Annotated in this window: 59 protein-coding genes and 1 tRNA gene (2 of these 60 only partly in view); 21 read left to right on the forward strand and 39 right to left on the reverse strand. The window is 64.0% G+C overall.

The genetic code is table 11. The features are described from left to right. The 3 genes from J3474_RS16795 to J3474_RS16805 form a co-directional block, all read left to right on the forward strand. Positions 1-434, forward strand: partial view of a DsbA family protein gene (locus J3474_RS16795; RefSeq protein ID WP_007012576.1) — the 3' portion only. 253 nt of this gene lie to the left of the window's left edge; only the last 434 of its 687 coding nucleotides appear in the window; its start codon lies off the left edge, out of view; its stop codon occupies positions 432-434. A gap of 64 nt (positions 435-498) precedes the next feature. Next, positions 499-1,662 (forward strand): sensor histidine kinase, encoded by a 1,164-nt coding sequence (locus tag J3474_RS16800; protein WP_007012575.1) that lies wholly within the window; start codon positions 499-501, stop codon positions 1,660-1,662. 46 nt (positions 1,663-1,708) lie between these two features. Further along, on the forward strand, positions 1,709-2,506 hold the full coding sequence (locus J3474_RS16805; protein ID WP_013834537.1) for a LytTR family DNA-binding domain-containing protein: 798 nt from the start codon (positions 1,709-1,711) through the stop codon (positions 2,504-2,506). A 91-nt stretch (positions 2,507-2,597) separates the two neighbouring features. On the opposite strand, the gene J3474_RS16810 is transcribed toward J3474_RS16805, so the two are convergent. Then, complete coding sequence (locus J3474_RS16810; protein WP_007012573.1) at positions 2,598-2,807, reverse strand: hypothetical protein; 210 nt, start codon at positions 2,805-2,807, stop codon at positions 2,598-2,600. Between the two features lie 346 nt (positions 2,808-3,153). Between J3474_RS16810 and nadC the strand changes: the two genes are divergently transcribed. Beyond that, positions 3,154-4,014 carry a carboxylating nicotinate-nucleotide diphosphorylase gene (gene nadC / locus J3474_RS16815; protein WP_207094928.1) on the forward strand — a complete coding sequence of 287 codons (861 nt, stop codon included), beginning with the start codon at positions 3,154-3,156 and terminating at the stop codon, positions 4,012-4,014. A gap of 44 nt (positions 4,015-4,058) precedes the next feature. Then, positions 4,059-4,721, forward strand: a complete 663-nt coding sequence (locus J3474_RS16820) for a ribonuclease T (RefSeq protein ID WP_207094929.1) — start codon at positions 4,059-4,061, stop codon at positions 4,719-4,721. Positions 4,722-4,732: 11 nt separating this feature from the next. Here the strand turns inward: J3474_RS16820 and J3474_RS16825 are convergent, their stop codons facing one another. Next, positions 4,733-5,188, reverse strand: coding sequence for a nucleoside deaminase (locus J3474_RS16825; RefSeq protein ID WP_013834534.1), 456 nt, complete (start codon positions 5,186-5,188; stop codon positions 4,733-4,735). 114 nt (positions 5,189-5,302) lie between these two features. Between J3474_RS16825 and rpmB the strand changes: the two genes are divergently transcribed. Further along, positions 5,303-5,587 (forward strand): 50S ribosomal protein L28, encoded by a 285-nt coding sequence (gene rpmB / locus J3474_RS16830; RefSeq protein ID WP_007012569.1) that lies wholly within the window; start codon positions 5,303-5,305, stop codon positions 5,585-5,587. A 116-nt stretch (positions 5,588-5,703) separates the two neighbouring features. Here rpmB and J3474_RS16835 read toward each other — a convergent pair whose 3' ends face one another. The 4 genes from J3474_RS16835 to xseA are packed head-to-tail and all read right to left on the reverse strand — an operon-like array spanning position 5,704 to position 9,403. Further along, positions 5,704-6,690 carry an esterase-like activity of phytase family protein gene (locus J3474_RS16835; RefSeq protein ID WP_207094930.1) on the reverse strand — a complete coding sequence of 329 codons (987 nt, stop codon included), beginning with the start codon at positions 6,688-6,690 and terminating at the stop codon, positions 5,704-5,706. A 48-nt stretch (positions 6,691-6,738) separates the two neighbouring features. Then, a complete protein-coding gene (locus J3474_RS16840) occupies positions 6,739-7,653 on the reverse strand; it encodes a M23 family metallopeptidase (RefSeq protein ID WP_007012567.1) in 915 nt (304 codons plus the stop codon). After that, positions 7,650-7,853 (reverse strand): DUF2093 domain-containing protein, encoded by a 204-nt coding sequence (locus tag J3474_RS16845; RefSeq protein ID WP_207094931.1) that lies wholly within the window; start codon positions 7,851-7,853, stop codon positions 7,650-7,652. The genes J3474_RS16840 and J3474_RS16845 overlap by 4 nt, the downstream gene beginning before the upstream one ends. Before the next feature lie 26 nt (positions 7,854-7,879). Further along, a complete protein-coding gene (gene xseA / locus J3474_RS16850) occupies positions 7,880-9,403 on the reverse strand; it encodes an exodeoxyribonuclease VII large subunit (protein ID WP_207094932.1) in 1,524 nt (507 codons plus the stop codon). Here xseA and purD point away from each other — a divergent pair. Then, positions 9,402-10,685: a phosphoribosylamine--glycine ligase gene (gene purD / locus J3474_RS16855; protein ID WP_013834528.1), complete on the forward strand. Its 1,284-nt coding sequence runs from the start codon at positions 9,402-9,404 to the stop codon at positions 10,683-10,685. The genes xseA and purD overlap by 2 nt on opposite strands. A gap of 13 nt (positions 10,686-10,698) precedes the next feature. Next, entirely contained in the window at positions 10,699-11,223 is a 525-nt protein-coding gene (locus J3474_RS16860) for a hypothetical protein (protein WP_041559160.1), read from the forward strand. 45 nt (positions 11,224-11,268) lie between these two features. Here J3474_RS16860 and J3474_RS16865 read toward each other — a convergent pair whose 3' ends face one another. Both J3474_RS16865 and J3474_RS16870 read right to left on the reverse strand, forming a co-directional pair. Next, on the reverse strand, positions 11,269-11,778 hold the full coding sequence (locus J3474_RS16865) for an exonuclease domain-containing protein (protein ID WP_207094933.1): 510 nt from the start codon (positions 11,776-11,778) through the stop codon (positions 11,269-11,271). Between the two features lie 14 nt (positions 11,779-11,792). Next, entirely contained in the window at positions 11,793-12,800 is a 1,008-nt protein-coding gene (locus J3474_RS16870) for an adenosine kinase (RefSeq protein ID WP_007012561.1), read from the reverse strand. A 137-nt stretch (positions 12,801-12,937) separates the two neighbouring features. Here J3474_RS16870 and J3474_RS16875 point away from each other — a divergent pair, with 137 nt between their 5' ends. Together J3474_RS16875 and J3474_RS16880 are read left to right on the forward strand one after the other, a co-directional pair. Further along, entirely contained in the window at positions 12,938-13,390 is a 453-nt protein-coding gene (locus J3474_RS16875) for a hypothetical protein (RefSeq protein WP_207094934.1), read from the forward strand. A 70-nt stretch (positions 13,391-13,460) separates the two neighbouring features. Beyond that, positions 13,461-13,763, forward strand: a complete 303-nt coding sequence (locus J3474_RS16880) for a hypothetical protein (protein ID WP_007012559.1) — start codon at positions 13,461-13,463, stop codon at positions 13,761-13,763. A 14-nt stretch (positions 13,764-13,777) separates the two neighbouring features. On the opposite strand, the gene J3474_RS16885 is transcribed toward J3474_RS16880, so the two are convergent. From J3474_RS16885 to J3474_RS16925, 9 genes are read right to left on the reverse strand one after another with little or no spacing between them, the layout of a single operon-like run. Further along, on the reverse strand, positions 13,778-14,137 hold the full coding sequence (locus J3474_RS16885) for an iron-sulfur cluster assembly accessory protein (RefSeq protein ID WP_007012558.1): 360 nt from the start codon (positions 14,135-14,137) through the stop codon (positions 13,778-13,780). Then, positions 14,134-14,652: a GNAT family N-acetyltransferase gene (locus J3474_RS16890; protein WP_007012557.1), complete on the reverse strand. Its 519-nt coding sequence runs from the start codon at positions 14,650-14,652 to the stop codon at positions 14,134-14,136. Before J3474_RS16890 ends, J3474_RS16885 begins: the two co-directional genes overlap by 4 nt. Beyond that, a complete protein-coding gene (locus J3474_RS16895) occupies positions 14,649-15,140 on the reverse strand; it encodes an SUF system Fe-S cluster assembly protein (protein ID WP_013834524.1) in 492 nt (163 codons plus the stop codon). Before J3474_RS16895 ends, J3474_RS16890 begins: the two co-directional genes overlap by 4 nt. Continuing rightward, a complete protein-coding gene (locus J3474_RS16900) occupies positions 15,137-16,294 on the reverse strand; it encodes a cysteine desulfurase (protein WP_207094977.1) in 1,158 nt (385 codons plus the stop codon). Before J3474_RS16900 ends, J3474_RS16895 begins: the two co-directional genes overlap by 4 nt. A gap of 47 nt (positions 16,295-16,341) precedes the next feature. Further along, complete coding sequence (locus tag J3474_RS16905; RefSeq protein ID WP_013834522.1) at positions 16,342-17,079, reverse strand: SufD family Fe-S cluster assembly protein; 738 nt, start codon at positions 17,077-17,079, stop codon at positions 16,342-16,344. Beyond that, positions 17,076-17,819 (reverse strand): Fe-S cluster assembly ATPase SufC, encoded by a 744-nt coding sequence (sufC, locus tag J3474_RS16910; protein ID WP_079729923.1) that lies wholly within the window; start codon positions 17,817-17,819, stop codon positions 17,076-17,078. The genes J3474_RS16905 and sufC overlap by 4 nt, the downstream gene beginning before the upstream one ends. Positions 17,820-17,821: 2 nt before the next feature. Continuing rightward, entirely contained in the window at positions 17,822-18,298 is a 477-nt protein-coding gene (locus J3474_RS16915) for an endonuclease domain-containing protein (RefSeq protein ID WP_013834520.1), read from the reverse strand. Beyond that, on the reverse strand, positions 18,298-19,788 hold the full coding sequence (gene sufB, locus J3474_RS16920; protein WP_207094935.1) for a Fe-S cluster assembly protein SufB: 1,491 nt from the start codon (positions 19,786-19,788) through the stop codon (positions 18,298-18,300). The genes J3474_RS16915 and sufB overlap by 1 nt, the downstream gene beginning before the upstream one ends. Further along, entirely contained in the window at positions 19,785-20,195 is a 411-nt protein-coding gene (locus J3474_RS16925) for an SUF system Fe-S cluster assembly regulator (protein WP_207094936.1), read from the reverse strand. Before J3474_RS16925 ends, sufB begins: the two co-directional genes overlap by 4 nt. Positions 20,196-20,581: 386 nt before the next feature. On the opposite strand from J3474_RS16925, the gene J3474_RS16930 reads away from it, so the two are divergent. Further along, positions 20,582-21,637 carry a quinone-dependent dihydroorotate dehydrogenase gene (locus tag J3474_RS16930; RefSeq protein WP_207094937.1) on the forward strand — a complete coding sequence of 352 codons (1,056 nt, stop codon included), beginning with the start codon at positions 20,582-20,584 and terminating at the stop codon, positions 21,635-21,637. Positions 21,638-21,808: 171 nt separating this feature from the next. Continuing rightward, on the forward strand, positions 21,809-23,614 hold the full coding sequence (locus J3474_RS16935) for a long-chain fatty acid--CoA ligase (protein ID WP_207094938.1): 1,806 nt from the start codon (positions 21,809-21,811) through the stop codon (positions 23,612-23,614). Between the two features lie 43 nt (positions 23,615-23,657). Here the strand turns inward: J3474_RS16935 and J3474_RS16940 are convergent, their stop codons facing one another. Continuing rightward, a complete protein-coding gene (locus tag J3474_RS16940) occupies positions 23,658-24,773 on the reverse strand; it encodes a calcium:proton antiporter (protein WP_207094939.1) in 1,116 nt (371 codons plus the stop codon). Positions 24,774-24,807: 34 nt separating this feature from the next. Between J3474_RS16940 and J3474_RS16945 the strand changes: the two genes are divergently transcribed. After that, the gene (locus J3474_RS16945) at positions 24,808-26,025 is read left to right on the forward strand and encodes a transporter substrate-binding domain-containing protein (protein WP_207094940.1); all 1,218 of its coding nucleotides are present in this window, start codon (positions 24,808-24,810) and stop codon (positions 26,023-26,025) included. A gap of 39 nt (positions 26,026-26,064) precedes the next feature. Here the strand turns inward: J3474_RS16945 and J3474_RS16950 are convergent, their stop codons facing one another. The 4 genes from J3474_RS16950 to J3474_RS16960 form a co-directional block, all read right to left on the reverse strand. Beyond that, a complete protein-coding gene (locus tag J3474_RS16950; protein WP_007012545.1) occupies positions 26,065-26,592 on the reverse strand; it encodes a hypothetical protein in 528 nt (175 codons plus the stop codon). A 147-nt stretch (positions 26,593-26,739) separates the two neighbouring features. Continuing rightward, positions 26,740-27,522 (reverse strand): bifunctional sulfur carrier protein/thiazole synthase protein, encoded by a 783-nt coding sequence (locus J3474_RS16955; RefSeq protein ID WP_007012544.1) that lies wholly within the window; start codon positions 27,520-27,522, stop codon positions 26,740-26,742. A gap of 90 nt (positions 27,523-27,612) precedes the next feature. Continuing rightward, positions 27,613-27,825, reverse strand: coding sequence for a sulfur carrier protein ThiS (gene thiS, locus J3474_RS22755; RefSeq protein WP_007012543.1), 213 nt, complete (start codon positions 27,823-27,825; stop codon positions 27,613-27,615). 47 nt (positions 27,826-27,872) lie between these two features. Continuing rightward, a complete protein-coding gene (locus tag J3474_RS16960) occupies positions 27,873-28,250 on the reverse strand; it encodes a MerC domain-containing protein (RefSeq protein WP_207094978.1) in 378 nt (125 codons plus the stop codon). 101 nt (positions 28,251-28,351) lie between these two features. On the opposite strand from J3474_RS16960, the gene J3474_RS16965 reads away from it, so the two are divergent. From J3474_RS16965 to rpsI, 4 genes are all read left to right on the forward strand, one after another. Then, entirely contained in the window at positions 28,352-29,440 is a 1,089-nt protein-coding gene (locus J3474_RS16965; RefSeq protein ID WP_013834511.1) for a COX15/CtaA family protein, read from the forward strand. A 5-nt stretch (positions 29,441-29,445) separates the two neighbouring features. Continuing rightward, complete coding sequence (cutA, locus tag J3474_RS16970; protein WP_207094941.1) at positions 29,446-29,778, forward strand: divalent-cation tolerance protein CutA; 333 nt, start codon at positions 29,446-29,448, stop codon at positions 29,776-29,778. 146 nt (positions 29,779-29,924) lie between these two features. Further along, positions 29,925-30,404, forward strand: coding sequence for a 50S ribosomal protein L13 (gene rplM / locus J3474_RS16975; protein ID WP_007012539.1), 480 nt, complete (start codon positions 29,925-29,927; stop codon positions 30,402-30,404). Then, positions 30,404-30,919 carry a 30S ribosomal protein S9 gene (gene rpsI / locus J3474_RS16980; RefSeq protein ID WP_013834509.1) on the forward strand — a complete coding sequence of 172 codons (516 nt, stop codon included), beginning with the start codon at positions 30,404-30,406 and terminating at the stop codon, positions 30,917-30,919. Before rplM ends, rpsI begins: the two co-directional genes overlap by 1 nt. A gap of 169 nt (positions 30,920-31,088) precedes the next feature. Here the strand turns inward: rpsI and J3474_RS16985 are convergent, their stop codons facing one another. From J3474_RS16985 to J3474_RS17000, 4 genes are all read right to left on the reverse strand, one after another. Next, positions 31,089-32,378 carry an MFS transporter gene (locus tag J3474_RS16985; RefSeq protein WP_207094942.1) on the reverse strand — a complete coding sequence of 430 codons (1,290 nt, stop codon included), beginning with the start codon at positions 32,376-32,378 and terminating at the stop codon, positions 31,089-31,091. 79 nt (positions 32,379-32,457) lie between these two features. Next, positions 32,458-32,844 (reverse strand): DUF2141 domain-containing protein, encoded by a 387-nt coding sequence (locus J3474_RS16990; RefSeq protein WP_013834507.1) that lies wholly within the window; start codon positions 32,842-32,844, stop codon positions 32,458-32,460. Positions 32,845-32,885: 41 nt separating this feature from the next. After that, positions 32,886-33,620, reverse strand: a complete 735-nt coding sequence (locus J3474_RS16995) for a sterol desaturase family protein (RefSeq protein WP_013834506.1) — start codon at positions 33,618-33,620, stop codon at positions 32,886-32,888. A gap of 34 nt (positions 33,621-33,654) precedes the next feature. Further along, the gene (locus J3474_RS17000; RefSeq protein ID WP_207094943.1) at positions 33,655-35,136 is read right to left on the reverse strand and encodes a DEAD/DEAH box helicase; all 1,482 of its coding nucleotides are present in this window, start codon (positions 35,134-35,136) and stop codon (positions 33,655-33,657) included. Between the two features lie 283 nt (positions 35,137-35,419). Here J3474_RS17000 and J3474_RS17005 point away from each other — a divergent pair, with 283 nt between their 5' ends. Beyond that, complete coding sequence (locus J3474_RS17005; protein ID WP_232512752.1) at positions 35,420-35,599, forward strand: DUF1289 domain-containing protein; 180 nt, start codon at positions 35,420-35,422, stop codon at positions 35,597-35,599. Positions 35,600-35,638: 39 nt separating this feature from the next. Here J3474_RS17005 and J3474_RS17010 read toward each other — a convergent pair whose 3' ends face one another. Next, entirely contained in the window at positions 35,639-36,139 is a 501-nt protein-coding gene (locus tag J3474_RS17010) for an MmcB family DNA repair protein (RefSeq protein WP_207094944.1), read from the reverse strand. A gap of 62 nt (positions 36,140-36,201) precedes the next feature. Next, entirely contained in the window at positions 36,202-36,642 is a 441-nt protein-coding gene (locus tag J3474_RS17015) for a hypothetical protein (RefSeq protein WP_207094945.1), read from the reverse strand. 176 nt (positions 36,643-36,818) lie between these two features. Between J3474_RS17015 and J3474_RS17020 the strand changes: the two genes are divergently transcribed. Beyond that, positions 36,819-36,895 (forward strand) — tRNA-Arg (locus J3474_RS17020). Positions 36,896-37,342: 447 nt separating this feature from the next. After that, a complete protein-coding gene (locus tag J3474_RS17025) occupies positions 37,343-38,086 on the forward strand; it encodes an enoyl-CoA hydratase-related protein (protein WP_207094946.1) in 744 nt (247 codons plus the stop codon). Positions 38,087-38,090: 4 nt separating this feature from the next. On the opposite strand, the gene J3474_RS17030 is transcribed toward J3474_RS17025, so the two are convergent. The 11 genes from J3474_RS17030 to J3474_RS17080 form a co-directional block, all read right to left on the reverse strand. Then, positions 38,091-38,921 carry a helix-turn-helix transcriptional regulator gene (locus tag J3474_RS17030; protein WP_207094947.1) on the reverse strand — a complete coding sequence of 277 codons (831 nt, stop codon included), beginning with the start codon at positions 38,919-38,921 and terminating at the stop codon, positions 38,091-38,093. 16 nt (positions 38,922-38,937) lie between these two features. Further along, positions 38,938-39,840, reverse strand: a complete 903-nt coding sequence (locus tag J3474_RS17035; protein ID WP_207094948.1) for a nuclear transport factor 2 family protein — start codon at positions 39,838-39,840, stop codon at positions 38,938-38,940. An 8-nt stretch (positions 39,841-39,848) separates the two neighbouring features. Beyond that, entirely contained in the window at positions 39,849-42,248 is a 2,400-nt protein-coding gene (locus tag J3474_RS17040) for a TonB-dependent receptor (RefSeq protein WP_207094949.1), read from the reverse strand. Positions 42,249-42,734: 486 nt separating this feature from the next. Further along, on the reverse strand, positions 42,735-43,193 hold the full coding sequence (locus J3474_RS17045) for a nuclear transport factor 2 family protein (protein WP_207094950.1): 459 nt from the start codon (positions 43,191-43,193) through the stop codon (positions 42,735-42,737). Positions 43,194-43,240: 47 nt separating this feature from the next. Continuing rightward, positions 43,241-44,032, reverse strand: a complete 792-nt coding sequence (locus tag J3474_RS17050; protein WP_308632935.1) for an SDR family NAD(P)-dependent oxidoreductase — start codon at positions 44,030-44,032, stop codon at positions 43,241-43,243. Continuing rightward, positions 44,029-44,796, reverse strand: coding sequence for a ThuA domain-containing protein (locus J3474_RS17055; protein ID WP_083835247.1), 768 nt, complete (start codon positions 44,794-44,796; stop codon positions 44,029-44,031). Before J3474_RS17055 ends, J3474_RS17050 begins: the two co-directional genes overlap by 4 nt. A 23-nt stretch (positions 44,797-44,819) precedes the next feature. Then, positions 44,820-46,157 (reverse strand): aromatic ring-hydroxylating dioxygenase subunit alpha, encoded by a 1,338-nt coding sequence (locus J3474_RS17060; protein ID WP_207094952.1) that lies wholly within the window; start codon positions 46,155-46,157, stop codon positions 44,820-44,822. A gap of 127 nt (positions 46,158-46,284) precedes the next feature. Beyond that, positions 46,285-48,720: a LuxR C-terminal-related transcriptional regulator gene (locus J3474_RS17065; protein ID WP_207094953.1), complete on the reverse strand. Its 2,436-nt coding sequence runs from the start codon at positions 48,718-48,720 to the stop codon at positions 46,285-46,287. A 973-nt stretch (positions 48,721-49,693) separates the two neighbouring features. Next, complete coding sequence (locus J3474_RS17070) at positions 49,694-50,605, reverse strand: ROK family protein (RefSeq protein ID WP_207094954.1); 912 nt, start codon at positions 50,603-50,605, stop codon at positions 49,694-49,696. Then, complete coding sequence (locus J3474_RS17075) at positions 50,602-51,735, reverse strand: glycoside hydrolase family 68 protein (protein WP_242528445.1); 1,134 nt, start codon at positions 51,733-51,735, stop codon at positions 50,602-50,604. The genes J3474_RS17070 and J3474_RS17075 overlap by 4 nt, the downstream gene beginning before the upstream one ends. 97 nt (positions 51,736-51,832) lie before the next feature. Continuing rightward, entirely contained in the window at positions 51,833-54,277 is a 2,445-nt protein-coding gene (locus tag J3474_RS17080; RefSeq protein WP_207094956.1) for a TonB-dependent siderophore receptor, read from the reverse strand. Between the two features lie 158 nt (positions 54,278-54,435). Here J3474_RS17080 and J3474_RS17085 point away from each other — a divergent pair, with 158 nt between their 5' ends. Further along, a protein-coding gene (locus J3474_RS17085; RefSeq protein ID WP_207094957.1) for an MFS transporter crosses the window boundary here: on the forward strand, positions 54,436-54,661 show its beginning. The gene runs 1,121 nt beyond the window's last position; the window shows 226 of its 1,347 coding nt (coding positions 1-226); the start codon lies at positions 54,436-54,438; its stop codon lies beyond the right edge, outside the window.

Here is a 54,661-nt window from a genome sequence, read left to right on the forward strand (position 1 = left end):
GCGACTATGCCTGCGGGTACTGCCGCGCGAGCCTGCCTGACGTGATCGAGCTGGTGAAGAAGAACCCCGACCTGCGCATCGTCATCCGCGAACTGCCGATCATCAGCCCGCACAGCCCGGAAGCGGCGAGGATGGCCCTTGCCGCAGCGGAGCAGGGCAAGTTTGCCGAGTTCCACGATGCGATGTTCGCGGCCGGGCAGCTCGACCCGCAGACCATCGAGGCGACCGCCAAGGCCGTCGGCCTTGACATGGAGCGCGCCCGCAAGGTGGCCGAGAGCAAGGATGTGGCGGCGGAAATCCAGCGCAATTACGAAACCGCCGGCAATCTCGGCTTCGGCGGAACGCCAAGCTGGATCGCGGGCGATCGCCTGATTTCGGGCGCGGTGGGCATCGATCAGCTCTCCAGCGCGGTCGCCGACGCTCGGGGGAGTTGATAAAGGGAACATCCTGTCGCAGGGGATTGTTCAGCTTTGCGCGGATCTGGGCTAGGAAGCGGTCATGAGCGTCCTGCCTATCCAGCCCATTCCGTTCTTTGCCGACAAGGACAAGGCCTTCTGGCGCCTCCAGGCGCTCGGCTGGGGCGGGGCCATGCTGCTGCGCACGATGTCGGCGATCGCCAACGACCAGCGCCTCTCGTTCCTTGTCCTGGTCCTGATCGCCACGATCACCGGCTTCTCGATCTCGCTGGTGCTCTCGGTCATCTATCGCACACTGATCACCCGCCGGGCGCTGGTGACCTGGGGCATGACCGCGCTGATCCTGCCTTTCGCGGTGGGCCTCAACGCCTTCATCGATGCCTGGGTCATCTCGCTGTACCGTTCGGACAGCGATGCGACCTTCACCCAGCTGTTTCTCGGCGTGTTCTACCTCGATGCCACCCTGCTCGGGGCCTGGTCCGCGCTCTATTACGCCATCAACTTCTATCTGCAGATCGAGGAGCAGAACGACCAGCTGATCCGGCTGGAGAATCAGGCGACCCAGGCGCAGCTGGCGATGCTGCGCTACCAGCTCAACCCGCATTTCCTGTTCAACACACTCAATTCGATCTCGACCCTGGTGCTGCTCAAGCAGACCGAGCCGGCCAATGCCATGCTCTCGCGGCTCTCGTCGTTCCTGCGCTATACGCTCGTCAACAAGCCCTCTGCGCGGGTGACGGTTGCGCAGGAAGTGGAGACGCTCAAGCTCTACCTCGATATCGAGCGCATGCGCTTCGAAGAGCGCCTGCGGACCACCTTCCACATCGATCCGGCGACCGAATCCTGCCTGCTGCCTTCATTGCTGCTGCAGCCGCTGGTCGAGAACGCCATCAAGTATGCCGTGACCCCGCAGGAAAGCGGCGCGGAAATCACCATTTCGGCGCAACTCGTCGGCTCCATGCTTCGCATTACCGTTTCGGACACCGGCCCCGGCTTGCAAAGCCCCACCACCGACAACAGGTTGTCGGGCATGTCATACGATGGAGGTGAGCCCGTCTCCACGGGCGTTGGTCTGTCCAATATCCGTGATCGCCTGTCCCAGGCCTATGGCGAACATCACCGATTCGAGACTGTCGAACCGATCGAAGGCGGCTTTGCCGTCCTGATCGAAATTCCTGTCGAGCGCCGCGAAGCAGCAGAGGACGTCCCGGAAGCCCCTCGGCTTGCCGCAATGGCTGCACAATGAAACAATTTTGGGTCTCATGCGTTATGGGGCCCGGAGAACGAACAAGATGACCATCCGCACCATCCTCGTCGATGATGAGAAACTCGCGATTCAGGGCCTTCAGCTGCGCCTTGAAAAGTATCCGGACGTCGAGATCATCGATACCTGCTCGAACGGACGCGAAGCGATCCGCAAGATCAAGACCGAAAAGCCCGACCTCGTGTTCCTCGACATCCAGATGCCCGGTTTCGACGGGTTCTCGGTGGTCAAGGGCGTCATGGAGATCGAGCCGCCGCTCTTCGTCTTCGTCACCGCCTACCAGGAACATGCCGTGCGCGCCTTCGAGGCGAATGCGGTGAACTACCTGATGAAGCCGGTCGAGGAATCGAAGCTGGACGATACCCTTGCGCGCGTGCGCCAGCGCATCGCCGAGAAGCGCTCTGCCGACGAGGCGGAGAAGCTCAAGAACGTGCTGGCCGAAGTTGCCCCCGACGCGGTCGAGGCCATGCCCGAGGAAACCGATCCCAATGCCGATCGCTATGAAAAGCTGATCAACATCAAGGATCGCGGCCAGATCTTCCGCATCGACGTTGACAGCATCGAGCATATCGAGGCGGCTGGCGACTACATGTGCATCCGCACGGCAGACAACTCGCTGATCCTGCGCGAAACGATGAAGGACCTCGAGCGCCGGCTCGACCCGCGCGTGTTCCAGCGCGTCCACCGCTCGACCATCGTCAACCTGAACCAGGTCCGCCAGGTCAAACCGCATACCAACGGCGAATGTTTCCTCGTGCTCGATTCAGGCGCGCAGGTCAAAGTCAGCCGTTCGTACCGCGACGTGATTGCGCGTTTCGTTCACTGATAAAGGCGCCGCCGACGGCGCACGAACAGGAAAGGCCAGGGGCTCTCGCTCCTGGCCTTCGTCGTTTGCGGACCTGAAGTCGGACGCCAGCTTACTTCGTCGCGTACTGTCCGGCCTGGGCCTTGAAGTTCTCGCGCGCGAAAGTCTTGGCTGCGGACTGCGTGTCGAAGACTTCGTCCTGCAGGGTCGACTTGACGATCGGATAGCCGCGCGAATTGTAGTGCGTGTCGCGCACGGTCAGCCGGTATTTGCCATCCTCGCCTTTCTGGATGAGGTAGGGTTTTTCGACGCTGTCGTTCATGGCATTTCTCCGGGTCTGAGGGGAGTGAGGTGTGTTGGTTTCGCTATCGCCCCGCAGAAACCATGCGCGGTCTGCTGGCAGGAAAGCGCCGTCCCCAGCACAGGCAGGGCCTGAATCAGGGCGGACGAGGCTGCGGCCGGGATGCTCCGGTGCGAACTCAAATGATCGATTTTCATCTCGATGCTCCGGCAACGTAAGCGGGAGCGCGGATGGTCTCTCAGCCACGAGCGCCTACGAATTCGGATGCTCGTGATCCTTGCGCTATGGTCCCATGCGGCCGCGATTGCAAATCGCGCATCGATGGTGGTTCTCGACACGGGGCCGCGGCCTTGGCATGGACGGCGCCATGAACGACTTCACGCTGACCGGTTTCGACCTTGCCGCCTTCGTTGATGCAACGCTTGCCGAAGACCTCGGCGTGGGCCTGCCCGGGGGCGGGCATGACGTGACATCGGAAAGCGTGATCGACGCCGATGCGCGTTTTGCCGGCACCATGGATTCGCGCGACGCCATCACTGTCGCGGGCCTGCCGATCGCCGCGGCTTTCTTCCGCAAGCTCGACCCTGCGATGGAAATAGAGATCCTCGTCGAGGAGGGCGCCCGCGTCGGGCCCGGGTCGGACCTCATGCGCCTCTCGGGCAATGCCCGCGCCATGCTCACGGCGGAGCGCAGTGCGCTCAACACCGTGCAGCACCTGTCCGGGATCGCAACGATGACGCGCGAATATGTCGATGCCATGGGCGGACACGGCATCCTTCTCGATACGCGCAAGACGATCCCGGGCCTGCGTCACCTCGAAAAGTACGCAACCCGCACCGGTGGCGCGCAGAACCACCGCATGGGCCTGTGGGACGCAGCGATGATCAAGGACAACCACGTCCTCGTCGCCGGCGGCGTCGGTCCGGCCGTGGGGCGTGCCAAGGCGGCGGGCGTGGCCCAGATCATCTGCGAAGTCGATCGGCTCGACCAGATCGAGCCTGCCATCGAAGCGGGCGCGCATCACCTCCTGCTCGACAACATGGGGCCTGACATGCTGCGCGAGGCGGTCGCCTTGGTCGCCGGACGCGTGCCGACCGAGGCTTCGGGCGGCGTCAATCTCAGGACCATCGGCGCGATTGCCGCCTCGGGCGTCACTTATGTCTCGGTGGGCCGTCTCACCCAGAGCGCACCGGCCGCCGACATCGGCCTCGACTTCACGCCGCTGTGAGGCCGCTGCCAGCGGTTCGGGCCGGTCTGGTCCTTGCGGCGCTTATGCCGGCGCCTGCGCTCGCCCAGGCCTATCAGTGCGCCGTACCGCGCAGCATTGCCCCGGTGGGGCCGCAGGCGCCCGACGGGCCGGTCCGCAAGGTCGCCGTCGCGGGCTATACCCTCGCGGCAAGCTGGTCTCCCGATTACTGCAAGATGAGCGGCGAAACGGATTCGATGCAGTGTTCGCGCCGCAACGGACGTTTCGGCTTCGTCCTGCACGGCCTCTGGCCCGAAGCGCGCAAGGGCCCTGCGCCGCAGTGGTGTGCAACCCGGCCACTGCCCTCGCCCGACCTGCTCCGCCGCCATATGTGCATGACGCCCTCTGCCCGCCTCCTCGCCCATGAATGGGCCAAGCACGGCAGTTGCATGACGAAGCGGCCGGAGACCTATTTCAAGGTCAGCGCAATTCTCTGGCGCTCGATCCGCTGGCCCGATGCCGATCGTCTCTCGCGCGAGGACGACCTGACGGTGGGGGATCTGCGCCGGGCCTTTCTTGCCGGCAATCCGGACTGGACCGCGGATCAGGTCGGCGTGGACGTCAGCCGCGGCGGCTGGCTGCGCGCGATCGAGCTTTGCTACGGCAAGGATTTCATGCCCCGGGCCTGCGACCGCAGGCAGTGGGGGCCCGCCGATTCCGCCCCGCTGAAGATCTGGCGGGGCCTGTAGGGCGACAAGGGCTACCTGCGGTCCCTGAAGAAAGCCCTGAGCATTTCCGCGGCTTCGGCTTCCCCCATGCCCGAATAGACTTCCGGACGGTGCAGGCACTGGTCGTGTTCGAAGACGCGCGCGCCATGTTCGACCGCGCCGCCCTTGGGATCGGGTGCGGCGTAATAGAGCCGGGCGATGCGGGCGTGGGAGATTGCCCCGGCGCACATCGCGCAGGGCTCCAGCGTCACCCATAGCTCGCACCCTTCGAGTCGCTCATTGCCGAGAATCCGGGCTGCGGCGCGAATCGCTTCGATTTCTGCGTGGCTGGTCGGGTCGTGGCGTTCGCGCGGGCCGTTGCGGCCGGTGGCGATGACCTTTCCGTCCCTGACGATCACCGCGCCGATAGGCACTTCGCCCGAATCCGCGGCTTCCCGGGCTTGCGTCAGCGCCAGTTGCATGTATTCGGGGAGCGGCCAGCGAGTCATGAGGACGCGCTAGCCTGCGAAAAACCGCGGCGCAACTTGACGTTCACCTGGTGACTCGGTAAGGGCGCGCCTTCCCGTACAAACGGCCAAGATTTTTTTCGAGCGAGAGTAGACATGTCCCGCATCTGCGAACTGACCGGCAAGGGTCGTCAGGTCGGCTGCAACGTCAGCCACGCCAACAACAAGACCAAGCGCGTGTTCCTGCCCAACCTTCAGAACGTCACGCTGATGTCGGAAGGTCTGGAGCGTAGCTTCAAGTTCCGCGTTTCGACGCACGGCCTTCGCTCGGTTGAGCACAACGGCGGCCTCGACAACTGGTTGCTGAAGACTTCCGACACGAAGCTCAGCCCGCGCGCCGTCAAGGTGAAGCGTGAGCTGAAGAAGAAGCAGGCCGCCTGATTTCCGGCTCCCTTCGGGGAGCCTGACAAGGCACTGGTTCGAAAAAGGCGTGCGAGGGTTCCTCGCGCGCCTTTTCGCGTGCCTGCCTGCTTTCCGGTACTTTTCCTGTGCGGTTCTCAGGGCAGGTCGCGTGGATCGACGGAGAGTTTCCAGAGCAGCGTGCGCTGGAAATCCGAAAAATTGTCGTCCGAGATCAGCCAGACGGTCAGGCGATCCTTGCCCTGCGGCACGGCGGCAAGGCCTTCGAAATTGTCGACCGGCAAGCTCGAGGCGATTCGGGCCACTTCCCTTGCGTGCCAGATCGCGCCGGGACGAATCTCGGCCGGGTCGGCGATGGCGATGCGCCCGGCGAATCGCTGCGGCATCGGCCAGACCAGCCGTCGCATCAGGATCAGCAGGCGGCCGTCGGGCAATTGCGTCATGTCGGTGGGACTGAAGCCCTTCGGCCCATCGAAGGTGAAATGCCACGATTTCGGCCGCGTCGCGGGATCGCCCTCGAACACGACCGCGTCGTGTCTGCGATCCTCCAGCCAGCCCTTGAAAGCCTCGCGCAGCAGGACGATTCGCCCATCGGCAAGGCGGGTCATGGCTTCCGGGCCCGAGTTCACGCCCCAGTGGCGAATCGCGCCGGGCCGGACCTTGGCTTCCACGTTCAGTTCGGGGCCGAGCCGAACGATGGAATTGGAGCCCTCCAGGCCCAGCCAGATCGTCCCGGTACGCGGATCGCGCGTCGCCGATTCGACATCGCGATCGGCCTTGTCGTTCCAGCGGCTGATATCCAGGCTGCCGCTCGCCAGTGCGCCGGGTTTTTGGCCCGGCAAGGTGAAGCGCAAGTATCCGCCCGAATCGCTGACGGCGAGGAGCTGTCCGTCCGGCATCGCAAGCAGCGTCGAATAGCCGCCGAACCCGCGCGACCTGCTGGCCATGTGCCACGCGCCTTCCAGTCGGAATGCGCCGAGGTGATAGTGCGGGTCTGTTCCGGGGCGCGGCGTGAGGGCGACGTAGTCGAACGTCATTTGCGCCAGGCGCGGCGCTCTGGTTGAGCGCAGCCAGGTGACGGCTGCAAGCAGGATCAGAAGCAGAAGGGCGATGCTGCGGTGCACAAGGGCTGGATAGTCAATCGCGCGCCCACGGCAAGGCCACTTCGTCGATCAGTTCATCGGCCCGGTGAAAAGCAGGGGATCGAGCCTGTCGGACTGCCACTTGATGCTCCAGTGCAGGTGCGGGCCGGTAGCGCGGCCGGACATGCCGATCTTGCCGATCACCTGCCCCTGCTTCACGTGATCGCCTTCCTTCACAAGGATTTGCGAGCAGTGCAGGAAGGCGCTGTTGAGGCCCATGCCGTGGTCCAGCATCAGCAGGTTTCCTTCCAGCGTGAAGGGTTTTTCCGCCGCGAGGATGACGACGCCGTCCGCCGGAGCGACGAAGGGGGTGCCGCTTGTGCCGGAAGTTATGTCGATACCCGAATGGTAGCTACCCGGTTCGCCGCGATAGATGCGCTGCGAGCCGAAGCGGCCGGAAATGCGGCCCTTCACCGGCCAGATGAAGCGCTGGCGCCACCCTTGCGCGCCGGTTTCCATCGCCCGCGCTGCATTGATGCGGTCAAGCTCGGGCTGCCGGATCTTCATGAAGGCCTCGGAAGGCCCGCCTGCGCGGCGCGGAATGTTGATTCGCTCAATGTGCCAGTCGCGCGGGGAGACGGTGAGCGTCTGGCGATAGGTCGTGCCGTCCTTCATCCGTGCGGTGAGGATCTCCTCCGGCGCGGCATCGCGGTCGAACGCGGCGAACCAGGCGCCGTCCGGCGCGATTCGAACCGCTTCGCCGTCAAGCCTGAGGTCGGTGGTTCCCGCCGGGGCGACGCCGCGAATCCATCCGCCCTGGGTCATCTCGCCGGAGAAGGCAATTTCGGCCGGGCGCGGCGCTGCAGCCGGAGAGACCGGGGCAGTGGTCGAAGCATGGGCGGAACCGGCAGGTTCGACCATGGCGTTACCGGCAAGGATCAGGCCGCCAGCAGCGGCAAGGCCGCCAAGCTTCAGCCAGGCGAAACGCGTATGGAGGCCCTTCATGCCTTCCCGAGGAGACGCCGGGTGGCAATTTCCGCGGTGGCATAGGGTTCCTGCCGCTCTACGCTCCAGTAGCGCAGGGCTTCGAGCGAGATCTTCTCACCGGTTACGGCGCAGGTGACGAAGTGGCCGGAGCTGATCACGCGGAACCCGTTGGGTCCGTAGCTGAGGGTTGCGGGACGTTCGGCAGATGACATGAGCATGGGTGATTTCTAGCAGAGCCTCGTGGTCAAAACAAATCGCCTTGTCGCGGCCGCTCCGGTTTCGTTCTTTCCGGTCCGGTCGCCGGCTTGCGCGGGGCGGCCACAGCGGGCGCGGGCTTGGGCGCAGGAGACACCGAATCGCCTGAACCGGTGGTGACCGGCAGGTCCCCGTCACGGAATTCGAGAACCAGCGCCGCTTCCCGGGCTGCCAGTTCGCGGCTGGTCACGGCCCTGCCCTCGGTCGTCTTCACCAGGGCATAGCCGCGCTGCAGCGGCAGGCGCGGATCGAGCTGGGGCAGGACGCGCGAAACCGGGGCAAGGCTGTCGCGCGCCATCGACCAGCGGCGGGTGAGCAGGCGCGGCGTCAGGCCGGTGCGCGCCAGCCTCTCGCTGCTCGCCTGCGCGCGGTGGCGCAGCAGCGCGAGCGGCCTGCCGACCGAGCCCAGGCGCTTTTCGGCGTTCGAAGCGCGGTCCTGCAGGCCGCGGCGCAGGCGATCGGTCAATTCGTCCAGCTTCTGCGTCTTCGCGGCGAGAATCGCATCCGGCTTCGGCAGGCGCTGGACGCGCGCTTCTAGCCTTTCGCGTCCCAGCGTGACCGGCCGGAGGGCGCAGCGGCGCTTGCGCAGGGCCAGCTCGTCGAGCGTCGCCATCAGCTCTGCGCGCACCGGCACCGCGATTTCGGCGGCGGCGGTGGGCGTCGGCGCACGGCGATCGGCGGCATAGTCGCACAGGGTTGTGTCCGTCTCGTGTCCGACTGCGGAGATCACCGGGATCGAGCACTCCGCCACGGCGCGCACGACTGGCTCCTCGTTGAAGGCCCAAAGGTCCTCGATGGAGCCGCCGCCGCGTGCAACGATGACGAGATCGGGCCGCGGCACCGGGCCATCGGCGGGCATTTGCGAGAAGCCGCGCACGGCATTGGCGACCTGCGCAGCCGCGCCCTCCCCCTGCACCAGCACCGGCCAGACGAGCACGTGGCTCGGGAAGCGGTCTGCCAGGCGATGAAGGATGTCGCGGATCACCGCGCCGGTGGGTGACGTCACGACGCCAATGACCTTCGGCAGGAACGGCAGCTGCCGCTTGCGCTCGGGCGCGAAGAGGCCCTCCTCGGCCAGTCTGGCGCGCAGCTTTTCGAGCAGGGCGAGCAGCGCGCCTTCGCCTGCGATCTCCATCGAATCGATGACGATCTGGTACTTGGAGCGGCCGGGATATGTAGTCAGCTTGCCGGTTGCGATGACTTCGACGCCGTCTTCGGGACGAAAGGCGAGGCGCTGCGCATTGCCGCGCCACATCACGCCGTCGATCACCGCCTTGTCGTCCTTGAGTGCGCAATAGAGGTGGCCGGAGGCCGCGCGCTTCACGCCGGAAAGCTCACCGCGCAGGCGCACGAAGCCGAAACGGTCCTCGACCGTGCGCTTGAGCAGTGCAGAAATCTCGCTGATGGACAGCGGCGCGGCGTTGTCCCCGGCCGATTGCTTCGCTACCAGCCCACCCCTACGACCATCTCCATATTCGTCGTCATCGTAAGACTCATCGAAAGGCCGCGGCATGAATATCCTTCTTCTGGGCTCGGGTGGACGCGAACATGCGCTGGCCTGGAAGCTGGCGCAATCCCCGCGCTGCTCCACGCTTTATGCAGCTCCCGGAAATCCGGGGATTGCCGAGGCGGGAACCTGCGTGTCGCTCGATGCCACCGATCATGGGGCGGTTATCGCCTTTTGCAACGAGAAGGAAATCGGTCTTGTCGTGATCGGTCCGGAAGCGCCGCTGGTCGATGGACTTGCCGATTCCCTGCGGGCCGAGGGCATTCCCGTGTTCGGCCCGAGCAAGGCGGCGGCCCAGCTCGAAGGGTCCAAGGGGTTCACCAAGGACCTGTGCGAGCGCGCCGGAATCCCGACCGGTGGCTACGTGCGCGTCTCCAGCGAAGCGGACGGTCTGGCTGCGCTTGAGAAGTTCGGCGCGCCTGTCGTGATCAAGGCCGATGGCCTTGCCGCGGGCAAGGGCGTTACCGTCGCCATGACGATGGAGGAGGCGCAGGAAGCGGTGCGCGACATCTTCGCCGGCCGCTTCGGCGAAGCGGGCGCGGAAGCCGTGATCGAGGAATTCCTGGAAGGCGAGGAAGCCAGCTTCTTCGCCTTGACCGATGGCAGCACCATCGTCCCCTTCGCCTCGGCGCAGGACCACAAGCGCGTCGGTGACGGCGATACCGGCCCGAATACCGGCGGCATGGGCGCCTACAGCCCGGCGCCGGTGCTGACTCCGGCGCTGGAGGCAGAGGCAATGACGCGTATCATCGCGCCGACCGTCCGCACTCTCGCCGACGAGGGCATGCCCTATTCGGGCGTGCTGTTCCTCGGCCTGATGCTGACAGAGGATGGGCCGAAGCTGATCGAGTACAATTGCCGCTTCGGCGATCCCGAGTGCCAGGTGATGATGCTGCGTCTGGAAAGCGATCTCGTCGATATCCTCCAGGCCTGCGCCGAGAACCGCCTGGGCTCGATCCAGCCGCCGCGCTTTGCGAAGGATGCCGCGTTGACTGTCGTCATGGCGGCCAAGGGTTATCCCGGCACGCCGGAGAAGGGCGGCAGCATCGCAGGGCTTGCCGCCGCGGAAGCCGATGGTGCGAAGGTATTCCATGCGGGTACGGCACTCGTGGACGGACAGCTCGTCGCCAATGGCGGACGCGTGCTCAACGTCACCGCCCGTGGAGTCTCGGTCGGCGATGCGCAGGCGAAGGCTTATGCCGCCGTCGACGCGATCGACTTCCCGACCGGCTTCTGTCGCCGCGACATCGGTTGGCGCGAAGTGGCGCGTGAACAGAGCCAGGACTGACCGGAAGGCGGCGATGCTGGAACGTGCCGGTGCCATTCTCAAGCTGGCGGTTGCCCTCGCGATCCTGATCGCGGGCTGCGGCGTCGGATTTTACTACGGCATTTTCCTGCCGAACCATGCCGAGGTGCTGGAAGCGCGGCGCCAGGCAGAGGTCGAGGCGGAAGCCGAAGCGCGCCGCGCGGCGCAGCAGAAACAGGCTGCCGAGGCGGCCCAGCGCCAGCAGGCCGCGCGGGTGGAGTACGAGGATTGCGTCAATTTCGCGCAGCTCAATTACAAGAACCGCTGGGCCAAGAGCTGCCGCGCCATGCACGAGAGTGATGTGGCGGAGTTCCAGGACTGCCTGGACAACTTCTTCAGCACCGAGGAATCGTGCCGTCGGCGTCATCCGATCCGGCCCGAGCGCGGCTGTGCCCTGCCCTCGCAGATGGCCACCGCCCTTTCCGATGACCGCGACCGCGCCAAGGACCAGTGCCTTGGCAAGCTGCAGGCAAGCCAATCGGGCGGGCTTGGCGTTTCCGAGGATCCGGGTTCGTTCTGAGCCCGTCGAGGTTCGCTCATCCTGAGCTTGCCGAAGGATGAAGGTTCAGCTGGCCTTTTCGCCTTCCAGCAGCAGCTTGACTACCAGGGCAAGGCGCTTGGCGTCCTCTCTTGCGAGATGTTCCTTGGGCAGGCGCAGCTTGGCTTCCTCCAGCGCGGCAACGACTTGGGGCCGCGTGAAATTGTGCCGCACCAGGTACTCGCCGAGGAAGTGCACGGCGAAAGGCACAGGTGCCTTGAGGCCGTGTGCCAGCAGTTCGAGCCAGTAGGCATCGAGATCGGCGTCGGCATAGACTTCGCAATCGCCGACGAACCGGGCCATTTCCTCAAGGACCTGCGCGGCGGGAAGACCTTCCTTGCGCAGCATCTCGCGGCTGATTCCGTGGAGTTTCTCGGCCTCCTCGGACCAGTCCCAGTGGCGCCAGGCTTCCAGCGGGCGGATCAGCCAGGCGCGACTTTCTCCGTCGATCCGCGCGATGGCGACTTCGATAGGATAGGATTGGCCGTACTCGGGCAGGCAACTCGCCTCGAAATCGATCAGTGCCGGACAGCTCAATCCGCGGGTGCTCCTCAGGTGAGTTTTTCTGCCATCAGTGCCTGCAGGCTCCGCTCGGGACGGGCTCCATAGTGCGAGATCACCTCGCAAGCGCAAATCGCGCCAAGTTTCAGGCTTTGTTCGAGATTCATGCCACGAACATGCGCAAAGAGGAAGCCCGCAGCGAAAAGGTCGCCCGCGCCAGTGGTGTCGACGACGCGCTCGATCGGCTCTGCCGATACCTCGGCGCGTTCGCCGCCCGACAGCGCCACTGCGCCCTCGGGACCGCGCGTGACCACCAGGACCGGGATCTTCGGCGCGAGCATGGCCAGGCCCGTCTCGAAATCGTCGTTCTGCACAAGAGCGGCCATTTCATGCTCGTTGCAGAACAGCACGTCGATCTGACCGTCATCGATGAGGGCGATGAAATCGTCGCGGTGGCGGTCGATCACGAAAGTCTCGGACGGGGTGAAGGCCACCTTGCGGCCCGCGGTGCGGGCAGCGGCGATGGCCTTGCGCATCGCGGCGCGCGGCTCTTCGGGATCCCACAGGTAGCCTTCGAGATAGAGCACGGCGGCCTTGGCGATGGTCGCTTCGTCGAGCGCTTCGGCGGGCAGGTAGTGCGAGGCGCCGAGGAAGGTGTTCATCGTGCGCTGGCCGTCGGGGGAGACGAAGATCAGGCAGCGCGCCGTCGGCGGATCTCCGGCGCGCGCGGGGGTTTCGAACTCGATGCCGCCGGCGCGGATGTCATGGGTGAAGACCTCGCCGAGCTGGTCCTGCGCGACCTGGCCGATGAATCCGCACTTTGCGCCGAGCGAGGCAAGCCCGGCCAGCGTGTTGGCGGCCGAACCGCCCGATATTTCGCGCGCGGGGCCCATGGCGGCGTAAAGATCGCGGGCCTGGTCGGTGTCGATCAGCATCATCCCGCCCCGGGCAAGGCCGAGTTGTTCGATCAGGCTGTCCTCGCAATTGGCGATGACGTCGATGATAGCATTGCCGATGGCGATGACGTCCAGTGTGGGCGCCACGGGGTTGGATGCCATGTAGGGAAGGTCCTTGACTGATCGGATTGGGAAAAGACGATGCGGCCTGCCTACCGCGCGCCCTGTCGCTCCGCAAGCGCGCGGGCGAATTGCCCCCGTTGACAGCGAAGCGACGGCGCGCGATGCGCAGGCCAGCCATGATCATGACATCGTCCGGGGCTTCCCTGCATCGTCTTCGCGGACCCATCGCCGCCTGCATCCTTGCCATGCTCGTCGCCGCTTGCGGCGTGAGCCCGGGCGGGGTCTCGAGCGCGTCCGGCAATGGCGGCGCATCGCGGGTGCCTCCCGTGCGCCAGCCTTCGCGCACGTCGCCGCGCGATCCCAAGTTCCTCAACCTTCCCGGCCTTGAAGGCGTGATCGGGGCAAACCAGAAACAGCTGGTGCGTCAGTTCGGCAACCCGCGGCTCGACGTGTGGGAAGGCGATGCGCGCAAGTTGCAGTTTTCCGGAACCGCCTGCGTACTCGACGTTTTTCTCTATCCCACAACCTCCTCGCGCGAGCCGGTGGCAACCTATCTCGATGCGCGGCGCGCCTCGGATGGGCAGGACGTCGACCGCGCCGCCTGCGTGGCCGCACTGCGCCAGCCCTGAGATGCTTGCCCCGGGCTCGGGGAAGTTCCGAATTGTCAAAGTTAACCGACGGTGTTTATCATGCCGCCCGATGGCGAAGGGCAGTGTCTTTCTCGTTTCATGCGAACTCGCCGGCGATAGTCCGCCGCTGCGCCGTGAAGGCTACGCCGGCGCCCATGTAACCTGCCTGGTTTCAAGCGAAGACATTCGCGAAGCCATTTGGCTCGCCACCGAAGCCCTCGACGAGGATGAATACGAAATCGTCGATATCTACAGCGCCGTTCGCTTCGATGCGCAGGACTGGCGGGACGACGATGAAATGATCTCGCTGGCCGAGCAGACGCGCAGCGATACCGAGACCCGCTATTCCACGTTCAACACCTGGGGGCATTGAGCCCCCTTCCCGGTTCAGACGGTGAAGCTCTCGCCGCAGCCGCAGCTGCCCTTGGCGTTTGGATTGTCGAACACGAAGCCGGCGGTAAAGTCGTCTTCCTGCCACGACATCGTCGAGCCGATCAGATAGAGCACCGAGGCGCCGTCGATATAGAAGGTGCCGCCCGGCGTCTCGATCTTTTCATCGAGCGCGTTTTCCGCACTGACGTAGTCGACCGAATAGGCAAGGCCCGAGCAGCCGCGCCGCGGGGTCGACAGCTTGACGCCGATCGCATCCTCTGGCGCGTCGGCCATGAGCTTGGCAATGCGCGCTTCGGCGGAAGGCGTCAGGATGACCGCGGCGGGACGCTGACGAGTCGTTGCTGTAGTCGTCATGGCAGCTTCTTTTCCCAGAATTGCGCCGTTCCCGCTTCGGGGTCGAGCGCGTAGTTTTCATAGCCGAGCGAGGCGTAAAGCGCCTTGGCCGGCGCATTGCCGCCCAGCACTTCGAGCGTGACCTTGCAGGCACCGCGGGCGGCGGCTTCGGCTTCCACGGCCTGCATCAATGCGCGGCCGATGCCTTTGCCCCTGTGCGCGGAGGATACCACAAGATCGTGGATGTTGACGAGCGGGCGTGCCGCGAAGGTCGAAAAGCCGGTAAAGCAGTTCGCCAGTCCGACCGGTTCCGTCCCGTCGAATGCGAGCAGGGTGAATGCGCCGGGGAAGGCATCGAGCGCGGGCACCAGCCTTGCGCGCACGGCTTCGTCCAGCCCCTTGCCGCCGCCCATCGGGTCGCGGGCATAGCTGTCGAGCAGCGCAACCAGCGCCGCGCCGTCGCCTTCGTAGCCGTAATCGGCAAGGCGGATGGTCAGCCCTTCGGCAGATTCGGAAGCGGCGAGGGTTTCGGTCACAGCATGCCCAGTTCGAGCTTCGCCTCGTCCGACATCTTCGCCATGTCCCACGGCGGATCCCAGACGAGATTCACTTCGCAGTCGCGTACGCCCGGTACCGCGGCCACGCGCATTTCCACTTCGCCCGGCATCGATTCGGCGACCGGACAATGCGGTGTCGTCAGCGTCATCGTCACCGCCACAGCGGATTCGGGTGAGACGTCGACTCCGTAGATGAGGCCGAGGTCATAGATGTTCACCGGGATTTCCGGATCGAAGATTTCCTTCAGCGCCGCGATCACGCCGTCGTAGATCTCGCCGCCCGGTTCACCGGGGCTTGTATCCTGCGGCTTCTCGGCGAGGAAACCTTCCAGGTAGTCGCGCTTGCGTTCGAGCTTGTCGACTGCGCTCTCGGCCGCGGGAGGCGCGGCGTCTTCCACCCGTGCGCGCGGCGGCGGCGTTGCCGAATCGACTTCCTCGACTTCAAACTTGCGGGATTCGTCGCTCATCCGAATATTCTCCTCGTGCGCTCGATTCCTTTCAGGAGCGCCTCGATGTCGCTTTCGTCGTTGTAGATGCCGAAGCTGGCCCGGGCCGTGGCGGGAACGCCAAGGTGATCCATCAGCGGCTGCGCGCAGTGGTGGCCGGCGCGAATGGCAACGCCCTCTTCGTCGAGGATCGTGCCCAGATCGTGCGGGTGCACGCCGTCGAGCGCAAAGCTGACGATGCCCACCGAATCGGCGGGGCCGAACAGCGTGACGTCGTTGCGCTGGCCCAGTTCCTCGCGCAGGCGGGTGGCGAGTTCGCGCTCATGCGCTTCGGCGACATCGAGTCCGACCTGCTCGAGCCAGTCGATCGCGGCGGCAAGGCCGATCGATTCGACGATCGCGGGCGTGCCGGCCTCGAAGCGCTGCGGCGCCGGGGCCCAGGTCGTCTTCTCGAAAGTGACGCGATCGATCATCGATCCGCCGCCGTGCCACGGGGGCATGTTCTCGAGAATCCCGGAGCGGGCCCACAGGACGCCGACACCGGTCGGGCCGTAGAGCTTGTGTGCCGAGAAAACGTAGAAGTCGCAGCCAAGCGCTGCCATGTCGAGCTTGATGCGCGGGGCCGCCTGGCAGCCGTCGATCAGCACCTTGGCGCCGACTTTGTGCGCCAGTTCAACAAGATGTTCCACGTGGAGCACGGAGCCGAGCACATTGGAAACATGCGCCAGTGCCACCAGCTTGTGGGCGGGCGTCAGCATCCGCTCGGCGGCTTCGAGGTCGATCCGGCCGTCCGCAGTCAGCGGGCAGACGTCGATTTCGACGCCGGTACGCTCGCGCAGCAGCTGCCAGGGGACGATGTTCGAGTGATGCTCGAGTGTGGAAAGCAGGATGCGGTCCCCTGCCCCGAGGTGCTCGACGCCCCAGGTGTTGGCGACGAGATTGATCGCCTCGGTCGCGCCGCGCACGAAGACGATTTCCTCTTCGCGTCCGCCGATGAAGGACGCGACCCGGCGGCGCGCGGCCTCGAAGGCCAGCGTCATTTCCGCCGAGCGGGCATAGACGCCGCGATGCACGGTCGCGTAGTCGCGGCCCATGGCATCGACGGTGGCATCGATCACCGCCTGCGGCTTTTGCGCCGTGGCCGCGGTATCGAGATAGTGCCAGCCACCGGCCATGCCGGGGAACTGGTCCCGCACCGAGATCCGTGTAGCCGCCTGGGTGCTCACAGGATGGCCTCCAGCCGGGCCAGCGCGGCCTCGCTCAGCGCTTCCTCGTCCGGTGCGCCGGTGAAAGCTTCGGCGACAAAAGCCTGCAACATCAGTCGTTTGGCTTGTGGCGGGGTAAGCCCGCGCGAAGCGAGGTAGAACAGGCCCTGCGCGTCGAGTTCGCCGACCGCACAGCCGTGTGCCGCCTTGACGTCATCGGCGTAGATTTCCAGCTCGGGCCGCGCATTGGCCGTCGCGGTGCGGTCGATCAGCATGGCGCGCACCGATTGCTCGGCGTCGGTACCGTCCGCGCCGCGCGCCACGGCAATGCGGCCAAGATAGGTGCCGGTCGAATGCCCGGCGAGAGCCGAGCGGATCACTTGCATCGATGTCGCGTTCTGCTCGCAGTGGGTCACCTCGGTGACGATCTCGAGCGTTTCGCTGCCCGTCGCCAGTTGCGCCGCGCCAAGCAGGAAGTCCGCGCCTTCGGCGAGTTCGACATCGACGGCAATGCGGCCGTAGGCGGGGCCGGCGGTCAGGATGCGCAAGTCGAGCTTCGCGCCCTTCTCGACGCGGATCGCCAGGTGGCGCGCAACCGCGCCCTCACCCAGTTCGACGATCTGGCGCGAATCCTCCTGGCCTGCCGCGACGACGATGTCCTCGCGCGCGATCGGCCAGACGCCGGCCAGCGCGTCGAAGTCGGCATAGCGGAAAGACTCGTCCTTCCGGGTGGGAAGAGTCGCGGCGAGAGTCATGCAGCCACCGCTTCGTAGCCCTCGGCCTCGAGCTGATGGGCTAGTTCGGGGCCGCCCGACTTGACGATGCGGCCATTGGCGAGGACGTGGACGAAGTCCGGCTTCACGTAGTCGAGCAGGCGTTGGTAGTGGGTGATCAGCAGCACTGCTTTGTCGGGTGCGCGCATGATCGCGTTGATGCCTTCGCCGCAGACCCGCAGCGCATCGATGTCGAGGCCGGAGTCGGTCTCGTCGAGGATCGCCAGCTTGGGATCGAGAATGCCCATCTGCACCATTTCGGCGCGTTTCTTCTCGCCGCCGGAAAAGCCGACGTTCACCGGGCGCTTGAGCATGTCCATGTCGAGCCGCAGCAATCCGGCCTTTTCCTTGGCCAGCTTGAGGAATTCGCCGCCCGACAGCGGTTCCTCGCCCCTGCCCTTGCGCTGGGCATTGGCCGCCTCGCGCAGGAACTGGACGAAGGAGACGCCCGGAATCTCGACCGGATACTGGAAGCCGAGGAACAGGCCGGCCGCGGCGCGTTCGTGGGGTTCCAGCTCGAACAGGTCCTGGCCGTCGAAAGTCACCGAGCCGCCGGTCACTTCGTAACCGGGGCGTCCGCCCAGCGTGTAGCCGAGAGTCGACTTGCCGGCGCCATTGGGCCCCATGATGGCATGGATCTCGCCGGGATTGATCTCGAGCGAGAGGCCCTTGAGGATCGGCTTGTCTGCTACGGTGGCCTGGAGGTTATCGATCTTGAGCATGGTCATCCTTCGGCGCTCTCCATCCTGGGAGCGAACTGACTGCGCGCGCTGCGCTTGTCGAACGGCTTGTTGATTTCAGAGACGATGGTTTTCATCACGCTTTCGCGGTCGCCGAGCACGGCTTCCTCGCTGAAGCGCAGGACCCGGATGCCGACATCGGACAGTTTCTTGTCCTGCAGCGTTTCGACTTCCGGATTGGCATTCGCCGGGGAGATCGAAACGACGATCCAGCGAGATGGGCAGGCGAAATCGACGATTGCCGAGCCGACGACGGCCTGGCGCGTGAACTTGACGCCGCCCAGTTTCGAGCCGGAAAGTTCGGCCCAGAGCGCCTCCTGCGCCTCGGTGGGATTGCGGCGCTGATCGCGCGCGCGTTCCTTGAGGCGCTCGAGACGGGCACCGGTGACGTTGAAGCTGCTGCGGGCATCGGCTTTGGGCGCGTCGGCCTTGCTGACGCCGAGAGTCTTGCGTTCGGTCATTAGCCTACGCTTCCTTCCAGAGAGATGCCGAGAAGCTTCTGCGCCTCGACCGCGAATTCCATCGGCAGTTGCTGCAAGACTTCCTTGGCGAAACCGTTGACGATCAGCGCCACCGCTTCCTCGGTGTCGAGGCCGCGCTGCATGGCGTAGAACAGCTGGTCGTCGCTGATCTTGCTAGTGGTCGCCTCGTGCTCGATCTGCGCCGAGGGGTTCTTCACTTCTATATAGGGCACGGTGTGGGCACCGCACTCCTTGCCCAGCAGCAGCGAATCGCACTGGGTGAAGTTGCGCACGCCATCGGCACCCGCCGCCACGCGGACGAGGCCGCGATAGGTGTTGTTCGACTTGCCCGCCGAAATGCCCTTGGAGATGATCGTCGAGCGGCTGCCCTTGCCGTTGTGGATCATCTTGGTGCCGGTATCGGCCTGCTGATAGTTGTTGGTGACCGCGACCGAATAGAACTCGCCCACCGAATCCTCGCCGTTGAGGACGCAGCTCGGGTACTTCCAGGTGATCGCCGAACCGGTTTCGACCTGGGTCCACGAAATCTTCGAGCGTGCGCCCTGGCACAGGCCGCGCTTGGTCACGAAGTTGTAGATGCCGCCCTTCCCCTGGGCATCGCCCGGGTACCAGTTCTGCACCGTCGAGTACTTGATCTCGGCATCCTCGAGCGCGACCAGCTCGACCACGGCGGCGTGCAGCTGGTTCTCATCGCGCATCGGCGCGGTGCAGCCTTCGAGGTACGAGACGTAGCTGCCCTTCTCGGCAATGATCAGGGTACGCTCGAACTGGCCGGTATTCTCGGCATTGATGCGGAAATAGGTCGACAGCTCCATCGGGCAGCGCACGCCTTCGGGAATGTAGACGAAGGTTCCGTCGGAGAAGACCGCGCAGTTCAGGGCAGCGAAGTAGTTGTCATGCTGGGGCACGACCTTGCCCAGCCACTTCCTGACCAGCTCGGGATATTCGCGGATCGCCTCGGAGATCGAGCGGAAGATGACGCCGGCCTGCTCCAGTTCATTGCGGAAGGTCGTGGCGACAGAGACAGAGTCGAACACGGCATCGACCGCGACCTTGCGCGCGCCCTCGACGCCGGCGAGGACCTTCTGTTCCTCGAGCGGGATGCCCAGCTTCTCGTAGACCTTGAGAATGTCGGGATCGACCTCGTCGAGCGACTTGGGGCCGTCCTTCTTCTTGGGCGCGGCCCAATAGTAGGCTTCCTGGTAGTCGATCGGCGGCACGTCGAGCTTGGCCCAGTCGGGCGGAGTCATCTCGAGCCAGCGGCGATAGGCCTTCAGGCGCCACTCGAGCATCCATTCCGGCTCCTCCTTCTTGGCGGAGATGAATCTGACGGTATCTTCGGAGAGCCCCTTGGGCCCGAATTCCTGCTCGATGTCGGCAACCCAGCCGTGCTCGTAGTCGGCCACGCGTGCGGCCGCTTCGCGCGCGGCCTGATCGCGCAGTTCAGGTTGGATCGTTTCCTCGGTCATTCCACTTCCTCGACGAGCTGGACCAGCGAAACCTGCGCCAGTGCCCCGCGCAACGCCGCATTCACTTGCGGCCAGTGCGGTTGCATGTTGCAGGTCCCCTCCAGCGTACAGTCGTGTTTTCCTTGTTCGAGGCAGGCGGTGAGCGCGATCGGCCCCTCGACTGCCTCGACGATGTCGGCAATGGAGATTGTCGCAGGCGGTCTTGCCAGCTTCAGTCCCCCACCGACGCCGCGCGAGCTGCGCATCAGCCCCGCGCCGGTGAGTTTGCTAACGAGCTTCTGCACCGTGGGTCCGGGAAGCCCGGTTTCCTCGGCGAGTTTGCCGGCCGACACGCGCGCACCGCCACAATGCCGCGCTGCAGCGGACATGATGACGACGGCGTAATCTGCCATGCTCGAAAGGCGCATTCGGTGTTGTCTTCCGGACCCGGGTTTCAAATCGGAGTAAATCTTTCCAATTTCACCTAGTGCAGGGTCCGGCGAGTTTCAATGGTCGAATGTGAGAGCGCCTGCATCCGGTTTTCCGGGATCTGCGGCCATGCGGCGCGCCGGCATCCGGACAGCGGGATGAAAAAAAGGCGGTTCCCTGTCGAGACAGGAAACCGCCATCAGGTAATAAAGAACTCGTGCGCATCCCGCTACGAGCCCTTCGGGTCGCAGCTCTCCTGTATGCTGCGACCGCGCTAATTTATTGTAGAATTGCGACACGTGCGCCTAACAGGCTGCAGACAACAATCGATTTTTCATGCCGCTGTGCGGCAAAGAAGCATTTGAGATCGTTCTCTTCCAAGCTTATGCGGAGGCCCGTGATTTACGCCCTTCTTCGTCCCGCCCTGTTCCGAATCGATGCCGAGAAGGCGCACGGCCTTGCGCTCAAGGCGCTGAAACATGCGCCGGCCAGGAAGGCGCCGGGTTCAGCAGCTGGCCTTGCGACGCGAGTCGCGGGGATCGACTTTGCCAATCCGGTCGGCATGGCTGCCGGTTTTGACAAGGACGGCGAGGTGCCCGACGCCCTGCTCGGTCTCGGCTTCGGGTTTGCCGAAGTCGGCTCGATCACGCCTTTGCCGCAGAGCGGCAATCCCAAACCGCGCCTTTTCCGCTTGGTCGAGGACCGCGCGGTGATCAATCGCATGGGATTCAACAATGGCGGCGCCCAGGCGGCGGTCGAACGGCTCGAAGCGCGGCTGGGCAGGCCCGGAGTCGTCGGCATCAACATTGGCGCAAACAAGGATTCGGTCGACCGCGTGGCCGACTATGCGACGATGGCCCGGCTCATGGCGCCGCTCGCCAGCTACCTGGCGGTCAACATTTCCAGTCCGAACACCCCGGGCTTGCGCGCTTTGCAGGACGAATCGTCCCTGACCGGGTTGCTCGATGCCGTGATCGAGGCGCGCGGCGCGGTCTGCGGAGATGACGGACCGCCGATCTTCCTCAAGGTTGCGCCCGACCTAGAACCGGCGGACGTCGATGCGATCTCCCGCATTGCCATCGACCGCAAGCTGGGCGCGCTCATCGTCTCGAACACGACGATCTCGCGGCCCCCCCTCTCCTCTCCGCAGGCCGGGGAAAGCGGCGGCCTTTCGGGTGCGCCGCTGCGCGACCTGGCCCAGCAGCGTCTGCGCGATTTTCGCAAGGCGACAGGCGGAGCGATGCCGCTGGTCGGTGTCGGCGGCATCGCCACGGCCGAAGACGCCTGGGCGCGCATTCGTGCCGGGGCCAGCCTCGTGCAGCTTTACAGTGCGATGGTTTACGAAGGACCGGGAATCGCCAAGGCGATCGCCAAGGGGCTGGAGCGGCTGATGAAGCGCGACGGGTTCGCGACCGTCGCCGAGGCCGTGGGAACCGAATAACCCGGACGACCGGACCGCGTCCCTTTCGGCGCGGGCAGTCCGAAACTTGCCCCCGGCAAGTGAACCTGCGGCACTCTAGCGGGTTTTGACGGCGTGAAGGCCAGCCTTGCCGGTCCTCACCTGCCCGCCTAGACCGGCACCTGACGAGTTATACCGGAGCGGATGTCACACATGGATCTTGCCGATTTCGACAAGAGTACGAACATCGTTTCTCTGTTCCTGGCGCGCGCGGACGCCCTGGGCGATGCCCCGATGCTGTGGAGCAAGCGCGGCGGCGAATGGGTTTCGCTCAGCTGGGCGCAAGTGGCGCGCGATGTCTGCCTGATCGCGCAATCGCTGGGGCAGATGGGCCTCAAGGCGGGAGACCGGGTGGTCATCGTCTCGGAAAACCGGCCCGAATGGTGCATCGCCGACCTTGGCGTCATGGCCGCCGGCTGCGTTACCGTGCCGACCTACACGACAAATACCGTGCGCGATCACATCCATATCCTCGAAAATTCGGGTGCCAGGGCTGCAATCGTCTCGACCGAGAAGCTGGCGCGCCAGCTTCTGCCGGCCATCGTCCAGACCGACCTGTGCCGCCATGTCGTGGGGATGGAGCGGGTCCCGGGGATGCAGGGCGGCGTTTACGAGACCTACGATTGGGACGCGCTCCTCACCGGCGATCCGGTGGCGGCGCGCGCCGAAGCTGAGGCGCGGCTGGTGGACGTCAACCGGCAGGACCTGGCCTGCATCATCTACACCAGCGGCACCGGCGGAGCGCCGCGCGGGGTGCGCCAGCATCACGGCATGTTGCTGACCAACATCGCCGGCGCGGCGGAGATCATCCGCGACGATTTCGGCTGGGATGCCGGAGAGACCTTCCTGTCCTTCCTCCCGCTCAGCCATGCCTATGAGCACACCGGCGGGCAGTTCTTCCCGATCGGCCTGGGCGGACAGATCTACTACGCCGAGGGCCTCGACAAGCTGGCGTCCAATATCGAGGAAGTGCGCCCGACGATCATGGTGGTCGTGCCGCGCCTCTTCGAAGTCCTGCGCACGCGCATCATGAAGCAGATCGAAAAGCAGGGTGCCCTGCCCGCGCGGCTGATGCATCTGGCGCTGGCCGTGGCGGCGCGCAAGGCGGCCGGGCAACGGCGCCTGACCGACTATCCGCTGGACCTGCTGCTCGAACATACCCTGCGGCCCAAGATCCGCGCGCGCTTCGGCGGGCGCAACAAGGCGCTGGTTTCCGGCGGCGCGCCGCTCAATCCCGAAATCGGCGTATTTTTCGATGCGATGGGCCTGACCCTGCTGCAGGGCTATGGCCAGACCGAGGCCGGTCCGGTGATCAGCTGCAACCGGCCCGCGGCGGGGCTGGCGATGGACACCGTGGGCCCGCCCTTGCGCGGGGTCGAGGTCCGTATTGCCGAGGATGGCGAGATCCTGACCCGCGGCGAGCTGGTCATGCATGGCTACTGGCAGAACGAGGCGGCCTCGGCCAATGTCCTGATCGACGGCTGGCTGCATACCGGCGACATCGGCCATTTCGACGATGCCGGGCGGATCAGGATCACCGACCGCAAGAAGGACATGATCGTCAACGACAAGGGCGACAACATCTCGCCCCAGAAGGTCGAATCGATGCTGACCCTGCAGCCGGAAATCGCGCAGGCCATGGTCAGCGGCGACCGGCGGCCCTATGTCGTCGCGCTCATCGTACCCGATGCGGACTGGGCGCTGGAGTGGAGCCGTCTCAACGACATTCCCTTCGACATCAGGGCCCTTCAGGACCTGCCGGTGTTCCGCAACGCGATCCGCGGCGCCATCGACCGGGTCAATGCCGATCTCTCTGTCATCGAGAAGGTCCGGCAGTTCGTCTTCGCCGATGAACCATTCTCGATCGAGAACGAGATGATGACGCCCAGCCTGAAGATCCGTCGCCACAAGGTGCGCGAGGCCTACGGCGAGCGGATCGACGCTCTCTACCGCAACTGAGGCAGCGTCGGCCTGCGATACCGGGGATGGCCAGTGCCGGCGATCAGGGCACGAGCGTGGTGAACAGGTAAGTCGCGAAGATCACGAGGTGGACCACGCCCTGCACCAGCGTGGTGCGGCCAGTGCTCAGCGTCAGCGTCGCCACGACCAGCGTAAGTCCGAGCAGGACGATCGATTTCATCGAAAGCCCCAGCTCGAGATCGAGTCCCATGCCGAGCGAGGTCAGGGCGACGGCAGGGATGGTCAGGCCGATGGTCGCCAGGGCCGACCCGATCGCGAGGTTGAGGCTAGTCTGGACGCGGTTCGCCTTGGCCGCGCTGATGGCTGCGAAGCTTTCCGGAGCAAGGACGAGGGCGGCGATGATGATGCCGACCATTGCGTGCGGTGCGCCCATGGCCGAGACGCCAGCCTCGATCGATGGCGAGAGCGCCTTGGCGAGCATGACGACGCCGATCAGCGCCAGGGGCAGGAGTGCACCTGCGGCCAGCGCCTTGTTGCGCGGGACCTCAACATGGTGGTCGATGCCATCCGGATCTTCGAAGAGGAAGTGGTCGCGATGCCGGATGGTCTGCGCGACGACGAACGTGGCGTAAAGGATCAGCGAGATCGCGGCGACGAAGGCAAGCTGCTTGGCATTGTAGAACGGGCCGGGCTCGCTCGTGGTGAAATTGGGCAGGACCAGCGTCAGGATCGAGAGGGTCGCCACCATCGCCAGCCCGTGATTGACGCCCGACTGGGTATAGCCCTGCTCGTGATGGCGGCGGCCGCCCATTAGCAGGCAAACGCCGACGATGCCGTTGATCGTGATCATCATCGCGGCGAATACGGTATCCCGCGCCAGCGACTGCGCCCCCGCGCCTTCGCTCAGCATGATCGATACGATCAGCGAGGTCTCGATCACGGTCACCGCAAAGGCCAGGATCAGGGTCCCGAACGGCTCTCCCACACGGTGGGCGATGGCTTCGGCGTGATAGACCGCGGACATGATCGCGCCGCCCAGCACTATGGCGAGACCTGCGGTCAGCGCGATGCCCGAGGGCTTGCCCAGGGCGATGGCGGCAAGTGCAAGCAGTGGCACCGCGATCGACCACGGCGCGAGGCCGAAGGTGGGAAATCCCGGTGAAGTCTTTGGTGAGGCATCGGTTTTGGCGTCGGTCATGGCGCCGTTATAGGTCAACCGCTCCGGATAGCCATTGCAGCGATGTGGAAGAGGGGAGACCGGCCAGGTCATCGGCCGGACGTGCGGTAACGGCAAAAATCGTGCTAGGCTGCGCGCATGGCAGTTTGAAACACAAGGCAACCGGGGAGATCGAACGCTGGCCTGCAGACCGCAACGCTTAACCACCCTCTTTTATCTGATTATCGCAGCTCTGGCCGCGGCCCTGGCGCCAGGTGCCGCTTCGGCGCAAGAAGAACAGGACCGGCTCGTCGTCGCCACGCGCGAAGCGCCGCCTTTCGCCATGAAGGACCCCGACGGCGACTGGAGCGGCCTCGCGATTGACTTGTGGCGGCGCATCGCTGCCGAGCGCGGCTACGACTACCGTTTCGTCGAATCCGACCTTTCCGGCATGATCGATGGCGTCGCCGATGGCCGCTACGATGCCAGCGTCGGGGCCCTGACGATCACGTCCGGGCGCGAAACCAAGGTCGATTTCACCCATCCCTTCTATCCGACCGGTTTCGGGATCGCGGTCCACAAGTCGCCGCGCACGTGGCTTTCGCTGATGCGCAATTTCTTCACGATCGATTTCCTCAAGGCCGTGCTGGCACTTTGCGCCTTGCTGCTGATCGTGGGCTTCCTGTTCTGGCTGGTCGAGCGGCGTCACAATCCCGAGGAATTCGGCGAGGGCGCCGAGGGGATCGGTTCGGGCTTCTGGTTCTCGGCAGTGACGATGACGACGGTTGGCTATGGCGACAAGGCGCCGCGTACGCCGGCGGGCAAGGCTATTGCCCTGGTCTGGATGTTTGCTGCGATCCTGATCATTTCGACCTTCACCGGCATGATCGCCTCGTCGCTGACGGCGGGGCGGCTCTCCGGCGCGGTAACCGGGCCGGATGACCTGCCCGGCGTCAACGTGGGTTCGATCCGCCATTCTGCGACCGACGAATGGCTGACGGGGGAAGGAATCGGCTTCACCGGCTATCCCGATGTCGCAGCGGGTCTTGCCGCACTGAGCGCGGGCAAGATCGACGCCTTCGTCTATGACGAGCCGCTGCTGCGCTACATGGTGCGCAAGGGTGACGATGAGGAACTGGGGATGCTGCCCGGAACTTTCGGGCGTCAGGATTACGGCATTGCGCTGCGACAGGGCAGTGCCTTGCGCGAGCCGGTCGACATATCCCTGCTGGCGCAAGTGGAAGGACCGGAGTGGCGCGACGAGATCCGCAAGACGCTTGGCAAGCGCAACTGACCGTCAGCCGGGGGTGACGGCGTCACCCCCCCATGGCTTTCAGGCGGCTTCCTTCTCGATGAACTCGGGATAGAAGCTGGGTTCGCGGTCCGACCAGCCCGGCGCAGTGGCGGCGGCTTCGCTGATCGAATGGAGCAGCATCTTGCGGCGGTCGGGGCGGATCTGCGGCAGGGCCGCTGCACCGCAGAACGCGCCGGGCAGCCAGGGCCGGGCCCAGGCGCCGAGCAGGCGCTCGTAGAGAAAGCGATAGGCCGAAAACGTGGTGATTCGTTCCTGGGCCAGGTCGAAAGCCGACATGCGCACGAGCTTGCCCATGAAGGTTTCCAGATCCTCGAACCGGCTGTCGTCCGGGCGCATCGCGCGTAGGGCCTTGAGGTCCTGGTAAGCGACGTACTGGCGGCGGATCGAGCTGAACTCGTCGGCGTCGCGCGCCCAGAGCTTGAAAGCGTCCTGGCGGCCAAGCCCGACATCGAGGCTGCGCCGGATGTAGCGCTGTTCGCTTGCAGAAAAGCTGGCGAACTCCCGCAGTTCGCTGATCGTCAGAGTGGCCGTGCCTGCGTAAGACATGATCGTCGTCCCGATGACGCGAAGTAATCCCCCTCGCGTCAACGAGTTAACCATCAAGTGTTTACCAATGCGTTAACTATGCAATCGTTGGCTAACGGAGGCCGGCGCAAGACGTTTGTGCAAGGTTTCCGCAGGGACTCGCGGGATTCAGATAAGTCCCGCCAGCGGGCTCGACGGATCGGCGTAGCGGCGGGTGGCCATGCGTCCGGCAAGATAGGCGTCGCGGCCGGCCTCGACGGCGAGTCGCATCGCGCGTGCCATGCGAATCGGGTCGCGCGCTTCGGCGATCGCGGTGTTCATCAGCACGCCTTCGCAGCCCAGTTCCATCGCCACCGAAGCGTCCGATGCCGTGCCCACGCCGGCATCGACGAGGACCGGGACGCTGGCGCCTTCGACGATCAGGCGGATCGTGACCTTGTTCTGGATACCCAGCCCTGAACCGATCGGCGCGCCCAGCGGCATGATCGCCACGGCGCCCGCTTCCTCCAGCTGCTTGGCCGCGATCGGGTCGTCGGCGCAGTAGACCATCGGCTTGAAGCCCTCTGCGGCAAGCACTTCGGTTGCCTTGAGCGTTTCGCGCATGTCCGGATAGAGCGTGCGCGCTTCGCCCAGCACTTCCAGCTTCACCAGGTCCCAGCCGCCCGCTTCGCGCGCCAGGCGCAGGGTGCGGATCGCCTCTTCGGCGTTGAAGCAGCCAGCGGTGTTGGGCAGGTAGGTGATCTTCTTCGGGTCGATGAAGTCGGTCAGCATCGGCGCCTTGGGGTCGGAGATGTTGACCCGGCGCACCGCCACCGTGACGATTTCCGCGCCCGAGGCTTCGACCGCCGCGGCGTTCTGCTCGAAGTCCTTGTACTTGCCGGTGCCCACGATCAGGCGCGAGCGGAATGTGCGGCCGGCAACGGTCCAGGTGTCTGCGGAGGTATCGGTCAAGGTTCGCTTCCTTTCGGGGAGGCGCGGTAAGCGGGAAGGGCGGGGGTTACAAGGCTTGCAGGTATCAGGCGAGGCGACATCGCATCGGCGTCAGCCGCCGCCGACGAAGTGGACGATCTCCAGCACGTCGCCATCGCCCAGCGGCACGTCGGCGAGAGTCGAACGCGGCGCGATTTCGCCGTTGTGCTCCACCGCGACTTTCTTCGGGTCCAGGCCAAGGCTGGTGACGAGATCGGCGATGCTCGAGCCGGAAGCGGCCCGGCGCGGTTCGCCGTTGACGGTGAGCGAGAGTTCTGCGGCCATGACCCCGCAGATAGCGTGCCTTCCTGTCAGCGCAAGGCCAAGGCGGATCAGGAGTGGACGTGGCTGCGCAAGTTGGTGATGTGGGCAAGCGCCACGAGGCTGACGCCCAGCACGGTCAGCACGGCTTCGGGCAGGCCGTGGCCCACCGCGATCGCCATGGCCATCAGCGCCAGTCCGAGTCCGCCGACGATCAGTGGCCCGACGCGGCCGTGACGAATCACGCCGAAACCGAGCGAGACGAGCCCGACGGCAAGTGCCAGGACGAGGCCGACCCGGTGGATCGCGGGAGAAAGCAGGACTTCGCCGCCCAGGCCGAGAATGCCGACGAGAACCACGCCGAGGATGCAATGCACGGCGCACAGCCCGCTCAGGACGATGCCTGCACGGTCAAGCCGGTTGCGAATCGATAACAGGGCGCTGCGCATGGTCATGCAGATATGTAATGTTGTAACATCAATCAAGGGGCAATGCGCCGATTCACGCAGCCTCTTGCGCAAGTCGCCGCAAAACCGCAGGGAGTTGCGCCATGAGAGTTGCAGACGGTCGCCCGATAATAGGCACATCAGACGATATCACGCCGATGGTTCGGTGGCTGCTTTGCGTGGCAGCCCTCGTCATCCTTATCGTCGCGGTCGGCGGGATCACGCGATTGACCGAATCCGGTCTGTCGATCACCCAGTGGAAGCCGATCACCGGGGCCATCCCACCCCTGACCGAGGCGCAGTGGCAGGCGGAATTCGCCGGCTACAAGCAGATTCCCCAGTATGTCGACGTGAACGGGCCGGCCGGCATGACGCTGGCGCAGTACAAGTTCATCTATTTCTGGGAATGGGTGCACCGCCTGCTGGCGCGTCTGATCGGTCTGGCCTTCGCACTGCCGCTCGCATGGTTCTGGCTCAAGCGCACGATCCCGCTGGGGTACAAGCCGCGGCTTCTCGCGCTGCTTGCCCTGGGCGGACTGCAGGGTGCGGTCGGCTGGTGGATGGTGTCGTCCGGCCTCTCTCCCGAAGCGCTCGACCGGGTGAGCCACTTCCGCCTTGCCGCGCACCTTCTTACCGCGCTGGTCACGCTGGGCGGCCTGATCTGGACCGCGCTCGACCTTGCGCAGCTGCGTCTCGGCCAGCCACCGGCCCGCGTGACCCGTTTCGGCGGTATCGTGCTGGCCATGCTGGCCTTCCAGTTGTTCATGGGCGCGATGGTCGCCGGTCTTCGCGCGGGCTACGTGGCCGGGGCCGGCTGGTTCAATCCCGGGGCCTGGCCGCTGATGCAGGGCAGCCTCTTCCCCGACGGCGTCGAATGGGGGCTGGGGCCGCTCCACGTCCTGTTCAGCGATCCGTACATGACCCATTTCATCCATCGCTGGTGGGCCTGGGCCGTTGTCGCCGCGCTCGTCGTCCTGTCCCGCCATATGCGCGCCTTGCGCGCACGCGGGACTTCAGTGGCCATCCACTGCGCCTTTGGAACACAGATCCTGCTCGGTATCTTCACCGTGTGGTCGGGCGTCACCCTGTGGATCGCCGTGGCGCACCAGCTCTGCGCCGCCTTGCTCGTGGCCGTGACGGTCTGGGGCGTCCACATTCTGGGGCGGCGCGACATGGTTGGCCTCGGCGTCTGACGGCCATGGCGGGCGACCCGGTCCCGGCGCTGGTCTGGTGCCCGTTCCCCGATGAGGAAGCGGCGCTTGCCGCCATTCACCAGCTGCTGGACGAGCGGCTGATCGCCTGCGGCAATGTGCTGGGGCCGATGACTTGCGTCTTCGTGTGGAACGGCCAGAAGGGCGCCGGTCGCGAGACCGGGGCGCTGCTCAAGACCAATTCCGACCTGCTCGATGCGGCGGTAAACCGCCTTGCCGAGATCCATCCCTATGAGGAGCCGGCTGTGGTCGGCTGGCGCTGCGATGCGGCAGCTGCAGGCACCGCCGGATGGCTTGCGGCGATTGCCGGAAATGCCTGACGGTATCATGTTACCTCTCTGCAATCCCGCAGTCAGCTTGACTTAGAGCCGGTTTTCGACGAATTGGCCGCCTTCCCGCGCACCGGGAGATTCGCGCTCATGCGATTCTTGCGGTGCTCGCTCGAAACTATAGGGATAGACCAGCCATGAAGGCGCTCACGAAGGTCACCCGGTCGATCAAGCCGGCCGAGGTGGAAAAGAAGTGGCATCTGATCGATGCCGAAGGTCTGGTGGTTGGCCGTCTCGCGGTCATCATCGCCGACCTCCTGCGCGGCAAGCACAAGCCGAGCTTCACCCCGCACGTCGATTGCGGCGATCATGTCGTCGTCATCAACGCGGACAAGGTCCGCTTCACCGGCAACAAGCTGAAGCAGCAGACCTACTACAAGCACACCGGTTATGCCGGCGGCATCAAGGAAGTCACCGCGGACAAGGTTCTCGCCGGTCGCTTCCCCGAGCGCGTGCTCGAGAAGGCCGTTGAGCGCATGATCCCACGTGGTCCGCTCGGCCGTGACCAGATGCGCGCCCTGCACGTCTATGCCGGCAGCGAGCACCCGCACGGTGGCACCCAGCCCGAAGCGCTCGACGTCGCTTCCATGAACCGCAAGAACAAGGTGGGCGCGTAATGTCCGATACCGATACCGTCCAGAGCCTGTCCGACCTCAAGGACCTTGGCGAAGTCGCCGCTGCTGACGAAACCGTCGCGGCTGCCCCCGTCTCGAACGCGCCGCTGCGCGAGCAGGAGCTCGACGCACAGGGCCGCGCCTATGCCACCGGCCGCCGCAAGGACGCCGTCGCCCGCGTCTGGCTGAAGCCCGGCACCGGCAAGGTCACCGTCAACGGCCGTGACCAGGAAGTCTACTTCGCCCGTCCGACCCTGCGTCTGGTCATCAACCAGCCGTTCCAGATCTCGGACCGCGAAGGCCAGTACGACGTCGTCGCCACCGTCAAGGGCGGCGGTCTTTCGGGCCAGGCCGGTGCCGTGAAGCACGGCATCTCGCAGGCGCTCTCGAAGTACGAGCCGGCCCTGCGCGCCACGGTCAAGGCTGCCGGCTTCCTGACCCGCGACAGCCGCGTCGTCGAGCGTAAGAAGTACGGCCGCGCCAAGGCACGCCGCAGCTTCCAGTTCTCGAAGCGCTAAGCGTCAGACTGGCTTCACAGCCATTCGAATTCAGGAAAAGGGGAGCGGAAACGCTTCCCTTTTTCGTGTCCGGAGTTCGTCGCGTCCTGCCATCCCGGCGCTGGAAGCCAAGTTGCAGAGCCGGGCAGGGCGACACCCGCCGCGCGCGGTGCCGGGCGCATCAGTTGCCTCACTGGCTGCGCAGTACGCCTTCGCCGGGCTTGGGCATCGGCGCCAGATAGCGCAGGATCACGAAGGAAATCGCCAGGACCGAGGCTGCGCCATGAAGAGCGAAGGGAAGGCCGCGCCAGTCGGCCGCGGCGCCCCACACCCATGAGCCGATCGCCATGCCGCCGAAAGTCACTGCCTGATAGATCGACAGGCAGCGGCCAAGGATCTCGTCGGGCGAGCGCATCTGGACGGCCGTGTTGAGCGTGGTGAGGATCAGTACCCAGGCCATGCCGGAAACGAAGGCAGCGGGCAGGGCGTAGCGAATGTCGTGGGTGGCGGCGAGAATCGACAGCGAGGCCACGAAGATCGCGGAGCCTGAAAGGATGATGCCTTCCAGTCCGATCCGGCGGATGATCGTGCGCACGAACGGGGCGGCGCAGATCGAGCCGATGCCGAAGAGGCCCAGCATCAGGCCGAAGTCGAACTCGTCGCCCTTGATGTGGTCGCTCACCACCGTCGGCAGGAGCGCCTGGTAGGCGGCAAGGCAGAAGCCGAGCGCGAAGCCGCGGATGAGAATGCGCCGCAACTGATGCGATGTTGCGCAGTAGCGCAGGCCGACGCCGACCGCGGGCAGGATCGGTCGCCGGTCGATCTGGCGGGGCGGGGGACGCCACCAGAGCAATACGGCAATCAGGCCGATGTAGCTGATCGCATTGACCAGGAATGCGAAAGACACATCCCACAGCGAGATGAGGATGCCGCCAAGGGCAGGGCCGACCGATCGGGCGATGTTGAAGGAGATCGAATTGAGGGCGATCGCCTGCGGCAGTTCCTTGGGATCGACTTGCTGGCGCACCGATGCCTGCCATGCCGGAGAATTGAGTGCCGTGCCGATCCCGACGGTCAGCGTGAAGGCGAGCAACAGCATCGGATTGATCAGGCCGGCATAAGCCAGCGCGGCGAGCACGCTGGAGACCAGCAGCATCCCGACTTGCGCGACCAGCATGACCAGTCGCCGGTCGAAGTTGTCGGCAATGGCCCCGGCAAAGACGCCGATCAGCAGGATCGGAACGGTCGCTGATGCCTGCACCAGTGCGACCAGCTGGTGCGACGGCGTCAGCTCGGTCATCAGCCAGGCGGCGCCTACCGACTGCAGGGTCGAACCGATGTTTGAGAACAGGTTGGCGATCCAGATCGCCCGGAAGATCGGATAGCGAAACGGCGAAAACGTGCCGCCTTCGGCGCCCTTGCCGGATCGCCCGCGGACGGCGTCGATTGCGCCCTGTTGCTCGCTGCTGCCTTTTACCACGACCTTCGGGGTATTCCGGCGCCGCGTCTTGGGCAAGTGCCAAGCGCGCCGCTAGTCTCCCTGCGGAGATATCGCATGACTAGAGGATGTAGCGCATGCGGATCGATACATGGGCATCTGCGCCCTCGACCGGAAATGCCGCCTTGGCAAAGCTCGGCGGTCCCATCCGCACCGGTGCATCGCGGGAAAAGCCGAAGCCCTCGCGCGGGATCATCAGGCTCTTGTCCAGTTTGCCGTTGCCGTTCTCGTCATGGACGAGGGCGATGGCATAGCGGCCGTCGGGTACCGCGCCGAAATCGATGCGCACATTGGTGCCTGCGGGAACGATGCGGGTGAAGGCGTTGGGGTCCTTGGCGCAGTCCGGAAAGGCATCGGGGCGTGTAGTCAGGCAGGCCAGCACCTGCCCCTTGGTCGAGCGCAAGTCGGTGACCGTGGCAGATACGTCCGCCTTTTCCAGCCCGCTCACGGGCGCGGCCGCAGTTGCCAGCGGGAGGCACAGAGCCAGGATCAGGGCACCGAGAGGCCCTTGTCGGTTCCGCACAGATGATCCCAGAATCGGAAGTAAAGCCCGTAGTTGCATCGATAGAACTCGTGATGGCGGTTGTGATGACTGGCCGTTATCAGCCAGTGCCCTGCGCGCGAATGAACGAGCCACCGCGGGAAAATCTCCCAACCCATGTGATTGGTGATTCCCATGACGGTCATGATCAGCAGGACGAGTCCCAGCACGCCGACGTGAATCGGCACGAAGAAGACGAGGGCGGGGATGACGATGGCACCGGTCAGCGCTTCAACGGGATGAAAACTCATCGCCGCCCAGGCCGTCGGCGGCCGGCTGGCGTGGTGCACCGCATGGGCGATCCGGAACGGAACGGGCCGATGCATCCAGCGGTGGGTCCAGTAGAACCAGGTGTCATGCAGGAAGAGGTAGGCCAGCAGCGATAGCGGCATCCACCATAGCGGATAGGCCTGCGGATCGTTGTAGATCCGCGTCCAGCCCCGTTCCTGCCAGCCCCAGGCGACGATCCCGGCGGGTATCCCGTAGATGGCCGCCGAAAGCAGCGACCAGCCGATCTCCCGGCCGATCTGTCCGCTCAGGCCCTGGTATAGGCCCGGGCGGACCCGGCGGGTGATCAGGGCGAACAGGCCCGAGGTCATCAGGTAGCGCACGCCGACGATTGCCGTCATGACGGCAGCGGAGGCGATCACCGCCCAAGGACCCGGACCCAAGCTCGCTGGCATTGCCGCGTCTTATGCCTGTTGGGCGATGGCGTTACTAGCCCGCGCGGCGAACCTTGCCCTTGTGCGCGCCGACGCTGTTCGGCCCGCGGGGACGGAATCGGCGCTTGCGCTCGCCGCCTTCCTCGCTGACGTGTTCGGCGCGACGGTCGGAACGCTGGCCGTCGTGACGGGGCCGTTCACCCTGCGGCCGTTCACCGTGCGGACGATCGCCCCGAGGGCGTTCGCGCCGGCGTTCCTCGCCGCTGCGGCCATTGCCGCCACGGCTCTGCTGTCCGCGCCGATTGCCGGAACCTTGCGGTTCGGCCGGTGCCTTGCGCGCGGGGGCAGGCAGGCGGGCGGCCTGCTTCTGGAAGTCCTCGGGAAGCGGCAGAGGCGCCAGCTTGATGCGGGTGAGGCGCTCGATATCGCGGATATAGGGCTTTTCGTCCGGCGCTACGAAGCTGATCGCAACGCCGTCCGCGCCGGCACGTGCAGTGCGGCCGATGCGGTGGACGTATTGTTCCGGCACGTTGGGGATCTCGAAGTTGTAGACGTGGCTCACGCCCGAAACGTCGATCCCGCGCGCGGCGATGTCGGTGGCAACGAGGACACGCACGGTTCCCTGGCGGAAGCCGCCAAGCGCGGCGGTGCGCTGCGCCTGGCTCTTGTTGCCGTGAATCGCAGCGGCCGGGATGCCCGCGGCGGTCAGGTGGCGCACGACGCGGTCGGCGCCGTGCTTGGTGCGGGTGAAGACAAGGGCGCGGTCGATGGCGCCGTGTTCGGCCTTCTCGGCCGCGTCAGGTGCCAGCCCTTCGCGCAGGCGCAGGGTCAGCAGAGCCTGCTTCTCCGCCTGGTTGATGAACGTCGCGTACTGTTCGACGCGCTCGGCCGTGGTCGACTGCGGCGCGACTTCGACCTTCACCGGGTTGTTGATGAACTGCTTGCCCAGTTCGGCGATCGCCTGCGGCATGGTGGCCGAGAAGAACAGGCTCTGGCGCTGCTTGGGCAGCAGTGCGGCGACGCGCTTCAGGGGCACGATGAAGCCCAGATCCATCATCTGGTCGGCTTCGTCGAGCACGAAGATCTCGACATGGCGCAGCGTCAGCGCGCGGTTGTCGATCAGGTCGAGCAGGCGGCCCGGCGTGGCGACGAGAATGTCGCAGCCACGTTCCAGCGCACGGGCCTGCTTGCCCACCGGCACGCCGCCGAAGATGCACTGAACCGAAAGACTCAGGAACTTCGCATAGCCGCGCATGTTGTCGGCGATCTGTGCCGCCAGTTCACGCGTGGGCGAAAGGACCAGCATGCGGCAGCCGGCATTGTTGCGCGGCTTGGGATCGGCGGCCAGGCGGTGCAGCGAGGGCAGTGAGAACGCGGCAGTCTTGCCGGTGCCGGTCTGGGCGATGCCCAGCAGGTCGCGGCCTTCCAGCAGCGAAGGAATCGCCTTGCGCTGGATCGGCGAGGGATCGGTGTAACCTTTGGCCTGGAGCGCGCGGAGAATGGGCTCGGCAAGGCCAAGTTCGGAGAAATAGGACATACGTCACTTTCAATAAGTGCGGAGCGCGCGAGCACCGTTGCCCGCGAACACAGCAAGGGTTCGTTTCGGGCGACCCTGCGTGAAGAAGGAAGCTTGGTTCAAAGGCAACCGCTCGGCCGGGGCTGGTCTTCGCGCGGTAGACGCGCAACGACCTCACGCTGCTCTCGGACTGCGGCGGGATTGGTCCCGCGCGCCGGTTACGGCGGGTCCTTTAGGGTGCATTGCAACAAATCGCAAGAAAATTGCGCTTGCCGCTTATCGCGCCACCTGCTCAAGCGCACCCATGACTTGCGTGCCATCCCCTTGCACCGGTGTGTGTCGGCTCGATCCGGGCTCCGGCCTGTGCCTTGGGTGCAAGCGCACGATGGAGGAAATCGCCGACTGGCCGATGCTGCCGGTCAAAGGCAAGCGGGCGATTATCGCGCGGCTCGCGGGCAGGGCGGTTCCTCCAATAAGGCATTGATCTAATTACATTTCACCCCTTTGGCAGGGCTGGCGGCGATCACCCGCCCCACTGCGAGGTATGCGTGTCGCCGATGTTGACCAGCCGGCGCAGCGATGCGCGAGCCAGGCGCTCGACTTCCACCTTGCGGCGCGCGGCGGCAAGCTGGCGCAAGGGGGCTGGCCGAAGGATTTCTGCGTCGTAGCCGTCTGCGACGATGACCCCGCACTTGTCGGGCAGGAAGGCTTCCCCTTCCAGCGGCGAGCGATCGAGCGATGGGGGCAGGCCCCAGTAGAATCGGTCGCAGTAGTCGAGATAGTCGGTCCACTTGCCGTCGCCCAGCAGGTCAGCCCGGCTTACCTTGATCTCGACGATCACGACATGCCCCTTGGCGTCTATGCCCATGAGGTCGGCCCGCCGCCCGCAGCGCAGCGGCATTTCGGTCAGGCACCAGATATCGTTGCGGGCAAAGAGGCGCCCGATGCCGCGAACGACATCGGGGGCGGCGAAGGAACCGGGGTCTGACTGCGGGATCACCCCGGATGAATCGGTATCGGCCATCCGACAATAATAGGAACATAATAAGAACTGGCAAGCCGGACAGAACCGGATCCGGATCGGTCTCAGGCCGTGCGGCGTCCCATGTGCCGGTTGGGCGGCAGGAGTTCGAGAAGGGCATTGCGCGCCTCGATGTACTCATTCCACAGCGCGAGTGCCGCAGCCTGTGGGTTCGCCCCGCGCGCCAGCGCTGCGAGCAGTGCGGTCAGTCCCGGTTCCATGATCGAGGTCAGGTCCTCGATCCCCTGCTCGGCATGCCGGAGCCGCCACCCGCCTGCCTCGCGGATGGCCAGCGGGAAATGCCTGACTTCCTCGACGGCTATTTCGGGCGCTTCGCCAGCAATCGTGGCCACCGCGTTCGCGGCATCTTGCAGCGCCGCCCATTTCAGACCGAGCGTGTTGCCGGTGCTCTTGCCGAAATTCGATCGACCGGGCCGCAGCTTCTGTCTGCCTTGCGCGCCGCCATTCGTACCGTCGATGCCGCGCGCGTTGGAAGTCCTGTCCATTTCCGGCCTAATACCGCTTCGCCGCTTGCCAATTTCCTAACCTGCGATCCAGATCCAGGATGCCTGCTAATCCGGCATCGCCGGCAAGCGAATAGGGGATAGAGTACCATGGTCCCGCCAAATTCGTGATTTGGCGCTGGAAACCGCCTGCGGCCTCTGCTACTCGCCCGTCCACTGCACCCGTAGCTCAGCTGGATAGAGCGCTGCCCTCCGAAGGCAGAGGCCACAGGTTCGAATCCTGTCGGGTGCGCCATGACCGTTCAGTTCTGGGCACCAGGTTCGGCGCCTTCCCAGACTCTGCATGTCGATGTCCGCCAAGACGGCGGAGGCCCGCTCTTTGCTGCGGCTGCCGCAGACGTCGAAAGCGATGGTTCGGCAATGCTGTCCTAAAATGCACACCGGTCTTGCCGTAGCATCCGGGTGTTCGTGCCGCCGGGCCCCGAGAACAAGATCTGCGCCGGCCCGGAAACGGCCCGCGCGAAATGTCGTCCCAAACCGCTCGACCCACTCGTCACCGTGGCCTTGTGACCTTGAAGGTCAAACATACCTTCAAACGTTCCCAATCCTCTCCGTTGAGGCCCCTTCGTATCGTGCATGATATCGCAACTCACCTTATGGTGCGTTTAGCCAAGCGGAGTGATCGCGGTAGGCGCAAGTAATGGATGCAACGAACCACATACCTTGCGTAACCAGTGAGAAGATGGATGCCGTCACGCTTGTGCGGATCAATCGACCGGAAGTTCGCAATGCGCTGAACGGGGATGTCATGTGCGCATTGGTGGATGCCTTCAGTGGCTTCGACGCGGACCCGAACCAGGCATGCCTCATTCTCACGGGAAATGAAGCTGCATTTGCCGCGGGTGCTGATATCACCGAGTTGGAATCACGCGGCTTTGCCGAGGCATTCGGTGACGATCCCTATGCGCCATTTGAAAAGCTCACTCGCGTTCGCAAGCCCTGGATTGCCGCGGTCTCGGGCTACGCACTTGGCGGTGGCTGCGAACTGGCGATGATGGCCGACATGATCCTGGCTGGCGCAAGTGCGCGGTTTGGGCAGCCCGAGATTCGCATTGGGATATCTCCGGGGATGGGTGGCTCGCAGCGACTGGCACGCGCAGTTGGCAAGTGGAAGGCGATGGAAATGTGCCTCACGGGCCGGACGATGAGCGCCACCGAAGCAGAGCGCTCTAATCTGGTGACGCGGGTCGTGCCAGATGACGAACTTCTAGATGCGGCGCTGGAACTGGCCCAAACTGTCGCGGCAATGCCGCCGTTGGCAGTTTTGGCGAACAAAGAACTGGTGAACCATGCATTTGAAACCCATCTGTCGGCAGGGCTATTGTTCGAGCGTCGCACCTTCGCAGGGTTATGTGCGACACGCGACAAGGAAGAGGGGGTCGCAGCCTTTCGCGAGCGTCGGCCCGCGTCTTGGCAGGGGCATTGAAGGGCTAGCGCCAGCTCGGCAAGTAGCCGAGCTGCGCGGCCTTGAAGATCGTCTGGTCACGGTTGACCGCGACCAGCTTGCGGGCAGCATTGGCGATGTGGAAGCGGATGGTGGCCCTGCTAAGGCCGAGGATCATTCCCGTTTCCTCATTGGTCTTGCCTACTGAGGCCCAGTGCAGGCATTCGACCTCGCGACGCGAAAGTCCGGCCGCGCCGGCCATGCGCGATGGGCCTTGCATCGCTTCAACATAGGTCGAGACAAATTGTCCTGCCCAAGTTGCCAATGTCTGCGAATGGCGATCGAACGGTTCCCGCAGATCTTCGCAGAAAGCGTCTGGCGACAGGATGCTGACGACGCCGAGTTGGCCGAGTGGCAGGTGTACCGGAACTACAATGGCCGAATGGGTGAGAGCACGCGCCGCGAAATTCTCAAGGTTGATTTCGGGCAGGATCTGGCGTCCCCCATAGTCGTAAATCCCAGCAGCGTTGCACCAGAACGGCGCGGCGCGCACGCGGCTTGCCGCGATGAGGGGGGAACGCAGGGCAAGTCCTTCATCCAGCCACCATCGATCAGGGCCTGCTGCGCTGAAGACACCAGCGGCCAGAGCAGTGCCAGCGTCGCAGACCATCGGCCGGGTACCGGAGATGTCGTGGCTCGCGGTTACGTGCAACTCGCATGTCGCCCAGATTGCATCGCGCAGCGCCTTGGCGGCGGGAAGCACATCTTTCGGTTCACGTATTGTCACTCCTTCGACCACTGATTGCCTAATGGTGTGGATCGGAGCAGCACCGAACTCTGGCATTGGGAAGGTCCTTTGCCAGTGGCCTTCGCTCACGAATTGCCCCGCTCGTTCACGGCAAGGCCGAAAAGGCTAGCGCCACGTCGAATGGAGGCTTGATGGATCTGGATGAGCCTCCAACAATCGGGTTGTCGAAGGCCGACAATTCGGCCGCTACGGTGTCGAGGAACACCGAGACGCAGCCGATCCGACCTTCGCGGGCTTCGAGGAGCACTCCGTACTGCTGATTGCCGTTGGGGCTCTTTGCGAGCCCTGCCGCTCCGCCGGCATCGGCTGCAACGATACCTTGCCAATCGAGCCCCTCCGAGAAGATCGAGCCCAGCACGCAAGGCTCGCCCCAAGTTCCCGACCATGGGGTCGAACCGATGATCCGGATGTCGGCGTCGTTGCAGAGCGTTGCCTTGAGCCGCCCCATGTCCGCTTCAGCAACTGCGGTCAGGAAATCCTCGGCGAGTGCAACCATTGCGCTCCGGTCAGCCAGTGGTTCACGGATCGGTTCGTCGAGAATGAAGGGCCGGTCGGGGGATGTGCGACCTGTCACTAGCGAGTGCTTCATCAACGCTGTCTCGACCATAACGGTATCGAACATTTCAACGATCTCCCGGATCAGCCCATTCTCGAACCGGAATATCTGGAGATAGAACTGGTCGTAGCGACCGACGCCCTTCGCGGGCAGCCCGCCGTGAAGCAGGCCTACTACGAAAGGGCCATCACTCAGGACGAGCCGCGATCCCTTTACGTAGTCTTCGGTGCCGACGATGAGCGATCCCAGAACATGCTCACCCATGTGGGCGTAAAGGGGTTCACGTTGTTCGAACCGGCCGGACACCAAGCTCGTGCCCGACATCCAGCAGGTGACTTCTGGATCGTGAAGGGAGACGACGTGCGCGAAGTCTCCCTCTTCCATGGCGCGATAATAGTCGCGAATGACGTCGGCATTACTGGCGTCTGGCATGGGCGTCCTCAGAACTTGTAGCCGACCTGGATCATGATCTCTCTCGGGCGCTCGATGTAGCCGATGATGTCCGCGTCCGTCGACGCGTTGGTTCCCGCGCCTGCACCGGTCGCCGGTCGATCGCTGCCGCCGGCAATGACGTACTTGTCAGTGAGGTTCTTGCCAATCAGTGCGAACGTCCACCCTTTGTCGGGCTGATAGAAGCGGATCGCCGCGTCCATCTTGACGAAGCCCTTCTGGAGGGTGCCGGGTCCTTCGGTCTCGCTGAAGAAATACTTGGAAGTGCCGTTGACGTCTCCGGACAGCGAGATGTTGAAACGGTCGGTCACCGGTGCGTCATAGGTAGCACCGAAGTTGCCTGACCAGTCGGGCGCGCGAACCAGCGGTGCACCACTGAGATCCTGCCGGGTGAAGACACCGTTGCCATCGGGCTGCAAGTTGCAACCGTCCGCAATTGTCTGTCCGGCATAGCAGGCCGAGAGGAAGTCGCGATAGCGCGCCTTGTTGTAGCCGAGGCCAGCACGCAGCGAGAATTCCTTGCTGGCCTTGTAGCGCAGGTTGACTTCGGCGCCTTTGGTGCGCGCCGAACCGGCATTGAACACCTGGTAGGTGATCTTCGTACCATCGAAGATGTCGACCTGGAGGCCCTTGTAGTCATAGAGATAGATCGCGCTGTTGAGAGAGAGCGCGCCGCCCATGAATTCTCCCTTGAACCCGATTTCTCCGCCTTTCACCTTCTCGGGGCCGAAAGTGAAGTCTGATGCTACCGTGCCGACCGAAAGGATGGCCGGAAGACCGAAGCCACCCGACTTGTAGCCAGTCTTGTAGGCGGCATAGAGTGTAGAGTTGGGCGATGGGTGCCAGGTGAGGGTGGCTTCGGGCGACACATTGTCGTCCTTGAATGTGCCATCGAACTCGGTGAGCGGGAAAAGCGATGACAGAAGCGGGTGGACGTAAATGTTGCGCTGCGCGACGGTCTTCTTTTCCTTCGTCCATCGCAGGCCGCCCGCCAGTTCAAGATTCTCGAGGATGTCGAAGGTCAGTTGTCCGAAGGCGGAATAGGTCTTGCCGTCGAGCGTGCCGGTCTTGGAAATGCTGGAATAGTATCCGGTCGCCGGATCCTGCGGCAAGGCAGCGATCCGGAACGTCTGGCCATTTTCCAGTGAAGTGTCCTGGTAATACAGTCCGACCATGCCATTAAGTGGACCGTCGAATGTAGTAAGTGCGCGGAATTCTTGGGAGAACGATTTGTACTTTTCGAGTTGCGAGCCGAGATTGTAGGCGAAGCTCGATTTCTCGAAGCCGTTCTGAAGATAGCCGAGACGATAGCGGTAATATCCGGTGACCGAGGTAAGGGCGACGGCGTCCGATTTCCAGTTAGCAGTCAGCGAGGCCAGCAGCGGCTTGTAGTTTGAATAGGGCAGGCCGTCCTTGCCGGCGATATAGCCGTTCGTCAGTTCAGGGGGTGTATAGGCGGAGACGACTTTGCGATTCTTCTTGCAGTCGGCATAGGGATCGACGAGCCCGTTGACCGGACCGCCGCCGCAATAGACGATTTCGCCGTTCGTACCTTCGCCGTTGTCCTTCGAGACACCGGCTGTGACCTTCAGGTTGAGATCGAAATTGGGCGAAGGCGCATACTTGAGTGTCACGCGACCGATGATCTCGCGCTGCTTGGGGCCCCACTTGTCAGCCGCAAGCATGTCGAGGCCAGTGGCGGGCTCACCTCCCGCAATCGGTGCGGCCGGGATGCTCTCCATCCAGCCGCGCATCCGGCGCGCCTGGAATGCGACGCGCAAGCCCAGAGTGTCAGTCAGGGGAGCCGACACGAAGCCGTTGCCAACCCACTCGTGCGCCTTGAACTCGTAGCCGACGTTGACGCCGGCGGACAATTCATCCGTTGGATCGGCCGAGCGCATCGAGATTACGCCGGCTGGGCTGTTCTTGCCGAAAAAGAGCGCTTGTGGACCCTTGAGTACCTCGACCTGCTGGATATCGAAGTAACTTTGCTGGAGCGACCGACCGCGGCCAGTCTGGACCCCATCGACGTTGATGGCCACCGACTGATCGAACCCGGTGTCGAGTGTGGAAGAGCCGATGCCCCGAATAACGAATGAAGAACCGCCGCCACTCGCTTGCTGGGCCACGCGGACTTGAGGGGCCATTTGCGCGATATCGCCGAGGCTATTTGAATTGTAGCGCGCAAGGTCCTTCTGGCTCATCGCCGTTACGGCAACAGGTACGTCAATCAGGCGTTCGCTGCGCTGTCGAGCGGTGACGACGATTTCGTCCCGGGTTACAGTCTCGTCCTGCGCAGTTTCCATCTCCTGCGCATGGGCCTGCGAGGCCGATAGCGCGCAAGCCGCCACTGAAGCAAAAAGTCCCGTCCTGAGCGTGAGCCCGTGCATCGTATTCTCCCCGTTTTTTATTGACGGGTATAGTGGATAGCGGCCCACCCTGCGTCTCATACCACCTGACCCAACGGGTGGGGGGCTGCATGCCGGTACCCACCTGCGGAAGGATCCGAAGAAAAAGGCGTCTTGAGACATCGAACATGGCGAAGGGGGTGGAAAACGGGGATGTGCTGCTCGGATGCTTCCATGACGATTTTTGACCAGCCCGATATCCTTGTCGACCGTGCTGGCATCGCATCGATGGGGGAATCCTCGAAACCCCGCTCGACGAGTCTTTTGGATCAGCCAATTTTGTTCGCAGCTTTCTGCCCCGGTGCCACTTGGCCTGGCTCATCCGCCAACGCTCCGGGGGGCTCTTGGCGGTTGTCGGTCATGACCGTGGTCGCGCCCTTCGCAGCAAAGGCCATGACGATGGCTCCGCCGATCCCCCGCGTCGCCCTGCTGACGAGATACACGCGGTCCCCAGCTTTCCCATCGGGCTCAGTAGTCCATGCGCGCCGAACCCGGCTCGCGCGGTTCCTTGAGAGGATTGCCGAATAGCGCACGTTCGGCGAGGGCGGTGTCAAAGAAAGCGTGCATTTCGATGACCTTGCCGTGCTTGAAACGGAAGATCTCGCAATAGGTCTGGTCGTAGTTGTCGCCAGCCCTTGTCGGCCCGCCTCCCTCCATGATGGCGACGACGCGCTCGTCGTCCGCGCACATGATCTTCCAACGCCTGGCGAAAGTGATGCGCTCGGGAACGAGTGCGCCGTGAACCTTTTCCGCAATCAGGTCGTCGGTTACCACTTTCTTCCCTTCGAGCAGTCCGGAGGCCGGAGTCGTTCCGAGCATGTGGATGACCACGTCATCGTGATACATGGCTTCCACCGCTTCCCAATCTCCATCGTGCATGAGTTGGAAATAGCGGTTCAGGAGATCGATGTTCTGCTGTCTCGACAATTCTGGTCCTCTCGTCGTTCGCGTCCCGCGCAATCAGCCGGACCGGATCAGGTTGCGGCAGTGAGCGCCATGGCGGCCTGGATCTGTTGCTTTGTCGGATTGCTGCGTAGCATGAGCCCGCCACTGACGTGCAGGTTCTCGCCCGTCATGAAGCAGTCGTCCTCGGCCAGCCAGACCGCGGCGGCGGCAATCTCGTCGACTGTCGCGGTGCGCCCCAGGGGAGACGTGCGGTCGAATTCGGCAACCACTCCAGGGTGAGCCCAGACTTCGGCGGTCATCGGCGTGCGCACCGCTCCAGGGCTGATCGAGTTGACCCTGATCCCTTGCGAGCCAAACTCGTCAGCGACACTACGCGCGACTTGGTCCATCGCCGCCTTCGTACCACGATAAGCCGCATAGTCGTCCAGCATGATCGTGGACGCGGCCGAACTGATGCGGATGATAGAGCCGCCATGGTCCATCGCCTCGACCATGACCTGCATGAACTGAAACGGCCCCCTGAATTGAAGGTCGAACAGGTCCTGCAATTGCTCGCCAGTAGTTTCGAGAAAGGGCATGGCAAAGTTGGCGCCGGTGCAATCCACCGCAATGTCGATCCGGCCGAGCGTTGCGCGCGCCTCGTCCGCCAGTGCTTCGATTGAACTTTTCGAGCGTATGTCGCAAGTCACCGCCGTTCCGGCGAGTTCCGTTGCAAGGTTCTCAATTGCGGCAGTGCTGCGGGCACTGACTACCAATTTCGCGCCCTCACGCGCGAAGCGCCGCGCGATGGCTTGGCCCATGTTGCCCTGCCCGCCGGCCCCCAGTATGAGGGCGCCCTTGCCCGTCAGACGCCCGCTCACTGGGCGACGACCCAGCGCAATGCGCGTGACACGATCTCGCGAAACGGGGGAGAGTCCCATGGCCCCCTAGTAACAGGCCCCTCATCCATAAGTGGTCGAAAGTCATATTTGCCGCTGCTGTGACCGAGGGCCAGATAGAGGACCGCGCCTGCCCCATGCTCGCGCAGGTACATTTGCGGATGCAATACCGGGTCAGGCCAATCCGATAGGACATAGCCGGGATTGCTGCCGCTGAAGCGCGAGCCGAGTAGCACGCGGGCCGGACCTGTGAGTTCGAGGATGTACGGTTCGTCCTCCACCGTGAAAGGATCGATACTCGCGACCAGGGGGTCGTCTGGTTCTGTCACCTCGACACTCATCTGCTGCAAAAGCAGGTGCGCGAGGAAGCGGCTGCCGAGCAGGTTGGTGAACCGTGGATTTGTGTCGGTCGTATCGACCTGCCCCGGGATCTCGATTCCCTGTGCCACTATCGGCGGACCGTCGGTGAATCGGATCAGGGCATTGCTGGCGTGCATGGCGAACATGCGTCCGCCCCGTTCGAGGAAGGCCTCAAGAGTGTCGATTTGCGCGTCGTCGGGCGAGACGTTGCAAGTGTAGACGACAAGGGCATCTGCCTGCGCAATCCGGTCGAGCGCGGAGAAGTCCTCGCTCACGCTGACCCACAGACTGTCGTCACCGGCAAGTTCCTCCAGCAGTCGCAGGCGTACGAAATTAGTGTCGTGCGTGGGGGCTCCGCACACCAGATGCAGCCGTTTCATGGTCATGTCGAATCCTCTCAGCCGTGCGATCAGGTGCCGTCGTGCGCATCAGCCTCGACAGGATTCGTCGCGATCAGGTCGCGCAAAGAATAGCCCCGGATAAGCTCGTCGATGTTGCGATGAAAATGCTCGATGCGTCGTTCGTCACTGCTGAGTATCGCATCCGTAAAGCTGCGCGAACGCTGCCCCTTCTGAACATGTTCGACGAGCTCGACATCTTGGCCTAGCACTTCGTTTACGATCGGGTGCTTGCGTACGCCCCACTTGAGCACGTCCTCAACCGATTCCTCACCGCCACGCACCACCCGATGTTGATATGGCGCTACCGTTTCTCCGTCCTCCAATGGCGCGCACATGATGAAGTCGAAGTACATCTTCTCCGGATCGCCGTCAGGGTGTGGGCGATAGCGCAAAGTGACGTAGAATTCTGGGAACAGATTGAAGTGCGTACTCGGGAAAAGCATGTAGTGGTAGGCGTCGCTGAGCTGACTGTCGCTCAGGTTCTCGTAAGGGAAGACGACTTGGCCCTGTTTAGCGCGCTTGGCCACTTGCACCGAACGGCGCACTTCGGTCGCCTTGCCGGTGAAGGTTGTCGGGTCAATGCCATTGGCCGTGAGCAGGCTCTCGAGCGCGGGATTCAGGGCTTCCTGTTCACTGAAGAGTTTGCTGGGCCGGCCATACTCGTTGACCATGTAGCTGTGTATCCCGAGAAGCGTAATTGGCGCATCCTCGTTGCCCCAGGCAAGGATTTCCGAGTGCAGCGTCTGGAAATGATAGCTTTCGTTGAAAGCGTCGAACGTCGTTTTCCAATTGCAGCCGAATTCAAAAGTCTTGTAGTCGACGATCGTTGCCTTCTCCATCCGATAGGCATCGAGCCGCGAGGCGAGGGGACCGAGATATTCGCGCAACGAGGGAGCTTCGTCGTCCAGCGTGTACCAGACCCAGCCAGCGAAACGCTCCGTGCGGAAAGTGCGCAGGGAAGTGCACGCGGGATCGGAGATTACCTTCTGGTCGAAGCGCTCCCGATAGGGAACGTGTGAAAGGCTGCCGTCGAGTTCGTAGGTCCATCCGTGGAAAGCGCAGGTGAACTTCGGCGCAAAGGATGGCCCGTCCTCGCCCAGAAGCAGGCGATTGCCCCTGTGGCGGCACACGTTGTAGTAGCCGCAGATCTCATCGTCCCCGACTCTCGCGAAAAGCAGGCTTTCGCGGCCCAGTGTGTGGATGAATACATCGCCTTCTTCCGGGATTTCCTCTTCGCGCGGCCCCATGTGCCAGACGCGGGTCCAAAGATGCTCCCACTCCTGTTCGGCTCGTTCGGGAGACCAGAACCACTCGGGATTGATCCGGAAGGGTTGCGTCTCGATCATTGCATTACTCTCCCCGTAGCACTCGCAGGCCATGTACCTTGTAACGCCGTTTGTGGACGTGTGCGGGGCGCGAGGACACCACCCTGCATGCAGGGTGGTGTCATGGGTAGGTACCGTTGTGGATGTGTCAGGCCAGATCGATGTTGGTCAGGTCCGCGCGCCTGCGCACATTGACCTTTTCGAACACGTTCTTGAGGTGCCACTTCACCGTGTTCTCGCTCACGTCCAGTTGCTCGGCAATCTGACGGTTTGTAAGCCCTGCGCGTACGAAGTGAACCAGTTCGATTTCTCGTTCGGTCAGCGCGTTTCCCGGCTGGGCGAGTGAATTCTTCTCATCGAATTCGGGTTCCGCCAGACTAGGGTCAAAGGTTTCGCGCAGCTGCTGGACCAGCATCGCCTCGCGGCGCCCTCTCGGGGCCATGCCGCGTGCATGCATCATGTCGAGTACTGCTTGGATCGCGTGGCCGCCATCGACGAACGTGCGAACGATGCCGTTGCCTGCGGCTTGGCGAATGAGCCGACGCAACAGGCGGATTGCCAGGTCGGTGCGGCCCAATGCGTTGAGAGCGCACACCCCGAGCACCGCCCAGTGTAATGCGCGCAGGTTCCAGCCATCCGATAGATCGAGCCGTGCCGCGCGCCGCAATAACTCGAGTGCGCGCTCGGGCGCTCCCAAAGCAATGTACAGGTGGGCCTGGGAACCGTGCACCGCTGCCTCGAGATAAGGCGCCAGTCGGTCGTCGTCGGTTATGGTTCCGGACAACTCCGAAAGTGCGCGCACATAGGCCGCAGCCATGCGAGTATCGTGATGCATTACCGCGATGACGACTTTTTCACACAGGACGTCGACACGCACGCGAGGCAGCCGCACCGCCGGGCCGGCGTCGAGCACGTTTTCGAGCACAGTGATGGCCGCGCGATACTGGCCGTTGTTGGAGAGGTTGCGGGCCTTTGCGCGGTAAGCTTGGAAGCGCGCGTCGGTGAATAGGTGGGCGTGCAGCGACCAGGCATACGATTCGATCAGTTGAGTGACCTTCCCGGTTTCGTTGCGCTCGTAGAGAGCACCGGCCAGCAAGCCTGCGGCCATGACGGTGCCGGTTGACTGGGCGCTCATGTCCCTTTCGGCATGTTTGAGCGCCCAGTTGAAATGGGTCTCGGCATGGCGGACCTGCCCGTCACGCAAGTCGATAAGGCCCAGGATGCAGCGCCCGTAGAGCGCGCCATAGGGGCTCGTTTCATAATAACTTGGTAAATAGGCCCTCTCAAGCGCCATCCGGCCCTCGATCGGCGCACCTTCGTGAGCAAGGCAAAACGCCAGCGAATTGTCGACGACGTTGCTAAACCAGTCGTGGGATTCAGGCCAACGCCGCTTCCAGCTTCGACCTAGCGCGCTACCTTGACGAAAGTCGTCGCGCATCGAGGCGATCATGATCCGCAGAGCCGTTAGGTTCCTCTCGTGCCCAGCGAAATTCGCGAGATCGCATTTGAACGTTGTGTCGAGCGCGGTGAGCAGCTTCTCGGCCTCGTCGAGCCGGTAGAGCAGCGCCAGTGCCCAAGCGACTGCCAGAAGGGCGGTCGGATGCGGCTGAAGATCCGAAATCGAGAAGCGATCTAGCCAAGCCTGTAAGCGCAGGACCTCTCCGCGGCTGATCATGTCAAAGCCGCACCGCTCGATCAGGGCAACAGCCCGCTGACTGTCGCCGCTGTCCATAGCGTGCGAGGCCGCCAGGGCAAAGTTGCCCCGCTTTTCGAACCATCCGCACGACCGCCGATGTAGCGAAGCCCTCTCCTCGGTGTCGACAAAGCTCTTCACTGCCACGACGTCGAGCAAAAGTGGGACGGTCGTATAGGTCACCTCGGGGCCGAAGGGATTGCGCTTGAGCAGCCCGTGCATGAGGTATTCTTGAATGTGGAGCGGTGCCTGGGGGTCCGCTGATAATTCGAGCATCAAGCCGTGCTCGAGACGATTTGGGATCAGCATGACGTCGAGCGCGCCACGCGCCTCGTCGCTCAGTCCCGACAGTAGCTCCTCCTCGAAGTACTCCTGCAGGTCGCGCCCGATGATCGCGAAAGCGCCGGTACTGCCGCTCGTTCGGTTAGGGGGAGGGCGGTTTCGCACGAGCAGGCGTACCGCTGCGACCCAACCACCTGATCGGCTCCAGAGGTCACGCGCCTCGGCAAGCGACAGAGCGGGGACCGAAAGTTCCGCCACCATTTCGTTGAGTTGCTTGAAGCTGATGGCGAGCGCAGCGTCGTCCACTTCGAGGATCGCATCTGCATTTCGCAGGCGTGCCAAGTGAAGCCGCGTTGGTCCTCGAGCGGCAATTACGAGACGTAGGTTGTTGGGCGCATTGTCGATGATTCGCTGCAGTTCGGCGATGCCCGTTTCTGTGAGAACATGAATGTCATCTAGGAAAAGGGCGACCTCGCCATCGCGAGCTGCGATCTCGTTAAGCGCCACCGCAATAACGGTATCCGGTGCGATCGCGTGAGCGGTCAGCAAGGCCGCCGTGGCGCTGCGCTCGCCAAGAACGCGGGAGACCAAAACCGCTGCCACGTCCATAAAGAGCGATCCCGACGTATCCCTGCCTCGCTGGAGCCGCAACCAACAGCAAGAATAGAGAAATGACTGCAGGTTGGTGTGGATGCGCTGCATTAGACGCGTCTTGCCGCTGCCGGGGGCTGCGGTGATCAGAACGACACTATGAGTGGTTAGCTTTTCCGCAAGTCGCGCAATGCCCGGTGGGGCAATCCACTTGCCTTTGAACCGGGGCGTTTCAGTCGCCCCTGGCATTAATGGACTTTCTCCCATGGCATTCTCGCGTGTCTTTTTCGATTCTTATGGTTAGCCCATCGAACACCGATGCCCAAGTCTGCGGTATCGGGTCACGGCGGCGAGGTTCCTCCTGCCGCTGCCTTGGCTCGGAGCACGTCCTTGTGCACCTTGCCAGCTCCGGTTTGCGCGAAATCCTCGCGACAATCCAAGGAATCTGGAACTTTCTGCTTGGCCGGCCAACTAGCCACCATGTGCTTCACCAGGTTTGCAGTCAGAGGGGCTTTTCGCCTGCCACTCTGAGAGGCGATCGGTATGCGAGGCGCGGCTAGCTGAAAGTTGCGCGGCACGTTTGGGCATCGGATAGGCATGCCGGTTGGCGCATAACGAGCCAACTGACCTAAGTGTCAAACAGTCAGCCTTATGCGAGACCCTGTAATCGAAGTAGGTCTCGATCGCGAGGTCTGGCCACTTTCAGGATAGATCTCTGCTTCGAATCCGTCCGCTGCCGGGCGAACAAGTTTGGCCCCGCCATTGCCGCAAACATTCGCCGTAAGCGTGGACGAACCGCTCAGCTCGATCGGATGCCCCCCGGCGACCTAGGTCAACGTCGATGTAGCGCGCATACGGGGCGCCGAGTTGGGCCAAAGCTTGGGAAGCATGTTCAACTTCACGGTGACGGCCTTTGGTAATGGCGGCGATTGCCGCTTTTGCGCCAGTCTCGGCGTCCCCATGGTGAGTCTTCCAGCCGATTGATCGCGATTCAGGCACCCTCGTTAATCAGTACATTGCGCGCCAGCAGCAGTGAACCGACCGGCCCGGCGTTGGCGCCGAGTGCCGGGAGGCAGATCATGGTTTCGATGGCTGCAATGTCCAGATCGGGCAGGTAGCCGGCGAGTATCGCGGGCAGCCGGTTTCGTGCCCGCTCGATGAGGTGCGGCTGGCGGGTGGCGACGCCGCCGCCGATGACGATCCGCTGCGGGGAAAGCGCGAGGAGCAGCGTGGACAGGAGTTCGGACAGGTCATCCCCGACTTCGTCCCAAGCAGGCGAGGCGGGATCGAGCTTGCCCGGATGCACCGGCAGGCGGGCTTCCAGGGCGGGGCCGCTGATAAGGCCTTCGATGCAGTCCCCATGAAAGGGGCAGGTGCCTGCAAAGGTTGCGCCCGGCGCGCGGCGGGTGCGGATGTGGCCGAGTTCGGGGTGGAGAAAGCCATGCACCGGCCGGCCATCGATCACGATTCCTGCGCCAAGGCCGGTGCCGATCGTGATGTAGACGAGGCTGGAACAGCCTTGAGCCGCCCCGAAGGCATGCTCGGCAAGCGCCGCCGCATTGACGTCGGTATCGACGGCGATCGGGCAGGCGAAGCGTGCCTGCACCATTTCCAGCAGGCCGGTGTTGCTCCAGCCGGGCTTCGGGGTGGCCAGGATGGTGCCGTAATCAGGCGCATCCGGCGTCACCCGGATGGGGCCGAAACTGGCGATCCCGATGGCGGCGAGGGGGGATGCGGCCTGCCATGCCGAGAGATGGGCGAGGGCAGCCTCCAGGGTTTCATCGGGGGTGGTGGTTGGCAGGGCATGGCTTTCGAGGATGCGGGTGCCATCGCCCAGGGTGACAATGGTCTTGGTGCCGCCCAGTTCTATGCCGGCAAGGCGCGGAGGGGACGCCTGTGTCATGTGAGCGCGGCGCGCTCGCCCGAAAGCGAAAGCTTCAGGAAGGGAGCGAAAGTGCCGCCGAAGTGGGTGCGTCCCTCCGGCTTTTGCGTAGCCGTGGCATCGTCGATGCCCCAGTAATCGGCGAAGCTGGTGACGGAAAGGTCAGGCAGGACCCACCAGCTATAGGCCTGAAAGGGCTCGCTTTCTGGATTGGCAAAGACGAGACCGTGGCCGTTGAGCAGGCGCCAGGGGCCTTCGATGCGCTCGGCAGTCGCACCGTAAAGCCCCGTCGGCGCGGTGATCCCGGGGGCGAAGACTTTCGCCTGGGTCGACCAGAACAGGTAGAGGCGGCCCGCATGTTCGACGATGTGCGGCCTTTCAAGTTCGTTGTTGGCATCGGTCGCATCGACCAGCGGAGCGAGCGGACGATAGGTGCCGCTGGTATCGTCCAGGCGCGCCAGTCCGACAAGCCCGTTGAAGGCGCGGGGCGCCGCGGCTGCCGAACCGGTGAAGAGGAGGTACTCGGCTCCGTCCGGCGCACGCCAGGGAAAGGGATCTCGGAAGGCCTTGATCTCGCCGATCCGGCCTTCTGTTTCCTCGGCGGCCATGTAAGGGCCTGCCGGTTCCAGGACCTCGCGCGGATCTGACCACTGGCCGAACGGGGCGTCCGGGTCCTCTGCCAAGCTGCAGCGGGTCACGAACAGGCGCTGGCGAAAGGTGGTGGCGCTTTCGCCGCGCTCGCCGACGACCGTGAAGTAGAGGGCCAGATGCGCGCCCTCGAGCCGCGCCGCGCCCGACCATTCGCGGCTTCCGGGGGTGAATCCCTCGGGAAGGGTTTGGCCGAGGTGCCGGAAACTGTCGCCCTCGCGGAAGAAGTGATGGATGCGGGCAAGGCCGTGCCGGCTTTCCGGATCGTCGGCCCTGGGCGCGGTCAGGGCAAACCAGAGTTCGCCGCCGTTCCAGGGGACGGGCTTGCCGCTCGCGTCGGCAAGTGGCCAGGCATCCCAGACGTCGATGTCATCTGCAACGCGGTGCACGTCCTTTTGACCGAGAACGGGCGCGCGGCTGCAGGCTGCAAGGTCAAGGCCGGCCAGGTCCCCGGCTGTCCAGGACAGTTTTCCGTCATCCGTCTTGGCCGGATCGGTGTTCATGCGTTCGTTTTCCTTGCGTTGCATCGGGGCTGAGGTCGAGGGGGGCGGACATGGCCGGGCGGAGGAGAATGTCCAGCCATGTCCGCTGGCTCCAAGGTCAGAACTCGTAGCGAAGCGAGGCGGAGATCGTGCGCCCGTTGATCGACCTTGCCCTGACGTAGTTGTCCACGCCCGGGGTGATGGATCCTTCCTCGGCTTCGGTGATGCCCGTTGCGTTGAAAAGATTGTTTGCGTTGAGGGAGACCTCGATCTTGTCCATCGGACGGAAGTTCACGAAGGCGTTGACCTGCGTGTAGGCAGGGAACACCAGTTCGTTGCTGTCCTGGGCATAGGCCTTGGTGGTGCCCACGATGTTGAGACCGGCCCGAAGCACGTCGAAGTCCACGGCGGGCGTGATCTGGTAGATCAGCTTGGCCTGGCGGCGCGGCGTGTTGCCCTCGTTGGCGGGCGTGATGGCGTCTTTGGCGATCTTGGCGTCGGTGTAGGTGGCACCGGCACGCAGGTCGAAGATGCCCGAGCGATAAGCCGCTTCAATCTCGACGCCGGTGGCCTTGTAGCTGCGGTCGAGGAAGCGCTGGGTGGTCGCCTCGAAGTTCTGCTCCTGCGTCTTGGCGTGGAAGCCGGTTACGAAGAGGCCGAACGGTCCCGAGCGGTACTTCACGCCCAGTTCGTACTGGTCGACGAAGTCGATGGCATCTTGCTTGCGGACCGAGCCGTCGGCCTGGACCACGCCGAACAGCAGGCGGTCGGCATTGGCGCGTCCGCCTCGACTGATGCGGGCGAAGCCGGCAATGTCCGAGGTGAACATGTAGTTCGCACCGATCGACCAGGACCAGTAGCCGACCGAGTAGCGGACCGGGCTCGGGTTGCCGTTGTCGATCAGCGAGACGCTGCGCTCGACCGGCTGGATCGTGCCGTCCCCGTTGACGTCGAAGTTCGCGGTCTGGAGCGTGCCGGCGTAGTTGCCGCGCGCCTTGACATGGTCGTAGCGCACGCTCGCGTCGATGGTCAGGCCGCCGGTTTCAAAGGTGCCGGCCAGGTAGGGCGCGTCGATGTCGTAGCGCACGTCATAGCTGCGCTGGCAGCAGTTGCCCCAGAAGGGCACGCCATAGGCATAGAGCCCACCGCGCGTGAGGACGCTACCCGCGCTGTCGGTGACGTCGAGGAGCGCGGCGTTGTGCCCGTCCACTGCCATCAGGTAGGAATTCCAGACCCAGTCCATGTCGATGTTCTGGCGGGCCTTGTAGTAGCCGGCGGTGATCGAGCCCGGACCGAAGTCCTTGGTCAGCTTGAGGTCGTTGGTGAAGCTCGAGAAGTCGTTGATGTCGACGTTGAAGAGATGCGTGCGCATGACGAGAGCGTTGCCCGCCAGGGCCTGTCCGGCGCTGGGACCGTTGGCATAGACCAGTCCGTAAGTGCCGGCGGCCCCCGTCAGCAGTTCGCCTACCGAGTTCGCGATCCCCTGGCCCGCGCCGACTTCGGCGGGGAAGGGCGAGACGAAGCGGCCATGGACGTCCGAGTAACGGAATCGTTCCTCGAGCTTCAGGCCGTCGGCCACGTCGAACACCGCTTCGAGGCCGACCGAGGTGACCACCGGGTGCATGCCGTCCTTGATGTCGGTGGTGTGGAGCGCATTGTTGCCGTCCAGGCCGATATCGGTGGTGAAGTACTTCGAGTGCGGCGTCTGCGACTTAATGTCGAAGCCGGGGAGCGAACCGAAGTGCGGGTTGGCATTGGTGCCGGTCACCAGTGTCGGCATCGGCAGATAGCCGATCGCCCGGTCGTCGAGGCGCTTGAGATAGAGGCGCACGTAGCCGCTGTCGAAGTCCTGCGTGAGATTCGCTTTGACCTGATAGCCCTTGTTGCCGGTATAGCCTGCGTCGCGCGGCCCTTCGCCCTGGCGCCAGAAGCCGCCGATGTTGAAGCGCGTCTTTTCTGCCAGGTGGCCGCCGTAGTTGAAGTCGAGGCGGTAATCCTCGTAGTCGAGGCCGACGGTCGCCATGACCACGCCGCCCTCGTCCTTGCCATCCTTCGAGATGAAGTTGATGACGCCGCCGGGCGAATTGGACGCCAGCGTCGAGGCCGAGCCGCCGCGTACCGCCTGGATGGAGGCGATTGTCTGGTCGGCGCGCAGGAAGATGTCTGCATTGCCGAAGGCGATGTCTCCGAACTGCATGACCGGCATGCCGTCTTCCTGCAATTGCAGGAACTTGGCGCCGCCCGAGGCGACCGGCAGGCCGCGCACGGCGATGTTGGCATTGCCGTCGCCGCCGGTGGATTCAGAGCGGATGCCCGGGATCTGGCGGAAGATCTCTGCGGTGGTGCGCGGTGCCGCTTCTGCGATAGCGGTTTCGTCTAGCGCGCTGACCGAGATCGAGCTTTCCAGCCGATTGGTGGGGCGCGCCGAAGCCGTGACGATGATCTCGTCAAGCCCGAGTGCATCCTGAGAACTTTCGTCAGCGGCGGTATCCTGAGCGTGGAGGCTGGCAGGCAAAGTCGTGACCGCGGCCACACTAACCGCAAGCAGTGTGCGAAATTTCATCGATCCTCATCCCATTACGTTGTGTTTGTGCAAGTCCGTCATACCCCTCATTCAATCGATTGCAATATATTTCTGCAATCGATTGAATTTTTGTCGCGCAACCGCTACCAAGGCGCCTGGCCAGCGTGAAAAGCGCGGCTGATGAGAGGATTGCGGGCATGATTGAATCGCAGAAACCAAGGCTCTCCCTGATTCGGATCGTCGAGATGAATCTGGGCTTTTTCGGCCTGCAGTTCAGCTTCGGGCTGCAGCAGGCGAACATGGGGCCGATATACGGCTATCTTGGCGCAAACGAAGCGACGATGCCACTGTTATGGCTTGCAGGCCCGGTCACCGGCCTGGTCATCCAGCCGATCGTCGGCGCCATGAGCGACCGCACGCATT

This window comes from Novosphingobium sp. PY1 (genome assembly GCF_017312445.1).
GTDB lineage: Bacteria > Pseudomonadota > Alphaproteobacteria > Sphingomonadales > Sphingomonadaceae > Novosphingobium.

What these genes read in the sequence shown, in the direction of transcription:
- J3474_RS16885 (WP_007012558.1), bottom strand. Translation starts at nt 14,137, where the DNA reads ATGACGACTACAGCAACGACTCGTCAGCGTCCCGCCGCGGTCATCCTG.
- J3474_RS16825 (WP_013834534.1), bottom strand. Translation starts at nt 5,188, where the DNA reads ATGACTCGCTGGCCGCTCCCCGAATACATGCAACTGGCGCTGACGCAA.
- nadC (WP_207094928.1), top strand. Translation starts at nt 3,154, where the DNA reads ATGAACGACTTCACGCTGACCGGTTTCGACCTTGCCGCCTTCGTTGAT.
- thiS (WP_007012543.1), bottom strand. Translation starts at nt 27,825, where the DNA reads ATGGCCGCAGAACTCTCGCTCACCGTCAACGGCGAACCGCGCCGGGCC.
- rpsI (WP_013834509.1), top strand. Translation starts at nt 30,404, where the DNA reads ATGTCCGATACCGATACCGTCCAGAGCCTGTCCGACCTCAAGGACCTT.
- J3474_RS16940 (WP_207094939.1), bottom strand. Translation starts at nt 24,773, where the DNA reads ATGACCGACGCCAAAACCGATGCCTCACCAAAGACTTCACCGGGATTT.
- J3474_RS16800 (WP_007012575.1), top strand. Translation starts at nt 499, where the DNA reads ATGAGCGTCCTGCCTATCCAGCCCATTCCGTTCTTTGCCGACAAGGAC.
- cutA (WP_207094941.1), top strand. Translation starts at nt 29,446, where the DNA reads ATGGCGGGCGACCCGGTCCCGGCGCTGGTCTGGTGCCCGTTCCCCGAT.
- J3474_RS16965 (WP_013834511.1), top strand. Translation starts at nt 28,352, where the DNA reads ATGAGAGTTGCAGACGGTCGCCCGATAATAGGCACATCAGACGATATC.
- purD (WP_013834528.1), top strand. Translation starts at nt 9,402, where the DNA reads ATGAATATCCTTCTTCTGGGCTCGGGTGGACGCGAACATGCGCTGGCC.
- J3474_RS16930 (WP_207094937.1), top strand. Translation starts at nt 20,582, where the DNA reads ATGCGGAGGCCCGTGATTTACGCCCTTCTTCGTCCCGCCCTGTTCCGA.
- J3474_RS16900 (WP_207094977.1), bottom strand. Translation starts at nt 16,294, where the DNA reads ATGGCCGGTGGCTGGCACTATCTCGATACCGCGGCCACGGCGCAAAAG.
- J3474_RS16840 (WP_007012567.1), bottom strand. Translation starts at nt 7,653, where the DNA reads ATGAAGGGCCTCCATACGCGTTTCGCCTGGCTGAAGCTTGGCGGCCTT.
- J3474_RS17060 (WP_207094952.1), bottom strand. Translation starts at nt 46,157, where the DNA reads ATGATCGAGACGCAACCCTTCCGGATCAATCCCGAGTGGTTCTGGTCT.
- J3474_RS17065 (WP_207094953.1), bottom strand. Translation starts at nt 48,720, where the DNA reads ATGGACGTGGCAGCGGTTTTGGTCTCCCGCGTTCTTGGCGAGCGCAGC.
- xseA (WP_207094932.1), bottom strand. Translation starts at nt 9,403, where the DNA reads ATGCCGCGGCCTTTCGATGAGTCTTACGATGACGACGAATATGGAGAT.
- J3474_RS17005 (WP_232512752.1), top strand. Translation starts at nt 35,420, where the DNA reads ATGACTTGCGTGCCATCCCCTTGCACCGGTGTGTGTCGGCTCGATCCG.
- J3474_RS17075 (WP_242528445.1), bottom strand. Translation starts at nt 51,735, where the DNA reads ATGAACACCGATCCGGCCAAGACGGATGACGGAAAACTGTCCTGGACA.
- J3474_RS16995 (WP_013834506.1), bottom strand. Translation starts at nt 33,620, where the DNA reads ATGCCAGCGAGCTTGGGTCCGGGTCCTTGGGCGGTGATCGCCTCCGCT.
- J3474_RS16875 (WP_207094934.1), top strand. Translation starts at nt 12,938, where the DNA reads ATGATCATGACATCGTCCGGGGCTTCCCTGCATCGTCTTCGCGGACCC.
- J3474_RS16925 (WP_207094936.1), bottom strand. Translation starts at nt 20,195, where the DNA reads ATGCGCCTTTCGAGCATGGCAGATTACGCCGTCGTCATCATGTCCGCT.
- J3474_RS17080 (WP_207094956.1), bottom strand. Translation starts at nt 54,277, where the DNA reads ATGAAATTTCGCACACTGCTTGCGGTTAGTGTGGCCGCGGTCACGACT.
- J3474_RS16810 (WP_007012573.1), bottom strand. Translation starts at nt 2,807, where the DNA reads ATGAACGACAGCGTCGAAAAACCCTACCTCATCCAGAAAGGCGAGGAT.
- J3474_RS17015 (WP_207094945.1), bottom strand. Translation starts at nt 36,642, where the DNA reads ATGGACAGGACTTCCAACGCGCGCGGCATCGACGGTACGAATGGCGGC.
- J3474_RS16805 (WP_013834537.1), top strand. Translation starts at nt 1,709, where the DNA reads ATGACCATCCGCACCATCCTCGTCGATGATGAGAAACTCGCGATTCAG.
- J3474_RS17025 (WP_207094946.1), top strand. Translation starts at nt 37,343, where the DNA reads ATGGATGCCGTCACGCTTGTGCGGATCAATCGACCGGAAGTTCGCAAT.
- J3474_RS17040 (WP_207094949.1), bottom strand. Translation starts at nt 42,248, where the DNA reads ATGCACGGGCTCACGCTCAGGACGGGACTTTTTGCTTCAGTGGCGGCT.
- J3474_RS16905 (WP_013834522.1), bottom strand. Translation starts at nt 17,079, where the DNA reads ATGACTCTCGCCGCGACTCTTCCCACCCGGAAGGACGAGTCTTTCCGC.
- J3474_RS16960 (WP_207094978.1), bottom strand. Translation starts at nt 28,250, where the DNA reads ATGCGCAGCGCCCTGTTATCGATTCGCAACCGGCTTGACCGTGCAGGC.
- J3474_RS16845 (WP_207094931.1), bottom strand. Translation starts at nt 7,853, where the DNA reads ATGCTCATGTCATCTGCCGAACGTCCCGCAACCCTCAGCTACGGACCC.
- J3474_RS17055 (WP_083835247.1), bottom strand. Translation starts at nt 44,796, where the DNA reads ATGACCATGAAACGGCTGCATCTGGTGTGCGGAGCCCCCACGCACGAC.
- J3474_RS16820 (WP_207094929.1), top strand. Translation starts at nt 4,059, where the DNA reads ATGCCGGCGCCTGCGCTCGCCCAGGCCTATCAGTGCGCCGTACCGCGC.
- rpmB (WP_007012569.1), top strand. Translation starts at nt 5,303, where the DNA reads ATGTCCCGCATCTGCGAACTGACCGGCAAGGGTCGTCAGGTCGGCTGC.
- J3474_RS16935 (WP_207094938.1), top strand. Translation starts at nt 21,809, where the DNA reads ATGGATCTTGCCGATTTCGACAAGAGTACGAACATCGTTTCTCTGTTC.
- sufB (WP_207094935.1), bottom strand. Translation starts at nt 19,788, where the DNA reads ATGACCGAGGAAACGATCCAACCTGAACTGCGCGATCAGGCCGCGCGC.
- J3474_RS17070 (WP_207094954.1), bottom strand. Translation starts at nt 50,605, where the DNA reads ATGACACAGGCGTCCCCTCCGCGCCTTGCCGGCATAGAACTGGGCGGC.
- J3474_RS16895 (WP_013834524.1), bottom strand. Translation starts at nt 15,140, where the DNA reads ATGAGCGACGAATCCCGCAAGTTTGAAGTCGAGGAAGTCGATTCGGCA.
- J3474_RS16915 (WP_013834520.1), bottom strand. Translation starts at nt 18,298, where the DNA reads ATGACCGAACGCAAGACTCTCGGCGTCAGCAAGGCCGACGCGCCCAAA.
- J3474_RS16950 (WP_007012545.1), bottom strand. Translation starts at nt 26,592, where the DNA reads ATGTCTTACGCAGGCACGGCCACTCTGACGATCAGCGAACTGCGGGAG.
- sufC (WP_079729923.1), bottom strand. Translation starts at nt 17,819, where the DNA reads ATGCTCAAGATCGATAACCTCCAGGCCACCGTAGCAGACAAGCCGATC.
- J3474_RS16880 (WP_007012559.1), top strand. Translation starts at nt 13,461, where the DNA reads ATGGCGAAGGGCAGTGTCTTTCTCGTTTCATGCGAACTCGCCGGCGAT.
- J3474_RS17035 (WP_207094948.1), bottom strand. Translation starts at nt 39,840, where the DNA reads ATGCCAGACGCCAGTAATGCCGACGTCATTCGCGACTATTATCGCGCC.
- J3474_RS16860 (WP_041559160.1), top strand. Translation starts at nt 10,699, where the DNA reads ATGCTGGAACGTGCCGGTGCCATTCTCAAGCTGGCGGTTGCCCTCGCG.
- J3474_RS17000 (WP_207094943.1), bottom strand. Translation starts at nt 35,136, where the DNA reads ATGTCCTATTTCTCCGAACTTGGCCTTGCCGAGCCCATTCTCCGCGCG.
- rplM (WP_007012539.1), top strand. Translation starts at nt 29,925, where the DNA reads ATGAAGGCGCTCACGAAGGTCACCCGGTCGATCAAGCCGGCCGAGGTG.
- J3474_RS17010 (WP_207094944.1), bottom strand. Translation starts at nt 36,139, where the DNA reads ATGGCCGATACCGATTCATCCGGGGTGATCCCGCAGTCAGACCCCGGT.
- J3474_RS16870 (WP_007012561.1), bottom strand. Translation starts at nt 12,800, where the DNA reads ATGGCATCCAACCCCGTGGCGCCCACACTGGACGTCATCGCCATCGGC.